The organism is Phenylobacterium sp., assembly GCF_036677185.1.
Classification (GTDB): Bacteria; Pseudomonadota; Alphaproteobacteria; order Caulobacterales; family Caulobacteraceae; genus Phenylobacterium.
In genome coordinates this window covers 224,052-278,711 of record NZ_JAKFEN010000022.1, presented here as the reverse complement: position 1 = coordinate 278,711, position 54,660 = coordinate 224,052, and the positions used below count along the sequence as shown (strand labels likewise).

General features: G+C 68.5%; 57 protein-coding genes and 1 tRNA gene (2 of these 58 running past the window's edge). 38 read left to right on the top strand and 20 right to left on the bottom strand.

Features of this window, described 5'->3' with window-relative positions; translation table 11 throughout:
- From rnd to V6M51_RS14730, 6 genes are all read left to right on the top strand, one after another.
- Positions 1–464, top strand: the 3' portion of a protein-coding gene (gene rnd / locus V6M51_RS14755; RefSeq protein ID WP_332768320.1) for a ribonuclease D. It extends 718 nt beyond the left edge of the window; 464 of the gene's 1,182 nt are visible here — the last part of the coding sequence; the start codon falls outside the window, past its left edge; the stop codon is at positions 462–464.
- 188 nt (positions 465–652) lie between these two features.
- Positions 653–2,296, top strand: a complete 1,644-nt coding sequence (locus tag V6M51_RS14750) for a bifunctional diguanylate cyclase/phosphodiesterase (RefSeq protein WP_332768319.1) — start codon at positions 653–655, stop codon at positions 2,294–2,296.
- Positions 2,293–3,000: a LysM peptidoglycan-binding domain-containing protein gene (locus tag V6M51_RS14745; RefSeq protein WP_332768317.1), complete on the top strand. Its 708-nt coding sequence runs from the start codon at positions 2,293–2,295 to the stop codon at positions 2,998–3,000. The genes V6M51_RS14750 and V6M51_RS14745 overlap by 4 nt, the downstream gene beginning before the upstream one ends.
- 94 nt (positions 3,001–3,094) lie before the next feature.
- Positions 3,095–4,876: a protein kinase domain-containing protein gene (locus V6M51_RS14740; RefSeq protein ID WP_332768316.1), complete on the top strand. Its 1,782-nt coding sequence runs from the start codon at positions 3,095–3,097 to the stop codon at positions 4,874–4,876.
- Between the two features lie 5 nt (positions 4,877–4,881).
- Positions 4,882–5,940 carry a type VI secretion system-associated FHA domain protein TagH gene (gene tagH, locus V6M51_RS14735; RefSeq protein WP_332768358.1) on the top strand — a complete coding sequence of 353 codons (1,059 nt, stop codon included), beginning with the start codon at positions 4,882–4,884 and terminating at the stop codon, positions 5,938–5,940.
- The gene (locus tag V6M51_RS14730; protein ID WP_332768314.1) at positions 5,937–6,683 is read left to right on the top strand and encodes a PP2C family protein-serine/threonine phosphatase; all 747 of its coding nucleotides are present in this window, start codon (positions 5,937–5,939) and stop codon (positions 6,681–6,683) included. Before tagH ends, V6M51_RS14730 begins: the two co-directional genes overlap by 4 nt.
- Before the next feature lie 428 nt (positions 6,684–7,111).
- On the opposite strand, the gene V6M51_RS14725 is transcribed toward V6M51_RS14730, so the two are convergent.
- The 8 genes from V6M51_RS14725 to V6M51_RS14690 all read right to left on the bottom strand — a co-directional run bounded on the left by V6M51_RS14725 (position 7,112) and on the right by V6M51_RS14690 (position 18,204).
- The gene (locus V6M51_RS14725) at positions 7,112–8,773 is read right to left on the bottom strand and encodes a glycosyltransferase family 4 protein (protein WP_332768313.1); all 1,662 of its coding nucleotides are present in this window, start codon (positions 8,771–8,773) and stop codon (positions 7,112–7,114) included.
- Positions 8,774–8,893: 120 nt separating this feature from the next.
- Positions 8,894–10,282, bottom strand: a complete 1,389-nt coding sequence (locus tag V6M51_RS14720; RefSeq protein ID WP_332768312.1) for an alkaline phosphatase — start codon at positions 10,280–10,282, stop codon at positions 8,894–8,896.
- 193 nt (positions 10,283–10,475) lie between these two features.
- Positions 10,476–11,978 (bottom strand): Ppx/GppA phosphatase family protein, encoded by a 1,503-nt coding sequence (locus tag V6M51_RS14715; RefSeq protein WP_332768310.1) that lies wholly within the window; start codon positions 11,976–11,978, stop codon positions 10,476–10,478.
- A 19-nt stretch (positions 11,979–11,997) separates the two neighbouring features.
- Positions 11,998–14,193: an RNA degradosome polyphosphate kinase gene (locus V6M51_RS14710; RefSeq protein ID WP_332768308.1), complete on the bottom strand. Its 2,196-nt coding sequence runs from the start codon at positions 14,191–14,193 to the stop codon at positions 11,998–12,000.
- 164 nt (positions 14,194–14,357) lie between these two features.
- Positions 14,358–15,032 (bottom strand): DnaA ATPase domain-containing protein, encoded by a 675-nt coding sequence (locus V6M51_RS14705; RefSeq protein ID WP_332768306.1) that lies wholly within the window; start codon positions 15,030–15,032, stop codon positions 14,358–14,360.
- A gap of 125 nt (positions 15,033–15,157) precedes the next feature.
- Positions 15,158–16,354, bottom strand: a complete 1,197-nt coding sequence (locus V6M51_RS14700; RefSeq protein WP_332768305.1) for an acyl-CoA dehydrogenase family protein — start codon at positions 16,352–16,354, stop codon at positions 15,158–15,160.
- A gap of 84 nt (positions 16,355–16,438) precedes the next feature.
- Positions 16,439–17,203, bottom strand: coding sequence for an arginyltransferase (locus V6M51_RS14695; protein ID WP_332768303.1), 765 nt, complete (start codon positions 17,201–17,203; stop codon positions 16,439–16,441).
- A gap of 95 nt (positions 17,204–17,298) precedes the next feature.
- Positions 17,299–18,204, bottom strand: coding sequence for a flagellar motor protein MotB (locus V6M51_RS14690; protein ID WP_332768301.1), 906 nt, complete (start codon positions 18,202–18,204; stop codon positions 17,299–17,301).
- Positions 18,205–18,289: 85 nt separating this feature from the next.
- On the opposite strand from V6M51_RS14690, the gene V6M51_RS14685 reads away from it, so the two are divergent.
- Positions 18,290–19,150 (top strand): NAD(P)-dependent oxidoreductase, encoded by an 861-nt coding sequence (locus V6M51_RS14685; RefSeq protein ID WP_332768300.1) that lies wholly within the window; start codon positions 18,290–18,292, stop codon positions 19,148–19,150.
- Here the strand turns inward: V6M51_RS14685 and hemB are convergent.
- Positions 19,147–20,163 carry a porphobilinogen synthase gene (hemB, locus tag V6M51_RS14680; protein WP_332768299.1) on the bottom strand — a complete coding sequence of 339 codons (1,017 nt, stop codon included), beginning with the start codon at positions 20,161–20,163 and terminating at the stop codon, positions 19,147–19,149. The genes V6M51_RS14685 and hemB overlap by 4 nt on opposite strands.
- Before the next feature lie 128 nt (positions 20,164–20,291).
- Between hemB and V6M51_RS14675 the strand changes: the two genes are divergently transcribed.
- From V6M51_RS14675 to hemA, 3 genes are all read left to right on the top strand, one after another.
- Positions 20,292–21,344: an enoyl-CoA hydratase/isomerase family protein gene (locus V6M51_RS14675; protein WP_332768298.1), complete on the top strand. Its 1,053-nt coding sequence runs from the start codon at positions 20,292–20,294 to the stop codon at positions 21,342–21,344.
- 79 nt (positions 21,345–21,423) lie between these two features.
- Positions 21,424–22,137 (top strand): class I SAM-dependent methyltransferase, encoded by a 714-nt coding sequence (locus tag V6M51_RS14670; RefSeq protein WP_332768296.1) that lies wholly within the window; start codon positions 21,424–21,426, stop codon positions 22,135–22,137.
- Positions 22,138–22,376: 239 nt separating this feature from the next.
- Positions 22,377–23,606 (top strand): 5-aminolevulinate synthase, encoded by a 1,230-nt coding sequence (hemA, locus tag V6M51_RS14665; RefSeq protein ID WP_332768294.1) that lies wholly within the window; start codon positions 22,377–22,379, stop codon positions 23,604–23,606.
- Between the two features lie 151 nt (positions 23,607–23,757).
- On the opposite strand, the gene V6M51_RS14660 is transcribed toward hemA, so the two are convergent.
- Positions 23,758–24,189, bottom strand: coding sequence for a MucR family transcriptional regulator (locus V6M51_RS14660; RefSeq protein ID WP_332768293.1), 432 nt, complete (start codon positions 24,187–24,189; stop codon positions 23,758–23,760).
- 176 nt (positions 24,190–24,365) lie between these two features.
- Between V6M51_RS14660 and glyA the strand changes: the two genes are divergently transcribed.
- From glyA to thiL, 7 genes are all read left to right on the top strand, one after another.
- Positions 24,366–25,655, top strand: coding sequence for a serine hydroxymethyltransferase (gene glyA, locus V6M51_RS14655; protein ID WP_332768291.1), 1,290 nt, complete (start codon positions 24,366–24,368; stop codon positions 25,653–25,655).
- A 42-nt stretch (positions 25,656–25,697) separates the two neighbouring features.
- Positions 25,698–26,171 (top strand): transcriptional regulator NrdR, encoded by a 474-nt coding sequence (gene nrdR, locus V6M51_RS14650; RefSeq protein ID WP_254833343.1) that lies wholly within the window; start codon positions 25,698–25,700, stop codon positions 26,169–26,171.
- 144 nt (positions 26,172–26,315) lie between these two features.
- Positions 26,316–26,960: a RibD family protein gene (locus V6M51_RS14645; protein ID WP_332768289.1), complete on the top strand. Its 645-nt coding sequence runs from the start codon at positions 26,316–26,318 to the stop codon at positions 26,958–26,960.
- Positions 26,961–27,551 (top strand): riboflavin synthase, encoded by a 591-nt coding sequence (locus V6M51_RS14640; protein WP_332768287.1) that lies wholly within the window; start codon positions 26,961–26,963, stop codon positions 27,549–27,551.
- A 25-nt stretch (positions 27,552–27,576) separates the two neighbouring features.
- The gene (gene ribH / locus V6M51_RS14635) at positions 27,577–28,044 is read left to right on the top strand and encodes a 6,7-dimethyl-8-ribityllumazine synthase (protein WP_332768285.1); all 468 of its coding nucleotides are present in this window, start codon (positions 27,577–27,579) and stop codon (positions 28,042–28,044) included.
- Positions 28,041–28,511 carry a transcription antitermination factor NusB gene (nusB, locus tag V6M51_RS14630; protein WP_332768283.1) on the top strand — a complete coding sequence of 157 codons (471 nt, stop codon included), beginning with the start codon at positions 28,041–28,043 and terminating at the stop codon, positions 28,509–28,511. Before ribH ends, nusB begins: the two co-directional genes overlap by 4 nt.
- Positions 28,495–29,436: a thiamine-phosphate kinase gene (gene thiL / locus V6M51_RS14625; RefSeq protein ID WP_332768281.1), complete on the top strand. Its 942-nt coding sequence runs from the start codon at positions 28,495–28,497 to the stop codon at positions 29,434–29,436. Before nusB ends, thiL begins: the two co-directional genes overlap by 17 nt.
- A gap of 109 nt (positions 29,437–29,545) precedes the next feature.
- On the opposite strand, the gene V6M51_RS14620 is transcribed toward thiL, so the two are convergent.
- Positions 29,546–30,118, bottom strand: coding sequence for a GNAT family N-acetyltransferase (locus tag V6M51_RS14620; protein ID WP_332768279.1), 573 nt, complete (start codon positions 30,116–30,118; stop codon positions 29,546–29,548).
- A 22-nt stretch (positions 30,119–30,140) separates the two neighbouring features.
- Between V6M51_RS14620 and V6M51_RS14615 the strand changes: the two genes are divergently transcribed.
- Positions 30,141–30,599: a hypothetical protein gene (locus tag V6M51_RS14615; RefSeq protein ID WP_332768277.1), complete on the top strand. Its 459-nt coding sequence runs from the start codon at positions 30,141–30,143 to the stop codon at positions 30,597–30,599.
- A 209-nt stretch (positions 30,600–30,808) separates the two neighbouring features.
- Positions 30,809–32,941, top strand: coding sequence for a sodium-translocating pyrophosphatase (locus V6M51_RS14610; protein ID WP_332768275.1), 2,133 nt, complete (start codon positions 30,809–30,811; stop codon positions 32,939–32,941).
- Between the two features lie 203 nt (positions 32,942–33,144).
- Here V6M51_RS14610 and V6M51_RS14605 read toward each other — a convergent pair whose 3' ends face one another.
- On the bottom strand, positions 33,145–33,630 hold the full coding sequence (locus V6M51_RS14605; RefSeq protein ID WP_371129856.1) for an outer membrane protein assembly factor BamE: 486 nt from the start codon (positions 33,628–33,630) through the stop codon (positions 33,145–33,147).
- A 105-nt stretch (positions 33,631–33,735) separates the two neighbouring features.
- On the opposite strand from V6M51_RS14605, the gene V6M51_RS14600 reads away from it, so the two are divergent.
- From V6M51_RS14600 to V6M51_RS14575, 6 genes are all read left to right on the top strand, one after another.
- On the top strand, positions 33,736–34,266 hold the full coding sequence (locus tag V6M51_RS14600; RefSeq protein ID WP_332768272.1) for a ubiquinol-cytochrome C chaperone family protein: 531 nt from the start codon (positions 33,736–33,738) through the stop codon (positions 34,264–34,266).
- On the top strand, positions 34,263–34,784 hold the full coding sequence (locus V6M51_RS14595) for a YceD family protein (RefSeq protein WP_332768270.1): 522 nt from the start codon (positions 34,263–34,265) through the stop codon (positions 34,782–34,784). Before V6M51_RS14600 ends, V6M51_RS14595 begins: the two co-directional genes overlap by 4 nt.
- Before the next feature lie 82 nt (positions 34,785–34,866).
- Positions 34,867–35,913 (top strand): phosphate acyltransferase PlsX, encoded by a 1,047-nt coding sequence (gene plsX / locus V6M51_RS14590; RefSeq protein WP_332768269.1) that lies wholly within the window; start codon positions 34,867–34,869, stop codon positions 35,911–35,913.
- Complete coding sequence (locus V6M51_RS14585; RefSeq protein WP_332768268.1) at positions 35,914–36,894, top strand: beta-ketoacyl-ACP synthase III; 981 nt, start codon at positions 35,914–35,916, stop codon at positions 36,892–36,894. It abuts the gene before it with no gap.
- A gap of 119 nt (positions 36,895–37,013) precedes the next feature.
- Positions 37,014–37,316 carry an integration host factor subunit alpha gene (locus V6M51_RS14580; RefSeq protein ID WP_056734135.1) on the top strand — a complete coding sequence of 101 codons (303 nt, stop codon included), beginning with the start codon at positions 37,014–37,016 and terminating at the stop codon, positions 37,314–37,316.
- Between the two features lie 13 nt (positions 37,317–37,329).
- Positions 37,330–37,740 (top strand): MerR family transcriptional regulator, encoded by a 411-nt coding sequence (locus tag V6M51_RS14575; RefSeq protein ID WP_332768266.1) that lies wholly within the window; start codon positions 37,330–37,332, stop codon positions 37,738–37,740.
- Here the strand turns inward: V6M51_RS14575 and V6M51_RS14570 are convergent.
- Positions 37,737–38,210, bottom strand: coding sequence for an SRPBCC family protein (locus V6M51_RS14570; protein WP_332768264.1), 474 nt, complete (start codon positions 38,208–38,210; stop codon positions 37,737–37,739). The genes V6M51_RS14575 and V6M51_RS14570 overlap by 4 nt on opposite strands.
- A gap of 77 nt (positions 38,211–38,287) precedes the next feature.
- Between V6M51_RS14570 and V6M51_RS14565 the strand changes: the two genes are divergently transcribed.
- A tRNA-Pro gene (locus V6M51_RS14565) sits at positions 38,288–38,364 on the top strand.
- Positions 38,365–38,383: 19 nt separating this feature from the next.
- Here V6M51_RS14565 and V6M51_RS14560 read toward each other — a convergent pair.
- Together V6M51_RS14560 and V6M51_RS14555 are read right to left on the bottom strand one after the other, a co-directional pair.
- Complete coding sequence (locus V6M51_RS14560; RefSeq protein ID WP_254833328.1) at positions 38,384–38,584, bottom strand: DUF2842 domain-containing protein; 201 nt, start codon at positions 38,582–38,584, stop codon at positions 38,384–38,386.
- Between the two features lie 33 nt (positions 38,585–38,617).
- Positions 38,618–38,866, bottom strand: a complete 249-nt coding sequence (locus tag V6M51_RS14555) for a GlsB/YeaQ/YmgE family stress response membrane protein (RefSeq protein ID WP_332768263.1) — start codon at positions 38,864–38,866, stop codon at positions 38,618–38,620.
- Between the two features lie 143 nt (positions 38,867–39,009).
- Here V6M51_RS14555 and V6M51_RS14550 point away from each other — a divergent pair, with 143 nt between their 5' ends.
- Positions 39,010–40,041: a COX15/CtaA family protein gene (locus tag V6M51_RS14550; RefSeq protein ID WP_332768262.1), complete on the top strand. Its 1,032-nt coding sequence runs from the start codon at positions 39,010–39,012 to the stop codon at positions 40,039–40,041.
- Here V6M51_RS14550 and V6M51_RS14545 read toward each other — a convergent pair.
- Complete coding sequence (locus tag V6M51_RS14545; RefSeq protein ID WP_332768260.1) at positions 40,038–41,471, bottom strand: alkaline phosphatase PhoX; 1,434 nt, start codon at positions 41,469–41,471, stop codon at positions 40,038–40,040. The genes V6M51_RS14550 and V6M51_RS14545 overlap by 4 nt on opposite strands.
- 214 nt (positions 41,472–41,685) lie before the next feature.
- Between V6M51_RS14545 and rplM the strand changes: the two genes are divergently transcribed.
- The 5 genes from rplM (at position 41,686) to msrB (ending at position 44,670) form a co-directional block, all read left to right on the top strand.
- Complete coding sequence (rplM, locus tag V6M51_RS14540) at positions 41,686–42,159, top strand: 50S ribosomal protein L13 (RefSeq protein WP_254833324.1); 474 nt, start codon at positions 41,686–41,688, stop codon at positions 42,157–42,159.
- Positions 42,160–42,164: 5 nt separating this feature from the next.
- Entirely contained in the window at positions 42,165–42,635 is a 471-nt protein-coding gene (rpsI, locus tag V6M51_RS14535) for a 30S ribosomal protein S9 (protein WP_309646096.1), read from the top strand.
- A 91-nt stretch (positions 42,636–42,726) separates the two neighbouring features.
- On the top strand, positions 42,727–43,704 hold the full coding sequence (gene argC / locus V6M51_RS14530) for an N-acetyl-gamma-glutamyl-phosphate reductase (protein ID WP_332768257.1): 978 nt from the start codon (positions 42,727–42,729) through the stop codon (positions 43,702–43,704).
- The gene (locus tag V6M51_RS14525) at positions 43,704–44,138 is read left to right on the top strand and encodes a GNAT family N-acetyltransferase (protein ID WP_332768255.1); all 435 of its coding nucleotides are present in this window, start codon (positions 43,704–43,706) and stop codon (positions 44,136–44,138) included. The genes argC and V6M51_RS14525 overlap by 1 nt, the downstream gene beginning before the upstream one ends.
- Positions 44,139–44,181: 43 nt before the next feature.
- Positions 44,182–44,670, top strand: coding sequence for a peptide-methionine (R)-S-oxide reductase MsrB (gene msrB / locus V6M51_RS14520; RefSeq protein ID WP_332768253.1), 489 nt, complete (start codon positions 44,182–44,184; stop codon positions 44,668–44,670).
- Here msrB and V6M51_RS14515 read toward each other — a convergent pair.
- Positions 44,667–45,011 (bottom strand): winged helix-turn-helix transcriptional regulator, encoded by a 345-nt coding sequence (locus V6M51_RS14515; RefSeq protein ID WP_332768251.1) that lies wholly within the window; start codon positions 45,009–45,011, stop codon positions 44,667–44,669. The two genes, msrB and V6M51_RS14515, sit on opposite strands and share 4 nt — an antisense overlap.
- A 106-nt stretch (positions 45,012–45,117) precedes the next feature.
- On the opposite strand from V6M51_RS14515, the gene V6M51_RS14510 reads away from it, so the two are divergent.
- On the top strand, positions 45,118–45,822 hold the full coding sequence (locus V6M51_RS14510; protein WP_332768249.1) for a glutathione S-transferase family protein: 705 nt from the start codon (positions 45,118–45,120) through the stop codon (positions 45,820–45,822).
- A 22-nt stretch (positions 45,823–45,844) separates the two neighbouring features.
- On the opposite strand, the gene V6M51_RS14505 is transcribed toward V6M51_RS14510, so the two are convergent.
- The 3 genes from V6M51_RS14505 to phaC are packed head-to-tail and all read right to left on the bottom strand — an operon-like array spanning position 45,845 to position 49,156.
- Positions 45,845–46,399: a hypothetical protein gene (locus tag V6M51_RS14505; RefSeq protein WP_332768248.1), complete on the bottom strand. Its 555-nt coding sequence runs from the start codon at positions 46,397–46,399 to the stop codon at positions 45,845–45,847.
- A complete protein-coding gene (locus V6M51_RS14500; protein WP_332768247.1) occupies positions 46,396–47,349 on the bottom strand; it encodes an alpha/beta hydrolase in 954 nt (317 codons plus the stop codon). Before V6M51_RS14500 ends, V6M51_RS14505 begins: the two co-directional genes overlap by 4 nt.
- A 4-nt stretch (positions 47,350–47,353) precedes the next feature.
- On the bottom strand, positions 47,354–49,156 hold the full coding sequence (phaC, locus tag V6M51_RS14495; RefSeq protein WP_442957861.1) for a class I poly(R)-hydroxyalkanoic acid synthase: 1,803 nt from the start codon (positions 49,154–49,156) through the stop codon (positions 47,354–47,356).
- Positions 49,157–49,406: 250 nt separating this feature from the next.
- On the opposite strand from phaC, the gene V6M51_RS14490 reads away from it, so the two are divergent.
- From V6M51_RS14490 to recJ, 5 genes are all read left to right on the top strand, one after another.
- On the top strand, positions 49,407–49,847 hold the full coding sequence (locus tag V6M51_RS14490) for a hypothetical protein (RefSeq protein WP_332768243.1): 441 nt from the start codon (positions 49,407–49,409) through the stop codon (positions 49,845–49,847).
- A gap of 115 nt (positions 49,848–49,962) precedes the next feature.
- Positions 49,963–51,183, top strand: coding sequence for an LL-diaminopimelate aminotransferase (locus V6M51_RS14485; RefSeq protein WP_332768241.1), 1,221 nt, complete (start codon positions 49,963–49,965; stop codon positions 51,181–51,183).
- Positions 51,180–52,469: a homoserine dehydrogenase gene (locus tag V6M51_RS14480; protein WP_332768239.1), complete on the top strand. Its 1,290-nt coding sequence runs from the start codon at positions 51,180–51,182 to the stop codon at positions 52,467–52,469. The genes V6M51_RS14485 and V6M51_RS14480 overlap by 4 nt, the downstream gene beginning before the upstream one ends.
- Before the next feature lie 49 nt (positions 52,470–52,518).
- Positions 52,519–53,472 carry a class II fructose-bisphosphatase gene (gene glpX / locus V6M51_RS14475; protein ID WP_332768237.1) on the top strand — a complete coding sequence of 318 codons (954 nt, stop codon included), beginning with the start codon at positions 52,519–52,521 and terminating at the stop codon, positions 53,470–53,472.
- A gap of 62 nt (positions 53,473–53,534) precedes the next feature.
- A protein-coding gene (gene recJ / locus V6M51_RS14470; protein WP_332768235.1) for a single-stranded-DNA-specific exonuclease RecJ crosses the window boundary here: on the top strand, positions 53,535–54,660 show its 5' portion. Its footprint extends 677 nt past the window's final position; the window shows 1,126 of its 1,803 coding nt (coding positions 1–1,126); its start codon is at positions 53,535–53,537; its stop codon lies off the right edge, out of view.

The following is a 54,660-nucleotide window of genomic DNA, read 5'->3' as shown; positions in this document are numbered from 1 at the left end:
CCATCGACGAGATCGCCACCCAGGCCCCGACCGACGCCGACGCCCTGGATCGTCTGCGCTCCGTGCCCAAGGGCTTCTCGGGCTCGCGGTTCGGCCCCGACCTGCTGGCCGCCGTCCGCGAGGCGCTGAAGGACCCCGAGGGCTACGCCCCGGTGATCGAACGCAGCAAGGTGCAGGTCTCGCCCGCCGCCGGTGCGGTGGTCGAGCTGCTGAAGGTGCTGTTGAAGGCGCGAGCCGAGGACGCCGGGGTGGCGTCCAAGCTGATCGCCACGGTCTCGGACCTGGAACAGATCGCCAATGACGACAACGCCAAGACCCAGGCGCTCACCGGTTGGCGCCGCGAGGCGTTCGGCGAGGACGCCCTGCGGCTGAAGCGCGGCGAACTGGCCCTGGTCCTGGACGGCACGCGGGTTCGGGTGGTGGAAGTCCGCCGTGCGCCCAAGGCGACCGCCGCGGCGGAGTAGGGGGCGACCCCAAGGGTTGCGCCGGGACCGCGGTCTCGGCCGGCCGCCCGGTCACCTTCTGTAAGGGATACATCTTCACCAGGCGGTAGAGGACGGTGCGGCATTATGTCCGCCGAGGTCTTCGTGGGGACGGCCGCCGTGGTGAAGATTTGAGACTCTGGACATACGGAGCGCTGGCGAGGTTGCCGTTGATCGGCTTCCGCGGAAAGATCGTGGCCCTGGCCGTGATCGCCGTGGCGTTTCCCTTTGTCGGATGGCTGGCGCCGGGCGAGGGCCTGACCCGCGCCGCGACGCTTGCGGGCGCCTTCTGCGGGGCGGCCGCCGTCCTGGTCCTGCTGTCGCTGCTGTTGCGACCCTTGGGCCTGTTGGGCCGGGCGCTGGAGGCCTGCGCCGAGGGCCGCGAGGTCTCGGCCCTGCCACAGGGCTTCTCGGACAGCGTCGGTCGCATGATGCGCGACGTCACCCAGATCGCCGCCCGCCTGGACGGCCAGCGTCACCGTCTGACCAATCGTCACCCGATCACCGGCCTGCCGACCCGTGAGCCGTTCCTGGCCGTCCTCGACGCCGACGTGAAGGATGTGGCCCACACCGTCGTGCTGGGCGTGGTGCGGTTCGCTGACTACGACCGGCTGGCGGCCTTTGACCAGGGCGCGGCCGAACGCGCGCTCGCCGCCTTCGCCCAACGCCTCTCCGGCGCCCTGCAGCCCAGCCGCGTCGTGGCCCAAGTCGACCGCGACTGCTTCGGCATCTGGTTCGCGGGCGTCGACGCGCCGCATGTGGCCGCCAACGAGCTCCAGGCGCTGGGCTATGTGCTCAGCCAGGAGCTTCCCGATATTCGCCTCTCGCCCGACGTCGATCTGGGCGCGGCGATCTTCCCGCATGACGGGGAGGATCCCGGCACCCTGCTGACCCGGGCCTTCGCGGCCCTGCCCAAGGCGGGGGAAAGCTCAGGCGGCAAGCTCTCGTTCTTCTCGGCCCAATCCTCGGTCGCGGCCAAGGAGCGATTTTCCCTGGAGCAGGACCTGCGCCAGGCCATCGCCCGCGAGCAGTTGGCGCTGCATTTCCAGCCCGTGGTCGATCTGGAGACCGGCCGCGTGGTCGGCGCCGAGGCCCTGCTGCGCTGGCGCCACGCCGATCTCGGCCTGGTCTCGCCCGCCGAATTCATTCCGATCCTGGAACAGTCCGGCCTGATCGACGAGGTTGGGCTCTGGGTGCTGAACGCCGCCTGCCGCGAGGCCCGCGCCTGGCAGGACCTGGGCCTCACCGGCCTGAAGATGGCTGTCAACCTGTCGGCCCGCCAGTTCGCCGATCCGTCGTTGAACACCACCATCGTGCGCACCCTGGAGCGCCATCGGCTGTCGCCCGGCGCGCTTGAGGTCGAGCTCACCGAGACCGCCGCCATGGAAGACGCCGCGCGCACCCGCAGGCTTGTCGAGGAGCTGCGGGCGCTGGGTGTCAGCGTCGCGATCGACGATTTCGGCGCTGGCTATTCCAGCCTGTCCTATCTGAAGAACCTGCCGTTCTCGAAACTGAAGATCGACCGCGAGTTCGTCACCAAGATCGACGAACGCCGCGACAGCCAGGCCATCTGCCGAGCGCTGGTCGAACTGTCCCGCGGCCTCGACATCCAGGTCCTGGCCGAGGGCGCCGAGACCCGCGAGGAGGTCGAGACCCTACGCGGCCTCGGCTGTTTCCTGATCCAGGGCTTCTTCTTCGCCAAGCCGATGAGCGGCGAGGATTTCGTACGCACCGTGCGCGACCCGGTCTGGCTGGCCCGGCTCGCCCCACCGGCGCCGCCGCGGGCCGGAACCAAGCGGAGGGCCGTGGCTTGAGATCTCCGATCCTCCTGGCCGCCCTGTTGACCCTCACCCTAGCGGCCTGCGCCCAGACGCCGAAGGGCGCGCCGGGAGCCACCGCCACGCCTATGACGCGCGCCGCGCCGGCGCCGGCCGCCCCGGCCGCCACGCCCGGCCTCAGCGCCCGCGAGCGGCAGAACCGGGCCGTGGAGCTCCTGGGGACCGGCCAGGGCGTCCTGGCCCGGATCGAACTGCTGGCGGTGCTGGCTGAGCAACCCGGCAACGCCGTGGCCCGCAAACTGCTGGACCAGATCGACCGCGATCCGCGCGAGCTGTTGGGCGAGAAGCACTACGTCTACAAGGTGCGGCCGGGGGACTCGATGTCCAGCCTGGCCGACCGGCTGCTGGGTGACAGCCTGATGTTCTATGGCCTGGCGCGCTACAACAACATCGCCGATCCCTCGCAGATGAGCGTCGGCCAGACCCTGCTGATCCCTGGGGTTCCGCGCAAGGTCGTCCCGGCCAAGCCCGCCCCCGCCGCGGCCGCCGCGCCGGCCGGCCAGCGCAATCCCGTCCGCGCCGGCCAACTGCGCGGCCAGGCCCTGGAGGAGATGAACCGCGGGGCGATCAACAAGGCCGTGGGGCTGCTGCGCCAGGCCCTGGCGCTCGATCCGGGCAACCCGGCGATCCAGCGCGACCTCGACCGCGCCGTGCGGATCCAGGCCAATGTGCGCCGCTGAGGTGAAATAATTCGCCGAAAGCGGCGCCGCGCGAATTCTCCTTTAACCGTAGCCGCTTAGCCTCCGGAAAGGATCGCGGTCCGGGGACTTGGGCATGTTGAAATTGGTCGGGCGCTACGAGGTGCAAGCGCGGATCGGCGAAGGCGCGATGGCCGACGTCTACCGGGCCTATGACCCGGGCATCAATCGCGTCCTGGCGATCAAGGTCCTTAAGGCCGAGTTCCGCCAGAACCGGCACTATGTCGCCCGTTTCCTGCGCGAGGCCAAGGCGGCTGGCGCCCTGTCGCATCCTAATATCGTCACGATCTATGACGTCGGCGAGGTCGACGGCTATCCCTATATCGCCATGGAACTGCTGGACGGCGAGCCCCTGGACAAGGCCGCCGCGCGCATCGGCCAGTTCCCGGTCGACGACGTCCTGGCCATCGGCGCCCAGCTGGGCGAGGCCCTGCGCTACGCCCACGAGGTCGGGGTGGTTCACCGCGACATCAAGCCCAGCAACATCCTGCTGGCCCCCGACGGGCGCGGCGTGAAGATTCTCGACTTCGGCATCGCCCGCGTGGCCGAGGCCGACACCGAGGCGGAAATGCTGAAGACCCAGGTCGGCCAGGTCCTGGGCACTCCGCGCTATATGAGCCCCGAGCAGGCCTTGGGCGGTCATATCGACGGGCGCTCCGATCTCTTCTCCGCCGGCGTGGTGCTCTATGAACTGGTCACCGGCCAGCGGGCCTTCGCCGGGACCAGCGCCGCCACGCTCGCCCTGCAGATCACCCAGAACGATCCGCGCCCCATCGCCGAGCTCGCCCCGGAGTGCCCGCGCGGCCTGCAGTTCATCATCGGCAAGCTGTTGGCCAAGAAGCCCGAGCGTCGGTTCGCCGACGGCGGCCAGCTGGCCGAGGCCATGCGCCGCGAGCAGCGGTCGCTCGAGGCCCAGGCCGAGGAGCAGGCGGGCGTGCGCCGCTACCTGCCGCTGCAGGCGCGCCTAACCCTGATCATGGCCGGGATCACCGCGGTGGTCCTACTGGTCTGCGTGGGCCTGGTGCTGAACCGCCAGGACCGCGCCATGGAGCGCATGGCGCTCTCGTCCGGCGGCGCCATAGCGTCGTTCGTGGCCTCCAACGCCGCCCTGACCGCGGCCGACAACGCGACCCTGCCGGCCGACGAGCGCGACTGGGCTCCGGTGGCCGCCTTCGTGCGCGCCGCCTCGGCCGACCCCAACATCCAGCAGATCACGGTCGTCGACGCCGACGGCCTGATCCGCGGCGCCACCGACGCCAGCCAGGTCGGCCAGATCTACGAGACCCCGCGCGGCGAAACCCCGATCCACAAGGGCGAAGACGGCGTGGTCACCAGGACCAAGTTGGAAAAGGGCGTCGACGGATTCCGCTTCGTGCGGCCGATCCTCTATGCCGGCCGCTCGTTCGGCACGGTCGACGTGGCCGTCAGCCGCGCCGAGTTGGAGGCCGCGGCCTCGCTCTCCCACTGGCTGCTGGCGGCGCTCAGCGCCGTGACCCTCGGGGTCGTGGTGGCGGTGAGCTATGCGGCGGCCAAGCAGGTGGCCGGGCCGATCCGTCGCCTGGGCGCGGCCCTGGCCGACGCCACCCGCGGCGACCTCGACTTCCGCATCTCCCACACGCGCAAGGACGAGTTCGGCGAGTTGTTCGACGGCTTCAACCGCTTCGCCGCCTCGGTGCAGGACCGCCTGGAGACCGAGGCCCTGACCCGGGCCGACCCCACGCCCCGCGAACCCTCGGCCATGGCCGAGCTGCGTATCGCCGCCGCCGCCGCCGAGCGCGCCGTCCAGGCGCTCGACCGCACCCGCCTGGTGCTGGAGGACGATGCGAGCGATCGGACCATCATCGGAGGCCGTCCTTGAGCGCCATGACCGCAACCCTGGCCCAGCCCAAGGTCTCAAAGGCCGTCCTGCGCCTGTTCCGCCAGAGCGACCCCTTCCAGCTCCTGGAGTCGCGCGAACTCGCCGAGGGTGAACTGGTGATCGGGCGTGACGCCGCCGCCGGCTGGACCATCGCCGACCCTGAACGCTCGATCTCGCGCAACCACTGCGTCATCGCCCTGCAGGCCGGCCGGCTGACCCTGCGCGACACCAGCTCCAACGGGGTGTTCGTCGGCGCGCGCCGCGACCGCCTGCCGCCCGGCGATCCCGCGGCCATCGAGGCCGGCGACACCTTGCGCCTGGGCGGCTACCTGATCGTGGTCGAGGCCGCTGAGGCCGAGGGGGGCGCCTTCGACGCCCCCTTCAGCGGCCCGATGCTGAAGCCCGTGACCATCACCGGGGCGACCCTGTCCGTTCCCAGCGCCTGGGCCGGTCCGGAAGCCGCCGAGGTCCCTAGCGACGGTTCCCTTCTGGACGCTTTCTGTAATGGCGCGCGCCTGGACGCCTCGGCCTTTTCCGGCGAGGACCCGGTCGAGGTCATGCGCCGGTTGGGCGCGGTCTACCAGCAGATGGTGCTGGGCCTGGGCGACCTGATGAGCGAGCGGACCTCGGTCAAGACCGAGTACCGCATGACCCGCACCACGGTCCGCGCCGAGGGCAACAATCCCTTCAAATGGGCCCCGGCCCAGCGGGTGGCCGCCGACCTTCTGCGGCCGCGCGGAGAGGGGTTCCTGTCCGGCCCCGCGGCGGTGAAGGCCTCGTTCCAGGACATGAAGAAGCACCTGCTGTGCATGATGGCCGGTCTGCGCGCCGCCGTGGATTCGACCCTGGAGGCCCTGGCCCCCGAGGAGGCCGAGGCGCGGCTGAAGGGCCAGTCCCTGATGCTCAAGAACCGCGACGCCATGGCCTTCGCCGAGTACGCCAAGCTGCACGCCGAGTTCCGCATGCGCGCCGACGGCGATCCCGACAGCCCCGTGAACCAGGCCTTCAAGGCCGCCTATGAGCGCCAGCTGACCGAACTGGACGCCATGAGCACCCAGGCATGAGCCGAGCCTCGGCCCCGCCTCGCGTACGCAGTTTCGTAACCGCCAGCCGCACCCATGTCGGGCTCTCCCGGAGCCTCAACGAGGACCGCTTCCTGGCGCGTCCCGAGATCGGGCTGTGGGCCGTGGCCGACGGCATGGGCGGGCACCAGGCCGGCGACCTGGCCAGCCTGCGGGTGGTCGAGGCCCTGGTGGGCCTGGGGCGACCGGGGTCGGGCTACGCCTATCTCAACGCCGTTCGCGAACGACTGGCCGCGGCCAATGCCGACCTTGTCGAGCATGCCGCCAAGCTGTCGCCCGGCGCGGTGATCGGCTCAACCGTCGCCGTCCTGCTGACGCACGAGGACTATTATGCCTGCGTCTGGGCCGGCGACAGCCGGGTCTATCTGCGGCGCGGCGGAGCCCTCATGAGGGTCACCCACGACCACAGCCTGATGCAGGAGCTGATCGATTCCGGCGCCCTGGACGAACAGGAGGCCCGAACGCGGCGGATCTCCAATGTCATCACGCGCGCGGTGGGGGCGACCGGGACCCTGGAGCTCTCCGAGACCCACGGCGACATCCGGCCGGGCGACGTCTTCCTGCTGTGCTCCGACGGCCTAACCGGGCTGGTGGAGGACCATGAGTTGGGCGCGGTCCTGGCCCTGGACGACCTCGAGGCCGCCGCCGATCGGCTGCTGGCCCTGACGCTGAAGCGCGGCGCCAAGGACAACGTCACCCTGATGCTGGTTCGCGCCCAGCGCTGAGGCGTTCCCCCGCCATTTCCGGTGGATAATTTCAACCCCTTGGTGCGCGCGGCTTTGCGCGCGTCGCGTCACAAGTTGTCCACCGCTCGTCAACCGGCGGGATGTCCTCTAGCGAATCACGCCGCTTGCCAGCGAGCCGGATCGGGGCGAGCCTCAACTTGTCGAGAGGGACTGCGGCGCGGACGAACCGGGCAATCGGATCGCCAAGCGAACAGGAGGCCCTGCGAAGACCGGCGAAGGGGCGACCTGGAGCTGGACAACGTGGGGCAACGGCGACGGACAAGGCGAGTTGGGGCAACCCTGCCAACCGGAAACGTCAACGACCTCAAGGCGCAGACCCTCCACGGGGTCTGGATGAGAGGGCGACGCAGCGGGCGACCGCGGCGTCGCCCTCTTGCTATGCGCGTTTCGCCAGGAGCCGGCCGCCGCTAGAGCCAGTCGATGACGCCCAGCTTGGCCATCCAGACGATGGCGAGCTCCAGCGCCGCGCCGCGCGCGGGCGGGAACAGGGCCAGGACGTCGCCGACCGTGGCGGCCTGACCGTTGGCCAGCAGGCCGCAGATCTGGGCGCACTCGGCCGGACTGGCCCGCCACACGCTTGCGTGGCTGTCGAGATCGGTCCGCACCAGGTTCGCGGGGTCGGCGCCGGGCCGCAGGGTCAGCGGCGTTTCCGGCGCGAGAATCTGGGTCGCGAAGCCGGCGAAATCGGCGAAGGGATTGCCCTTGACCGGATGGACGCGGTGGCTCGGCTCGACGTCGCCGGCCGCGGCGCGGATCGCGGCCAGCTCGTCCAGCAGGGCGCGGATCTCGCCCACCACCACCGGCCAGTCGAAGGTTGTGCGGATGCGCTCGCGGCCGGCCGCGCCCATCCTGGCGCGCAGGGCCGGGTCTGCGATCAGGGCGGCCAGGGCATGGGCGGCGCGGCCCACATGCACGGCGGTGTGTTGGGCCACCGCGCCGACATAGTGCTGATAGGCGTCCATGCCCACGGCGTGACGCGCGGCCAGGCCCAGGCCCTGGCCGTTGGTCGGCGGCGCGCCCAGGGTGGGGATCAGGAACCCCTCCTGGCCGTCGCGGACGGTGTAGCGATAGCCGTCCCAGTCGCTGACCACCACGGGAAGGCCCGCGGCCATGGCCTCGATCGGGGTGATGCCGAAGGTCTCTTGGATGTTGTCGACCAGGGACAGGAAGATGTCGCCGCCGGCCCAGGCGCCGCCCACCACTTCCGGATCGTTGCCGTCCAGGAAGTGGGTGGTGACCGAGGGCGCATAGGCGCGCGCGGCCTTTTCGTAGAGCGGCTTGTGCACCGGCTCATTGGGGAACCAGCCGGCCAGGGCGAAATGGATCTTCTTACCGGTCGCCCGGGCCGCCTCTTCCACGGCCGCGAACATCGGCTGCGGGAAAGCCTTCTCGAAGAACGACAGCCGCCCGACCCACAGCACCAGGACATCGTCTTCGCCGAGGCCCAGCTCCCTCCGCATCCTGGCGCGGACCTCTGGTCGGTCGCCCAGGGCATGGAACCGGGCGCCGTCCACCCCCAGCGGCACCAGCGGCAGTTTCGGGATCGCGCGGCGCCCGCCATCGCCAAACCGGTGGCCCAGATAGTCGCCCCAGGCCTCGAACATCTCGGTGAGCGCGTCCTGCACGGCCGGCGAGGTGCAGATCAGCGCGTCCCAGGGCTGGATCGGCGCCAGCTGGTTCAGCGCCAGGCTCATGCGGCTGGCCGGCGGGGCGATGGTGTGGATCAGGCCGACCAGGCTGTAGGCCCGGTCCGACGCGTTCTGGCGGCGCAGCCAGGCGAGGTCGGCCAGGTCCGGCTGGCCGCGCAGAAGGGCGCCGGCCGCCACCGCCCGCTGGGTGGCGAGGATGCTGTCGATGCCGAGCTTGGTCGTCGTGGGCCTGCCCTGGGTCAGGGCAGGGGCCACTTGATCGAGCCCAACCTGGACGAGGGTCAGGATGTCGATGGCCTCGAACCCGCCATGGGCGACCAGGGCCCGGTAGAGGTCGAGATTGGCGACGTCCTTGCCGAAGAAGTTCTGGCCCAGGCCGAGTTTCCCCGCCGGATGGAAGATCGCCAGACGGGAGCTCATCGTTCGGCCGATTCCTGGTTGCCGGGGCCGTGCACCTTAGGGCCGCTGCACGCGGCGCCAAGCCCCGCGCCGGCTGGAGGCCGACCGCGCCCGCGCCTTGAGCCAGGCGCCGATGGCGGCCTAGCGGTCTGGAAGCCCCAGGGCCTCGCGCATGGCCTGGAACACCGCCGGATGGTCGATCAGGCCGCGGATGCGCTGGGCGCCCGGGCCCTGAGCGTAGGCGGCGATGTCCTCGCCGGTATGGGCCGCGCTGGCCAGAGGGATCGTCGCCAGCCCGCGTTGGTCAGGATCGGCGGTGTCGATCCTGGAGAGGTCGGGGCGGAATTCACCTGGCGAGGGGGCGCCCGGCCCGGTGGAGTACATCAGGATCGGAACCGGCTTGCCGTCGACCGCCAAGGCGGGGTCGTCGTCCGTTCCCGGCGCCAGCCCGAGGATCGCCGTGCGCCGCGCCCCGCCGTTGATGGTCAGGCCGTGGCTGTGGTCGGCGGTGACGATGATCAAGGTTTCGGCCGGATCGGTCATGGCGACGGCGGCGGCCACCGCCTGCGACAGCTCGATGGTTTCGTTCAGCGCCTCATGGGCCAGGCCCTGGTGGTGGGCCTTGTCGATCAGCCCGCCCTCGACCATCAGGAAGAAGCCGTCCTTGTCCTGGGAGAGGATTTCGATGGCCTTGACCGTCATCTCGACCAGGCGCGGGGCGTCCGCCTCCGAGAGCTTGCGGGTGGTCTCGCGCATCATGTTGCCCGGCGCGAACAGCCCGAGCAGCCGCGTCGTGCCCTTGGGAACCGCCGAGAGCGCCGACGCGGTCTCCACATAGGCTCCGCCGCTCTTGCGCCATTCCGCGGTCAGGTCGCGACCGTCCAGCCGTCGCCCGGCGTCGTCGGCGGATGTGAAGGCCGAAAGCCCGCCGCCCAGCATGACGTCGAGCTGCAGCGGCTTGGGTCCGTCCAGCATCTGGCGGGCGATGTCGACGCAACCCGCGGCCGCGGCGGCGGGAGGCAAGTCCGCGTCGGCCTGCCACTGGCGTGACGCGGTGTGGGCGTAGAGCGAGGCGGGCGTGGCGTCGGTGATCGCGGCGGTGGAGACCACGCCCGTGGCCTTCCCGGCCTGCTTGGCCAGTTCGGCCAGGGTCGGGGCGGTGGCGAGCTTGGCCGAGGCGCAGTCGTCGCGCACCACCTTGTCGGTGACCCCCAGCGCCCCGTTCAGCGTGCGGCGGCCGGTGAGAATGGCCGAGGCGCCGGCCGCCGACTCGGTGACCAGGCTGTCGGCCGAATAGGTGCGGACCAGGGCCAGGTCGGGAAAGGCCTCGAAGGACAGCCGGTTGGACGCCCCGTCGACCCCGCGGCGCTGGCCATCGAAGATCCGCGCCGCGGTGAGCGTCGAGACACCCATGCCGTCACCGATGAACAGGATGACATTCCTGGCCCGCTCGGCCGCGTGACCTGGCGTCGCCGCCCCGATCGCGATGACCAGGGCGAGCGCGCGGGAAGCGCGCCGACAGCCTGACAAAATATTCCCGTCCAACCACGCCAAGTCCGCCTGCCTCCGTATAGGGCCGGCCGTCGCTCGAGCCGACGACCTCGTCGGCGTACTCATCGGTCGCGTTGATCACACCCGCATGAAGGTTGAGTGTTTTGTTGATCTCGCAGGGGGCTCGGCGCACAGCCTCGAGCGCCGCTCGCGCGTCGCGCAACGGGCCGGCTCAGCCCACCTGCAGCTTCAGGCGCAGGGCCTGGGCCAATGTCTGGGCGCGCTTGGCGGTCTGTTCGCCCAGCAGCATGTCAGACCAGCCGGATTGGGCGGTGAGCACCAGGCTGTCGCCCACGACCCGCAGGGTCGACCGCTCCAGCAGGGCCGGATTGCGAGCCGAGAGGTCGCAGCCCAGCCGGATGGCCGAGCCGAGCGCCCGCGCCCGCTGGCGGCGCTCGGTCGTGAGCACCCGGGTGATCGTCCCCGGTTCCGGCGTGCTGGGGCTCGAATTGTGCCGGGCGAAGGCCGCGCTGGCCAGGAAGGCGCGCTCGGGGTGGTTCATGCCGGCGATCGGCGCACGCAGCACCTGTTCGAACGCGAGCTCGCCGCGATGGTCGGGGTGCAGCCGCGCGCCCAGGTCGGCCAGCCGGCAGGCCGCGGCGGTCAGAGTCGCCTCGCGTGGCCCGAACACCGGCGGCAGGGCCCCGATGGCCGGCGCCAGCCAGCGCTCGAGGGCGTCCGGCAGGGCGTTGGCCAGGCCATGGACCATGGTCAGGGCCGCGCAGCCTTCGATCAGCGGGTCGCGGGCCTGTTCCTCGGTCGGCATGGCCTCCAACAGCAGGCCCTCCCGCAGGCCATAGGCGGAGATCACCACCCGCTCGACGCCCAGCCGCTCGATCAGGGCGTCCAGCACCAGGGCCGAATAGGGCAGGGTGTCGAAGCGCTTCTTGGAGAGGCCCTGCATCCGCTCGAGCGATCCCTTCGACTGGCGGGCGACGAAGCGGGCGACGTCCACCGCGTCCGATCGGCTCATCTCATACTGGTGAGCGACCCGCAGGGGATAGTCGGCCATCTCCATGTGCAGCAGGGCGAGGTTGCGCCATGCGCCGCCGACGGCGTGGAATTCGCGGGTTCGGAAGGCCAGCGCGGCCAGATCCAACTCGGCCACGATGTGTTTGCGCGTGCGTTCCACGTCCAGCACCCTGGGCGCGCCCAGCGCGAACGGGCCGAGCGGCAGGGTGACGCCGTGGCGCGGGGCGTGGGGATCCAGATGCACCAATTCCAGGCTGGCGCCGCCCAGGTCGCCGACCACGCCGGCGGCGTCCGGCTGCCCGGCCAGTACGCCCAGGGCGGCGTAGCGGGCCTCCTCCGCGCCGGAGAGCACCCGCATGGTCAGGCCAGCCTCGTCCTCGACCTTTCGGATGAACGCGGCGCCGTCGGCGGCGTCGCGCACAGCGGCGGTGGCGACCACGAAGAGTTCGGCGGTGTTCCAGCCGCTGAGGGCGGCGCGAAAGCGGCGCAGGGCGACCAGGGCGGTCTCCACGCCCTGGGGCGACAACCGTCCGGTGACCGTCAGGTCCCGGCCGAGGCCCGCCAAGGCCTTTTCGTTATAGACGGTCCAGATCGCGCGGCCTTCCAGCCGGTAGATCACCAGGCGCACGGAATTGGAGCCGATGTCGATGACCGCGGCCTGGCGAACGCCAGCCGCGCCGGAAAGCGGCGCTTGCGACTGCATCTGGCCTAGCTGGGCTCGGCTATCCGCGCGAGGCCACATGATCGATCGCGCGCGGCATGTCCTTCACCTTCTGTCCCCGGCCGGAGAGGCTCGGGTTGGTCATGAAGTACTCGTGCGCGGAGAAGGCGCCCGGGTGGTCCCATGATGGATCCCGGGTATAGCGGCCGTCCGCGTCGAGCGTCCAGCTTTGCGCTTCGTCCTTGAGATTGGCCACCATGATCTGTTGCAGGACCTGTTGGTGGACGGTGGGGTTCTCGACGGGGGTCAGGCACTCCACCCGCCGGTCGAGGTTGCGGGGCATCCAGTCGGCCGAGGAGATGAAGACCCGGGTCTCGGCCGAGGGCATGACGCCGCCGTTGGCGAAGGCCACGATCCGCGAGTGCTCCAGGAAGCGGCCGACGATCGACTTGACCCGGATGTTCTCGGACAGGCCAGGCACGCCGGGGCGCAGACAGCAGATGCCGCGGATCACCAGGTCGATGGAGACCCCCGACTGGCTGGCCTCGTAGAGGGCGTCGATGATCACCGGGTCGACCAGGGAGTTCAGCTTGGCCCAGATGGCGGCGGGCTTGCCGGCCCGGGCGTTCTGCACCTCGCGCATGATGAAGGTGAGCAGATCGGCCTTCATGGTCAGGGGCGAGGGCGACAGCTTCTCCAGCCCGTCGGGCCGGGCGTAGCCGGTGATGAAGTTGAACAGCCGGGCCGAGTCGCGGCCCATGGCCGGGTCGCAGGTGAACAGCGACAGGTCGGTATAGATCCGTGCGGTGACCGGGTGATAGTTGCCGGTCCCGAAGTGGCAGTAGGTGCGAAGGGTGTCGCCCTCCTTGCGGACGACCATCGAGAGCTTGGCGTGGGTCTTGTACTCCACGAAGCCGAACACGACGTGGACCCCGGCCCGTTCCAGGTCGCGGGCCCATTTCAGGTTGGCCTCCTCGTCGAACCGCGCCTTGATCTCGATGAGCGCGGTGACGTTCTTGCCGTTCTCGGCCGCTTCGATGAGGGCCGCGATGATCGGGCTGTCCGACGAGGTCCGGTAGAGGGTCTGCTTGATCGCCAGCACATTGGGATCGCGGGCGGCCTGGCGGATGAACTGCACCACCACGTCGAAGCTCTCGAACGGGTGGTGGACCAGGATGTCCTTGTCACGAATGGCGGCGAAGCAGTCGCCGCCGTGGTCGCGAATCCGCTCGGGGAAGCGGGCCTCGAACGGCTTGAACTTCAGGTCGGGACGGTCTTTCGGGATCAGCTGACTGAGCTCATCCAGGCCCAGCAGGCCGTCGATCAGGATGATGTCCTCGTTCTGGGCGTGCAGGTTGCCGACGATGAAGGACCGCAGTTCCTCAGGCATGGCCGCCTCGAGCTCGACCCGCACGACCGAACCCAGGCGCCGCTGCTTCAGGCGCACCTCGAACTCGCGGACCAGGTCCTCGGCCTCTTCCTCGATCTCCACGTCGCTGTCGCGGATCAGGCGGAACACGCCGACCGCCTCGACCTCGGAGTCAGGGAACAGATGGTCGAGGAACAGCGCGACCATGCTCTCCAGGCTGATGAACCGCCGATGCGGTCGTTTGCGGCGGGATGGCCCGGGCGGCAGTTCCCAGAACCGCGCCACCTGGGCCGGGATCGGGACCAGGGCGTAGAGCAGCCGCCCGTCTGAGACTCGCTTCAGCTTCATGACCAGCGAGAAGGCGAGGTTGGGGATGAACGGGAATGGGTGGGCCGGGTCGATGGCGAGCGGCGTCAGCACCGGGAACACGCGCGAAACGAAGGTGGGCTCCAGGGCCAGCTTGTCGGCGGCGCTGACCTCATGCGACTGGACGACGGTCAGGCCCTCACCGGCCAACTCTTCGCGAAGCTGCAGCCAGCGGGTCTGCTGGTCCAGCATCAGGTCGGCGGCCTCGGCGTTGACCCGTAGCAGTTGCTCGACCGGCGTCAGGCCGTCCTGCGACACCACGCGGACGCCCTCGCGAGCCTGGGCCTTCAGTCCGGCCACCCGGACCATATAGAATTCGTCGAGGTTGTTGGCCGAGATCGACAGGAACCGCAGGCGTTCCAGCAGGGGGTGGCGGGGGTTCTTGCTCTCGCCCAGCACCCGCTCGTTGAAGGCCAGCCACGACAGTTCGCGGTTGATGAACCGCTCCGGCGAGCCGGCAAGCTCCGCGTCGAACGCGAGCGGTTTCGCGTCAGCGGTCTTGGTCGGCGCGGCGTAGGTCATGGATGCAGTATCCCCTTGAGCGGGTTCAACGGAGATCGACATTGTAAGGCCTGAACCCGCTCGAACTCATTAAATGTGCGCGGTCGAACGCAAGACCGGCGGCCACTTTTGCTGACCGCGCACGCCATGTTCTGGTTCTGGACGAACCGTGTGACAGCAACAAGTCATCCGTCGAAAAGGTCAAGATTCTCCGTATCGTCCTCAAGAATTTGCCGGGCCAGCGCCCGCGAAATGGGCCGCCCCGCGTCGTCGGCGGCTTCATCCAGGCGCTTGACGATCTCGCGCGCCGCCGGGATCGACCGCTCCATACGTCGCAACAGGTATGGGAAGACCTCGCGGGGCGGACGAATGCTCCGTTCCCGGAAGAATTTCCTCAAGACACCTTCAAGGACCACATCGTCGGGCTCCTCGATCTCGGCGGTCAGCAGGGCGTTGAGCCGCGAGCGCAGATCGGGAAGCGCCGCGCTCCAGCCGGCCGGCGCCTGGCGCGCGGTGAGCAGCAAGCCGCCGCCCTTGTGGCCCGCCATGTTGATCAGATGGAACAGGGCCTCGCCGTCGACGCCCTGGTCGACGTCTTCCACCAGCACCGGCCGGCCGGCGGCCTCGCCGAGCTGTGGGTCCTCGCGGTCCAGGATCACCGCCCCGGCCCGCTCGGCCCAGTGCCGCGCCAGGTGGGTCTTGCCGACCCCGGTCGGCCCGAACAGGGCCAGCGCCCCGCCATGCCAGGCCGGCCAGGCGTCGAGGATCGCGATGGCCTGGGCGTTTGACGGCCCCGGCACGAAGTGCTCGCGGGCGTACGAAACCGGACGCCGGAGCTCCAGGCGCAATTGGCGCGTCATGCGACTGATCCGGACCGATACAAGAACACGCCGCAAGTTTACCAAGCCGCGGGCCGGCGGTCGACGCGCCTTCGGTCACCGCCTGGGGACGGGCCCAGCTCTGCTGTTGACGAAGCCCGTCGCGGTCAGCGGTTCTGGGTGGTGTCGGGAAGGCCCAGGATGCGCTTGGCGATGATGTTGTTCTGGATCTCCTGCGAGCCGCCGGCGATGGTCGAGGACTTGACCCGCAGATAGGCCCGGCCCGCGGCCCACTCCTCGGCCGTGAAGTCGTCGCCGTCCCAGCCCAGGCCGTTCAGCCCCATGGCCTCGACGATCATCTCGGCCTGGTCGGTGGCGGCCCGCGAATAGGCGTTCTTCATGATCGAGGTCGCCGCGCTGGGGCCGTTCTGGTTCTTCGTCTCGGCCGCCACGCGGGCGATGGTGAGCGCATAGGCCTTCTGGTCCATGTCCAGCATGGCCGCACGGGCGCGCATGTCGCTGTCTGCGAGCGCGCCGTCCGCGTCGACGCCCTTGTAGCGCTTGGCCGCCTCGCGCAGCGGCCTGGCGGTGGGCTGGGCCCGGCCGCCATCGGCGCCGCTGATCCCGCTGCGCTCATGCTGCAGCAGGCGCTTGCCCACGGTCCAGCCCCCGTTCAGCGGCCCGACCAGGTTCTCCTTGGGCACCTTCACGTCGGTGAAGAAGGTCTCGCAGAACGGCGAGGACCCAGAGATCAGGAGGATCGGCCGCGTCTCCACCCCCGGCGTGCGCATGTCGATGAGCAGGAAGCTGATCCCCTCATGCTTCCTGGTCGGATCGGTCCGCGTCAGGCAGAAGCACCAGTCGGCATACTGAGCGCCAGAAGTCCATATTTTTGAGCCGTTTACGAGGAAATATTCACCTATATCCTCAGCCTTGGTCTGCAGGGACGCCAGGTCCGATCCCGAGCCTGGTTCGGAATAACCCTGGCACCAGCGAAGCGTCCCATTGGCGATGGACGGGATGTGGCGCTGCTTCTGTTCCTCCGTGCCATATTCCAGCAGGGTCGGGCCGAACATCATCACGCCCATGCCGCCGATCGGGTTCCAGGCGCCGATCCTGGCCATCTCTTCGCGCAGGACGCGGGTCTCGGCGACCGTAAGCCCGCCGCCGCCATAGGCCGCGGGCCAGGTGGGGACCCCCCAGCCGCGGTCTCCCATCCGCTGCTTCCAATGCCTGAAGTCGGCGTCGTCCGGCGCCGGCCCCTCGGCCATCATCAGGGCGCCCTGGCCCTTCAGGGATGGCGGGAAGTTCTCGTCGAGCCAGGCGCGGGCCTCGCCGCGAAAGGCTTCGAGCGCAGGATCCATGGGTGACCTCCTGGGGAAGCTCTCAGGGCTTCGTTGGGAGGCATGTGAGAACCGTGCGGCGCGGCTGTCAACGATGCGGGATGCTCAGGCCTCCATGATCCGCATGCGGTCGCGCGCGGACATCAACGACCAGCCCTCCGGCCGCAGCAGTTCGATGGGCGAGAAGCGGACCTTGTAGTCCATCTTCTCCGAGCCCCGGACCCAATAGCCCAGATAGACATAGGGCAGGCTGGTCAGGCAGGCCTGGACCACGTGGTCGAGGATCACGAACGAGCCCAGGCTGCGCTTGGTCAGGGTCGGGTCGTAAAACGAATAGACCAGCGACAGGCCGTCGCTCATCAGGTCGACCAGGACACAGGCGATCAGGTCTCCGGGACCTCCGTCCTGCGAGCGTAGGCGATACTCGATGATGTGAGTGCGGACCGCCGTGTCCTCGACCATGGCGACATAGTCGGGCCAGGTCATCTCGGCCATGCCGCCATTGGCGTGGCGACTCACCAGGTAGCGGCGGAGCAGGTCGAACTGCTCCATGGTGGCCTCGGCCTCGACCAGGTGGCGTTCCAGATCTTCATTGCGAGCCAGGGTCCGGCGCTCCGAGCGCGAGAAGACGTAGTCCTTGGCTGGGATGCGCGCCGAGACGCAGGCGGCGCACGCCTCGCAGGCCGGGCGGTAGGCGATGTTCTGGGAACGGCGGAAGCCGACCTGGGTCAGGCTGTCATTGACGCTGGCCCCATCCGACAGCGGCAAGTGGGCGAAGACCTTCCGCTCGTGTCGCTCAGGCAAATAGGGACACGGCGAAGGTGCGGTCAGGAAGAACCTGAGCTGTCGCGTCGGAAAGTGTTGCGTCACGGACTTGCGATCGCTTTCGAACCACTACGCCTGGAGGGATTAGGCGTCATGGGAAGCTCAGGCGCAAGCTCCCAAACGTCACAGGCCGAGCTCGATCATTGGAGTCCGCTGTCCGGGGGCAGGACCGGGGCTTCGCGCAGCAGCACGATGGCGATGCGGCGGTTTCCGGCCAGGGTGGGGTCGTCCGGGTACAGCGGCTCGGAATTGGCCTTGCCCGACACCTGGTAGACGCGGTCGGGATCGACGCCGGCGGCCTGCAGCACCCGGCGCGAGGCGTCGGCGCGGCCGCTGGACAGCGACCAGTCGCCATCCGGCTTGGCCCCCGAGGCGCTGACGCTGGTGTGGCCGGAGACGGTGACGCGGTTCGGCAGGCGGTTGATGATCTTGGCGACGGCGCGCAGCAGCAGCTTGGCGCGGTCGTTGGGCTGGGCCTGGCCGGTGTTGAACATCGAGCGGCCTTCCTGGTCGATCAGTTGGATGCGCAGGCCTTCCGGCGTCTGGTCGATGAGGATGTTCTTCGAGAGTTCCGCCAGTTCGGGCATGTCCTGCAGCGCCTGGCGAAGGGACTGGGCGGCCGAGGCGAACGCCGCCTCCTCGCGCTTGGCCAGGGCCTCGCGCAGGGCTTCCTCGGTGGTCTGGGGCGAGATGTCCTTGCCGGCCTCCATCGAGCTGCCGTTGTCCTGGACCTTCGACTCGGGCGCCTTGTCCTCGATGATCGACATGGAGCCGGCGCCCTTGGCGCCGTCATCGCCGAGCGCCGTGCCGCCCAGGATGCCCCCCGAGCCGGACGTGGTCTCCGAGACGCTGGCCGGCGCGAAATAGTCGGCGATGCCGCGCTTCTGTTCCGGGCTGGTGGTGTTGATCAGCCACATCAGCAGGAAGAAGGCCATCATGGCGGTCACGAAGTCCGCATAGGCCACCTTCCAGGCGCCGCCATGGTGGGCGTGCCCGGAGACCTTCTTGACCTTCTTGATCAGGATTGGGGCTTCGCCCACAGCCATGACTCGACCCCGGTGACTCTGATTCCATCGCAAGGTGGACGGGGCTCGTTAAGATGGCGTTGAGCGTATTGAATCGGGGACGTGCATGAAGGTCGCATTCGTCGGACTCGGGGTGATGGGTTTCCCCATGGCGGGCCATCTGGCCAAGGCCGGCCATCAGGTGGCGGTGTTCAACCGCAGCCCCGAGAAGTCCGTCCGCTGGGTGGCGACTCATGGCGGACGGGCGGGTGTGAGCCCGGCCGAGGCCGCCGCCGGAGCTGAGATCGTCTTCCTCTGCGTTGGCAATGACGACGACGTGCGCGGCGTCACGGCCCAGGTCCTGCCGGCCATGGCCGATGGCGGGATCGTCGTGGACCACACCACCACCTCGGCCACCGTGGCCCGCGAGATGGCGGACCGGGCGGGGCAGGGCGGACGCTGGTTCGTGGACGCCCCGGTTTCCGGCGGCCAGGCGGGCGCGGAGAACGGCCAACTCACGGTCATGTGCGGCGGCGACGCCGCGGCCTATGCCCGCGCCGAACCGGTGATCTCAGCCTTCGCCAAGGCGGTGCGGCGGATGGGTGGGCCCGGCGCGGGCCAGCTCACCAAGATGGTCAACCAGATCTGCATCGCCGGGATCGTCCAGGGCCTGGCCGAGGGCCTGCACTTCGCCAGGCGCGCGGGCCTCGACCCCGCCGAGGTCTATGAAGCGATCTCCAAGGGCGCGGCTCAGTCCTGGCAACTCGACAATCGCTGGAAGACCATGAGCGAGGGGAAGTTCGACTTCGGCTTCGCCGTCGACTGGATGCGCAAGGACCTGGGCCTGGTGCTGGACGAGGCCGGGGCCAACGGCGCGACCCTCGACATGACCGCCATGGTCGACGGCTTCTACGCCGAGGTGCAGGCTTCGGGCGGCGCCCGCTGGGATACGTCCAGCCTGGTGACGCGGTTGGAAAAGCCCAGCTAGGCTCCGAGCAGCCGCGCCGCTCGCGGGGCGAAATAGGTGATCACGCCGGCCGCCCCGGCGCGCTTGAAGCCGCCCAGGCTTTCCAGGATGGCGCGTTCCTCGTCGATCCAGCCGTTTTGGGCCGCGGCCATGATCATCGCGTACTCGCCGGAGACCTGGAAGGCGAAGGTCGGCATGGCGAAGGCCTCGACCACCCGGCTGACGATGTCGAGATAGGGCATGCCAGGCTTGACCATGACCATGTCGGCGCCCTCGGCGATATCCAGGGCGACCTCGCGCAGCGCCTCGTCTGAATTGGCCGAGTCCATCTGGTAGGTCTTCTTGTCGCCGGGATTGCCGACAGAGCCGGTCCCCAGCTTGCCCGAGCCGATGGCGTCCCGGTACGGGCCGTAGAAGGCCGAGGCGTACTTGGCCGCGTAGGACATGATCATCACGTCCTGCAGGCCTGCGCCCTCCAGGGCCTGGCGCAACGCCCCGCAGCGCCCGTCCATCATGTCGGAGGGGGCGAGGATGTCGCATCCGGCTTGCGCCTGCATCAGGCCCTGCTGGACCAGTCGCTCGATGGTCGGATCGTTGAGGATCTTGCCGTTCTCGATCACGCCGTCGTGGCCGTGGTCGGTGAAGGGGTCGAGCGCCACGTCGCACATGATGCCGACCTCGGGGGCCGCGTCCTTCATGGCCTTGATGGCGTTGGCGATGACGCCGTTGGGATCGTGGGCCATCAGGCCCGAGGCGTCCTTCTTGGCGCCGTCGATGTGCGGGAAGATGGCGATGGCCGGAATGCCGAGCTTCCGGGCCTCCACCGCGGCCTTGGCGGCCTCCTTGACCGACAGGCGCGAGACGCCCGGCATGGACGCCACGGGAACCTCGCCGTCGCCCTCATGCACCACCATCGACCAGATCAGGTCGGCGGGAGTCAGGACGCTTTCACGCACCAGCCGGCGGATCCAGTCGGCCTGGCGCAGGCGGCGAAGTCGCAGGGCGGGATAGGCGGCGAGGGGGGCTCGGGTCATGATCCCGCGCTGTGACCGATCCTTTGGCCATGCGCAAGTCTTGAGGCGTTCCTGACCTGTTTCCGATGGTGGTCGCAATCGGGTGTGATAACGGCGGATCGATACTCCCGACACGAGGCTTGGCGACCATGACGGACGACGTTCTCACCCGCATCGAAGGCAAGGTCGGGCGCATCACGCTCAACCGGCCCCAGGCGCTGCATGCGCTGAACACCGCCATGTGCCGGGCGATCACCCAGGCCCTGCTGGACTGGCGCGACGATCCGGCCGTCGAGCTGGTCCTGCTGGACCATTCGGGCGAGCGCGGCTTCTGCGCCGGCGGCGACATCCGCATGCTGGCCGAGAGCGGGGCGGGGGACGGCAAGGCGGCGCGGGAGTTCTTCTTCGTCGAGTACCGGCTGAACCACCTGCTGTTCGGCTACGCCAAGCCTGTCGTCACGATCATGGACGGCATCACCATGGGCGGCGGAGTCGGCCTGGCCATGCCCTCGGGCTACCGGGTGGCCACGGAGAAGACCACCTTCGCCATGCCCGAGACCGGGATCGGCCTGTTCCCCGACGTGGGCGGCGGCTGGTTCCTGCCGCGCATGCCCGGCCATATCGGCCTGTGGCTGGCGCTCACCGGCGCGCGGATCAAGGCCGCCGACTGCGAGTTGGTGGGCGTGGCCACCGACTTCGTGGAAAGCGCCAGGATTCCCGAGCTGAAGGCCGCCATCGTCGCCGATCCGGCCGCCCTCGAGACGATCCTGACGGAGTTCGAGGCCGACGCCGGTCGTCCGCCGCTCGCCGCCCACCAGGACGAGATCGACCGGATCTTCGGCGCCGACAGCGTCGAGGCGATCCTGGCGGCGCTCGAGGCCGCCGACAGCGACTGGGCCCGCGAACAGCTCAAGGTGCTGGCCACCAAGTCGCCCCAGACCCTGAAGGTCGCCTTCCGCCAGCTCCGGCTGGGCGGGGCGGTTGCGAGCTTCGCCGACAACATGGCCATGGAATACCGGATCGGCGCGCGGGTGGTGCAGCGCCACGATTTCCTCGAAGGCGTGCGCGCGGTGATCGTGGAGAAGGATAACGCCCCGTGCTGGAACCCGGCCACGCCGGAAGAGGTCGATGAGGCGATGCTGGACGCCATATTTGCGCCTCTACCTTACGATGAGGAATGGTCGCCCCTACCTACGCAATGACGGCGACCGGAAGAGCGCGCCGATGGGAGAGAGACCGATGAAACGCAGTCTTCTTTTGGCCGCTTGCGCGGCGTTCGTCATGTCCGCCGCCTCCGTCGAGGCCGCCCCCTCCGCAGCGGTCGCCGCCGCCGTGGCCGACAAGGGGCGCCCGGAGGCCGACACCAAACGCGACGCCGATCGCAAGCCGGCCGAGATGCTGGAATTCGCCGGGGTGAAGCCTGGTCAGAAGGTGGCCGACTTCATCCCCGGCGGCGGCTATTTCACGCGCATCTTCGCCAAGACCGTCGGGCCCAAGGGCAAGGTCTATGCGGTGATCAACCAGCCGCCGCCCAATGCGCCCCCGCCGGCCGCACCGCCGCCGATCCGCGCGGTGGCCGCCGATCCGGCCTATGGCAATATCGAGGTAGTGCAGGCCGGGTTCACGGCCTTCGCGCTGCCGGAGCCGGTGGACGTGTTCTGGACCGCCCAGAACTATCACGACCTGCACCTGAAGCGCTTCAACCTGGACGTCGCGTCGGTCAACAAGCAGATCTTCACCGCCGTGAAGCCGGGCGGCTACTACATCATCGTCGATCACGCGGCCCCCGCGGGAACGCCGGTCGAGGCCGCCGACACGGTCCACCGCATCGACCCAGCCATCGTCAAGGCCGAGGTCGAGGCCGCGGGCTTCAAGTTCGTCGACGAGAGCAAGGTCCTGCGCAACGACAAGGACGACTATTCCAAGACCGTGTTCGACCCCAGCCTGCGGGGGCATACCGATCAGTTCATCTATAGGTTCAGGAAGCCCGGCTAGGCTGCTCGGGGACCGAAACGGCCGCGTTGAGAGGCTGCTCTTTCAGGATCCCGCGACCGCCAGTCGCGGGATTCAATGTTACCTACGATCACAAACCTTGTGCGCCCGGTCATGAAATCTGATCGTCTGTGACATTGCGCAATGTGGACAATCGGCTTTTGCGGCGCGATAAGCCGAACTGAATAAGGGGACCGCTCGCGGCGAGAGATCGTCGATCGCCAAGGGCGGAGTTCAAGTCGATGGATTACAAGGACGCCTTCCGCTCAGCCCTCGAACGAGTCCGTTCGGAAGGCCGTTATCGGGTGTTCGCTGACCTCAAGCGCCATCGCGGCCAGTTTCCGCGCGCCACCTGGACCCAGACCGACGGGACCCAGGCGGACGTGACGGTCTGGTGCTCGAACGACTATCTGGGCCAGGGCCAGAACCCCCTCGTGCTGGACGCCATGCACAAGGCCATCGACGAGGCCGGGGCGGGTTCGGGCGGCACACGCAACATCTCGGGCACCACCCACTACCATGTTGAGTTGGAGCACGAGCTCGCCGATCTGCACGGCAAGGAAGCCGCGCTGCTGTTCACCTCCGGCTATGTCTCCAACGAGGCCTCGCTCTCGACGCTCTACAAGATCCTGCCCGGCCTGATCATTTTCTCTGACGAGCTGAACCACAATTCGATGATCTCCGGCATCCGGGCCGGCGGTCGCGACAGCCGCCGGGTGTTCCGCCACAACGACCTGGAACACCTGGAGCAACTGCTGATCGAGGCGCCTGCCGACGCCCCCAAGGTCATCGCCTTCGAGAGCGTCTATTCCATGGACGGCGACATCGCCGACCTGCCGGGCACTGTGGCGCTGGCCAAGAAGTACGGCGCCATGACCTATCTGGACGAGGTCCACGCGGTCGGCATGTATGGCCCCCGCGGCGCGGGTGTGGCTGAGCGCGACGGGGTGATGGCGCAGATCGACATCATCGAGGGCACGCTGGGCAAGGCGTTCGGGGTCATGGGCGGCTACATCGCCGCCGACGCGATGATCGTCGACGCCATCCGCTCCTATGCCGACGGCTTCATCTTCACCACCTCGATCCCGCCGGCGCTCGCCGCCGGCGCGGTGGCCTCGATCCGCTATCTGAAGGACCACAACGAGGTCCGCATCGCCCATCAGGAGCGCGCCGCGACCCTGAAGGCCCGGCTGCTGAAGGCCGGTCTGCCGGTGATGCCGTCGGTCAGCCACATCGTCCCTGTCCTGGTGGGCGACGCGGTTCACTGCAAGATGATCTCCGACATCCTGCTGGCCGAGCACGGGATCTATGTGCAGCCGATCAACTACCCGACCGTGCCGCGCGGCACGGAGCGCCTGCGCTTCACCCCGTCGCCGGCTCACACGGACGACATGATGGAATACCTGGCCGGGGCGCTCGAGACGCTCTGGGTCCACTGCAACATCGCCCGCGTCGGGGGCGTGGCCGCCTAGACCTTGAGATTCGAGCCGCGCGGGCGCATACCCGCGCGGTGTTCAACACATTCGGAGACCCCCAGGGTTCGCTGATCAAAACCTAGCGGCCGGTCCGCTTATTCACCATCTGGATCCCCGCGTTCGCTGGGACCACCGAGCCCTAATGCGGTTACTTCCCGCGGCGGACGCCTCGCCCAAGGCCGATCTTCTTGGCGAAATCGCTGCGCCGCGCGGCATAGGCCGGGGCCACCATCGGATAGTCGGGCGGCAAGCCCCAGCGGCGGCGGTAGTCGTCAGGGCTCATGTCGTATCGCGAGCGCAGATAGCGCTTCAGCATCTTCAACTTCTTGCCGTCCTCCAGGCAGACGATGAAGTCGCTCTGGATCGAACGGTTGATCGGGACGGCGGGTTTGGCCCGCTCCTCCGGCTGCGCGACGGCCGCGCGACCCAGCGACTCCAGCGCGCCATGTACGGACCTGATAATGTCGGGAACGGCGTCCACCGAGACGGCGTTGCGGCTCACATAGGCCGAGACGATATCGGCGCCGAGGCGCAGCAACTCTTCGCCCGAACGACCCTCGGGTTCGACGTCCATACTCATACAAAGCCCCCTGACTGCGCGACATTCACGGCCGCAAGGCCGCGCACGCGCGCACCTCCGGTCCGCCAGCAACGCCCGGACGTCGAGTTTGTTCCCAGGATTTGGTTCACCCGGCCTAAGGCGCTAAAGAGCGCCCCTGGCCTCCGCCCCTCCCAAGATTCCCGAAAGCCACGCCCATGACCGTCCATACCCAGGCTCCTGCCGACGCCTTCTTCTCCGCCCGCGTCGCCGAGGCCGACCCCGACATCGCCGCCGTGCTGTCGCGCGAACTGAAGCGCCAGCAGGATCAGATCGAGTTGATCGCGTCCGAGAACATCGTCTCGCGCGCGGTCATGGAGGCCCAGGGCTCGGTCCTGACCAACAAGTACGCCGAGGGCTATCCCGGCAAGCGCTACTACGGCGGCTGCGAGGTGGTGGACATCGCCGAGGAGATCGCCATCGCGCGGGCCAAGCAGATCTTCGGCTGTGAGTACGCCAATGTGCAGCCGCACTCGGGCAGCCAGGCCAACCAGGCGGTGTTCATGGCCACCATGAGCCCCGGCGACACCTTCATGGGCATGGACCTGGCGGCGGGCGGCCACCTGACCCACGGCAAGAGCGTCAATCAGTCGGGCAAATGGTTCCGGCCCGTGGCCTATTCGGTCCGCCAGCAGGACCATCTGATCGACTACGACCAGGCCGCCGAGGTGGCCCTGGCCGAAAAGCCCAAGGTGATCATCGCCGGCGCCTCGGCCTATAGCCGCCACATCGATTTCGCCCGCTTCCGCGAGATCGCCGACAGCGTCGACGCCATCCTGATGGTCGACATCGCCCACTATGCGGGCCTGGTGGCCGGCGGAGTCTATCCAAACCCGTTCCCGCACGCCCATGTGGTGACCACCACGACCCACAAGACCCTGCGCGGTCCCCGCGGCGGCATGATCCTCACCAACTCCAAGAAACTGGCCAAGAAGATCGACTCCGCGGTGTTCCCCGGGCTGCAGGGCGGCCCGCTGATGCACGTGATCGCCGCCAAGGCCGTGGCCTTCGGCGAGGCGCTGAAGCCGGAGTTCAAGCTCTATGCCCGCCAGGTGATCGACAACGCCCGGGCGCTTTCCGACAGCCTGCAGACCGCCGGCTTCAAGATTGTCTCCAACGGCACCGACAGCCACCTGATGCTGGTCGACCTGACGCCGAAGGGCGTGTCGGGCGCCGACGCCGAGGTCGCCCTGGAGCGGGCTCACATCACCACCAACAAGAACGGCATTCCCTTCGATCCGCTTCCCCCGATGCAGACCTCGGGCCTGCGGGTCGGAACCCCGGCGGGCACCACCCGCGGCTTCGGACCCGGCGAATTCCGCCAGGTCGGGACCTGGATCGGCGAGGTCCTGGACGGCCTTTCCAAGGGCGGCGACAATTCCGCCGTCGAGGCCAAGGTGCGTGATGAGGTGTTGGCGCTCACGAAACGCTTCCCCATCTACGGCTAGACCCTGTATCTGGGGGCTAGGTAGGCCAGGAGGGGCTACATCATGCGCTGCCCATTCTGCGGTCACGCCGAGAGCCAGGTGAAGGACAGCCGTCCGTCGGAAGACGGCGCGGCCATCCGCCGCCGTCGCCTCTGCCCGGAGTGCGGCGGCCGCTTCACCACCTTCGAGCGGGTGCAGCTGCGCGAGCTGACCATCCTCAAGCGGTCGGGGCGGCGCACGCCGTTCGAGCGCGACAAGCTGGCCCGCTCGATCGCCATCGCCACCCGCAAGCGGCCCATCGAGCCGGAACGCATCGAGCGGATGATCTCGCTGATCGCCCGCCAGCTTGAGAGCATGGGCGAGACCGAGCTCGCATCGTCCGTGGTCGGCGAACTGGTCATGAAGCAGCTCAAGAGCCTCGATGACGTGGCCTATGTCCGCTACGCCTCGGTCTACCGCGACTTCCGCGAGGCCGGCGAGTTCGCGACCTTCCTCGGCGAGGAGGGCCTGAGCGAGGCCTCCGAGGATGAGCGGTAGCCCACTTTTCCCTCCTCTTTATGGGGAGGGACAGGCGGCGAAGCCGCCAGGGTGGGGAGGTCCGGCAATCTGCGCGGGAGCTTCAGAAAGCCCCACCCTCGATCCCTTCGGGATCTGCCCTCCCCATAAAGGGGAGGGAAAAGAATGACGATCACCCTCAAGCTTGCCACCTCGCTGGATGGCCGCATCGCCACGGCGACGGGCGAGAGCCGCTGGATCACCGGGCCGGAGGCGCGCGAGGCCGTGCATCGGCTGCGCTCGGAGCACGACGCGGTGGTGGTCGGGGTCGAGACTGCGCTCGCCGATGATCCCGAACTGACCGTCCGCTTGCCCGGCTGGACCGGCCCCCAGCCCGCCCGCGTTGTGTTGGATAGTCGACAGAGGCTGGCCGACGGCTGCAAGCTGGTCGCCACGGCCCGCGATATCCCGACCTATCTGGTGTCCACGACCCCGCCGGAGCCTCGCCTGACCGACGCCGGCGTCCGGGTCCTGCAGGTCCAGGCGGTCGGCGAGGAACGTCCGGCGTTGCGTGACGTGGTGGAAACCCTGGCAAGGGAAGGGTTGTCGCGGCTGTTCGTCGAGGGCGGCGGCCAGGTGGCGGCGAGCTTCCTCCGCTGCGGGCTGGTGGACCGGCTGGAATGGTTCCGGGCCCCCGTGGTGATCGGCGGGGAGGGGCGGCCGGGGATCGGCGCCCTGGCGGTGGCCGCCCTGGCCGACGCGCCGAGGCTGCGGCGTCTTGAAGTCCGGGAGGTCGGCGCCGACCTCTGGGAGCGTTATGAGAGGGTCTGAATGTTCACCGGGATCGTCACCGATGTGGGCCGCGTCCGCGCTGTCCGTGACACCAACCGCGACCGCAGGTTCGAGGTGGAGACCAGCTTCGACCTCTCCACCGTTGATATCGGCGCCTCGATCAGCCACGCCGGCTGCTGCCTGACCGTTGTGGAGAAGGGCGAGGGCTGGTTCGCCGTGGAGGTTTCCGGCGAGACCCTGTCGATGACCACCCTCGATGAGTGGAAGGCCGGCGACCCGGTCAATCTGGAGCGCGCCGCACGGGTCGGCGACGAGCTGGGCGGCCACATCGTTTCCGGCCATGTGGACGGGGTGGGGGAGGTGATCTCCATCGAAAGCGAGGGCGGCTCGCACCGGGTCCGGGTCCGCGCGCCGCGTCCGCTGCACCGCTTCATCGCGCCCAAGGGTTCGATCACCATGCAGGGCGTGTCCCTCACCGTGAACGAGGTCGAGGACGACGTTTTCGGGGTGAACCTGATCCCCCACACCTGGGATGTGACCACCTTGGGCAGGCTCAAGGTCGGCAGCCGCGTGAACCTGGAGATCGATATGCTGGCGCGCTATCTCGCCCGCTGGCGCGAAACGGCCTAAAGGGTCGCTTCGAAAAGGACTTCACATGCTCGAAGAGAAAATCCGCATCCTCGTGGTCGAGGCGCGCTTCTACGACGATCTGGCCGACGAGCTGCTGAAGGCGGCCGCCGACGTGATCACCGCCCATGACGCCGAATACGACGTGATCAGCGTCCCCGGCGCCCTGGAGATTCCCGGCGCCATCGCCATCGCCGAGGAGGGCGGTCATCGTCCGGCCGGCCGCCGCTATGACGGCTATGTGGCGCTGGGCACGGTGATTCGCGGCGAGACCTATCACTTCGAGATCGTCTCCAACGAGTCCGCGCGCGGGCTCATGGATTTGGCCATCGGCAAGCGCCTGGCCATCGGCAACGGCATCCTGACCGTCGAGGACGGCGACCAGGCCTGGGCGCGGGCGCGGGCGAGCGAGGGCGACAAGGGCGGCGGCGCGGCGCGCGCGGCGCTCGAGATGATCGCGCTCAAGCGCCAGCTGCTCGGCCAGGCCGTCCGATGAGCGGCACGGTCCACAGCATGCGTTCCGTGGCCCGGCTGGCCGCGATCCAGGCCCTCTACCAGATGGAAGTCTCCGGCGCGGGCGTCGAGGCGGTGATCCGCGAGTTCGCCGACCATCGGTTCGACCGCGGCGTGGAAGGCGACGAGGCCACCGAGGGCGACACCCTGGCCAGCGCCGACGAGGCGTTCTTCGCCGAATTGGTGCGCGGCGTGGTCGGCGCCCAGCGCGAGATCGACAGCGCCGTGGTGAAGCGCCTGGCCGCCGGCTGGCGGCTGGAGCGGCTGGACGCCACGGTCCGGGCCATCCTGCGCGCCGGCGCCTTCGAGCTGGCCCATCGCGCCGACGTGCCCACCGAGGTGGTGATCGACGAATATGTTGAGCTCGCCAAGTCGTTCTTCGAAGGCCCGGAGCCGGGCTTCGTGAACGGCGCCCTGGACGCGGTGGCTCAGGATGTCCGGCCCAGATGAATTCGAGCAGATCGCCCGCCTCTACCGCCCGCTGACCAAGGGGGCGGCGGAGGCCTTCGATCTGTTGGACGACGCCGCGGCGATCCCCTCGCGCCCGGGGTTCGACCTGGTGATCACCAAGGACGCCATGGTCCAGGGCGTGCATTTCCTGAGCGACGAGGCTCCGGGCCTGATCGCGCGCAAGCTGCTGCGGGTGAACCTCTCCGATCTGGCCGCCAAGGGGGCCGAGCCCTACGGCTATTTCCTGGCGGTCGCCTGGCCCCCCAGCTTCGGATGGTCGGAGCGCCAGGCTTTCGCCGCCGGACTGGCGCAGGACGGCGCCAACCTGGTCCTGCTGGGTGGCGACACCGTCTCGACGCACGGGCCGCTGATGGTCTCCCTGACCATGCTGGGCTGGGTCCCGGCGGGCAGGATGATCCGCCGGGCCGGCGCCAGGGCTGGCGATCTTGTCATGGTCAGCGGAACCATCGGCGACGGCTGGCTGGGCCTGGCCGCGGCGCGGCGCGAGTTGGACGACCCGGACGGCTACCTGGCCGATCGCTACCGCCTGCCGACGCCAAGGCTGGACCTGCGCGCGGCCTTACGGGACCAGGCCAAGGCCGCCGCCGACGTGTCGGACGGCCTGATCGCCGACGCCGGCCACATCGCCCGGGCCAGCGGGGCCGGACTGCGGCTGAACCTCGATCGCCTGCCGCTGTCTCCGGCCGCCCACCGGTGGCTGGGCCTCCAGGACGACCGCGCCGCGGCCCTGCGCGCCCTGGCCTCGGGCGGGGACGATTATGAGATCGTCTGCGCCGTGGCGCCGGACGCTGTCCGCATCCCAGGCCTGACCCTCATCGGCGAGATCGTAGCGGGCGCCGGCGTCGAGGTGCTGGTCGATGGCGTTCCGATCGAGCCGGGCGCCGGCGGCTGGTTGCACAGCTAGACCCTTTCCGGGTCAGATGGAATCATCTGACCGGATGAAAAGGGTCTATCTTCAAAAGTTTAGAGCGTGACGGGCGCCTGAACCGGTATCCACTTCAGGCTGTCACGCTCTAGTCGCCGCGGATCCGGGCGTAGAGGTAGCAATCCTCGGGATCCTCGGTGCTGAACCCGGCTTTTCGCAGCAGCGCCTCGCGGACATAGCCGCAGCGCTCGGCGATCCGCCAGGACGCCTCGTTCCAGGTCTCGATGATCAGCTGCAGCCGGAAACAGCCGGGCCGCTCGGCGAACAGCAGCTCGGTCAGCAGGCGCGTGGCCTCCGAGGCATAGCCTTTGCCGCGATCGGCCGGGTCGTGGACGATGTAGCCCAGCTCATAACCGTGGATGACGGGGCTGGAACGGTAGAATTGCATCGTGCCGACCATTCGGCCGCCGACGTTCTCGACAATGGCCACCGCGCCGGAGTCCTCCAGCCAGAGCCCCGTCGCGGCGTGCACGGCCTGGAGCCGGGGCAGTTCGGTGAGCGGCTCGGTGATCGAGACTGTGAAGAGGTGAGGGGCGATCTGCGGAAGGTCGTCCGCCTCGATGCGTCGGAGACTGACCGACCTGCCTTCTGAAATACGGATCCTGCGGGTCCTCGATATGGGCGCTTCGTCGAGGATGCCGGGCCGGCAAGGATGCGGCAACCATATTCGGCGAGGATGCCCCATGCTCCGCCGCCGCCTCATCGCCATCGCGTTCGCCACCCTCTGCGCCGGCCCCGCGCTGGCCGCCGAGGAGAAGGCCGCGCCCAAGGATGTCGGCCAGTATGTCGACCTCTCGCCGGTGGCCCTGCCCATCGTGGTGGATGGCAAGCTGATCAACTACGTCTTCGTTTCCGTCCGTGTGGTGCTGACCACCTCGGCCAACACCGCCAAGCTTCGGGAGCGCGAGCCCTATTTCCGCGACGCCCTGGTCCGGGCCGGTCATCGGACGCCTTTCACCAGCCCCAAGGACTATATGAGCGTCGATGCGGCAAGGCTGCAGGCGACCATGATGCGCGAGGCCGTGGCCATTGCTGGGCCGAAGGACATCAAGGCCATCACCATCACCTCTCAGGCGCCCAAGCGCCGGATCGCCCCGCCCAAGGCCGCCGGACCGCGCGGCGCCGCTGAAATCCGCCCCTAGCCCGCGCCCGGCTTCCGTCGCGTCGCCCGAACCTTGGTCAACAGGGCGTTGCACGCGCCCGTTACAACTGGCAACGTCCCGCCCACGATAAGGGGCGGCGGATCCACGACGTCCCAATACTGGGGAAACCATCAGGGCCTGGAACGCCGTCGGCCGCCTCTCGGGGCGGGGTCGGCCAACTCCGTGCAATCCATAGGGGCGCTTAAACTATGAGTTCTGAGACTACGCTTTGGCTGGTGATCGCCGCCGGCTTTCTGGCCGTGCTCTACGGAGTGCTTCAGACGCTGTCCCTGTTGCGGGCCTCGCCCGGCAATGCGCGGATGCAGGAGATCGCCGCGGCGATCCAGGAAGGCGCGCAGGCCTATCTGAACAAGCAATACACCGCCATCGCCATGGTGGGCGCGGTCATCCTCGTCGCGGTCGGGTTCCTGATCGGCTGGTACGCGGCCGTCGGCTTCCTGGTTGGGGCGACCCTGTCGGGCCTCGCCGGCTTCGTGGGAATGCTGATCTCGGTGCGGGCCAATGTCCGCACCGCCCAGGCGTCCTCCGAGAGCCTCGCCAAGGGCCTGTCCCTGGCGTTCCGCTCGGGCGCCATCACCGGCATGCTGGTGGCGGGTTTCGCCCTGATCGGGGTGGCGGGCTACTTCGCCGTGCTGACCCAGGTCCTGGGGCTTGAGAACACCAGCCGCGATGTGGTCGACTCCATGGTCGCGCTCGGTTTCGGCGCCTCGCTGATCTCCATCTTCGCCCGTCTGGGCGGCGGCATCTTCACCAAGGGCGCCGATGTCGGCGGCGACATGGTGGGCAAGGTCGAGGCCGGCATTCCGGAAGATGACCCGCGTAACGCCGCGACCATCGCCGACAACGTCGGCGACAATGTCGGCGACTGCGCCGGCATGGCCGCCGACCTGTTCGAGACCTATGCGGTGACCACCGTCGCCACCATGGTGCTCGCGGCGATCTTCTTCCGCGACAACGCCACCGTCGTCACCAACATGATGCTGCTGCCGCTGGCCATCTGCGGCGTCTGCATCGTCACCTCGATCCTGGGAACCTTCGCGGTGCGCCTGGGCAAGAACAACAACATCATGGGGGCCCTCTATCAGGGCCTGATCGTCACCGGCGTCCTGTCGGTGGGCGCGATCTACTGGGTCGTGACCTCGCTGGTCCCTGAGCCGCTCACCGTGGGCGACAAGACCTTCGACGCCATGAGCCTGTTCTGGTGCGGCATCGCCGGCCTCGCGGTGACCGCCCTGATCGTGGTGATCACCGAGTACTACACCGGCACGGGCTTCCGTCCGGTGAAGTCGGTGGCCAAGGCCAGCGTCTCCGGCCACGGCACCAACGTGATCCAGGGCCTGGCCATGTCGCTGGAATCCACCGCGGCCCCGGCCCTGGTGATCATCGCCGGCATCATCGTCACCTATGGCTTCGCCGGCCTGTTCGGCATCGCCATCGCCACCACCTCGATGCTGTCCCTGGCGGGCTTCATCGTCGCTCTCGACGCCTTCGGCCCGGTCACCGACAATGCCGGCGGCATCGCCGAGATGGCCGGCCTGCCGCCGGAAGTGCGCGTCACCACCGACGCGCTCGACGCCGTGGGCAACACGACCAAGGCGGTCACCAAGGGTTACGCCATCGGTTCGGCGGGCCTCGGCGCCCTGGTGCTGTTCGCCGCCTATACCGAGGACCTGAAGTACTTCGCGGCCAACGCCACCCCCGGCTCGTTCTTCGACGGCCTGGGCGCGGTCGCCTTCGACCTCTCCAACCCATACGTCGTGGTCGGGCTGCTGTTCGGGGGGCTGCTGCCCTTCCTGTTCGGCGGTATGGCGATGACCGCCGTGGGCCGTGCGGCCGAGGCCGTGGTCGAGGAAGTCCGCCGTCAGTTCCGGGAAAACCCCGGCATCATGACTGGCGAGGTCAAGCCGGAATACGGCCGGGCCGTGAGCATCCTGACCAGCGCCGCGATCCGGGAAATGATCGTTCCCAGCCTGCTTCCGGTGCTGTCGCCGATCGTCCTGTTCTTCGTGATCCAGACCATCGCGGGCAAGGTCAACGCCTTCGCCTCGCTGGGCGCCATGCTGATGGGGGTGATCGTCACTGGCCTGTTCGTCGCCATCTCGATGACCTCGGGCGGCGGCGCCTGGGACAACGCCAAGAAGCTGATCGAGGAAGGTCACTATGGCGGTAAGGGATCCGAGGCCCACAAGGCCGCGGTGACCGGCGACACCGTCGGCGACCCCTACAAGGACACCGCGGGTCCCGCGGTGAACCCGATGATCAAGATCACCAACATCGTGGCCCTGCTGCTGCTGGCGGTCCTGGCCCACTCGGCCGGCTAGTCCGACCGACGACGACCAAAGAAGACGCCCCGGAGAGCGATCTCCGGGGCGTTTTTCGTTTCTTCTCCCTCCCCCTTGTGGGGAGGGCAGACCGCGCAGCGGTCGAGGGTGGGGCTTTCCGAAGCTTGCGCGCAGGTGACCGAACTCCCCACCCTGGCGGCTTCGCCGCCGGTCCCTCCCCATAAAGAGGAGGGATAAGGAAACTACCGGCGATCGCCCGGGCGATTGCCTGGCGCGTTCTCGTCCTCGTTCGGCAGCATGGTGCCGCGTCCGACATTGCCCAGCAGCTGTTCGAGAATGGTCAGCTCGCGCCCGCGCGTCGGGGTCTCGCGGCCGTTGAAGGCGATGACCTTGCCGTCCTTGAGCGTCATGGTGTCGACGGTCTTCACCAGCTCGGTGTCCTTGTCGAAGGTCACGGCGACCACATTGCGCGAGGTGACCACCGGCCGGCGGAAGGCGACGCGCTCCTTCACCTGGTCGATATAGAACCAGACATTGGGATCGAAGGTCGAGGTGGCCGAGGGCGAGCCGAGGCTGGCCCGGACGGTGGACTTGGTGTCGGTCCCCACCTTCACGTCCTTCGGATTGGCCTCGATGGCCTGGAATCCGGAATAGGTGGTGATCGGCGCGCAGGCGGTCGTCGCCATGAGGCAACCAGCAAGTGCGACAAAGGCGACGCGACGAAACATGTGCGAACCGGACCTGTTCATTTGTTCGAGACTTTGACCTATCGGTCGCGGCCCCTTAGTTCAATGCCGCCTGTAGCTGCGCCTGAGGGCGAAATCGAGGCCTGAATGTTCCTGGACCGCTTCTTCCGTCCCCGGACCGCGCAAAACGCGGGTCGGAAGCTCTATGCCGGCGTGGTCGCCCAGGCCCGTACGCCCAGCCTCTACGCCGACCTGGCCGCCCCGGATACGGTCGAGGGCCGCTTCGAGCTCTACACCGCCCACGTCTTCCTGCTGCTCGACCGTCTGAAAGGGCAGGGCCCCCGCGCCGCCGAGACCTCCCAGGCGCTGTTCGACACCTATCTCAGCGCCCTGGACGACGCCCTGCGCGAGATGGGGGTCGGCGACGTCTCGGTCGGCAAGAAGATGCGCAAGCTGGGCGAGGCCTTCTATGGCCGCGTGAAGTCGTATGAGACCGCCTTCCAGGCCTTGCCGGACAATGGTCCGCTGGAGGCCCTGCTGGTCCGCACGGTCTATGCCCAGGGCTCGGCCGAACACGCCCCGCAATTGGCCGTCTATGTCCTGGCGCGCCGCGCCTCTCTGGCCGGACAGCCGCTGGACGCCCTCTTGGAGGGCGACGTCGATTGGGGGCGCGCATGAGCGACTGGACCCACCTGATTCGGCTGGGCGAGCTGGCCCGCGGTCCCATCGAGGTCCGACTGGCGCCCGACGAGGCCGTTCGCGCCGCCCTGGCCAAGGAACTGCTGCTGGACAGCCTGCCCGCCCTGGTCGCCGACCTTCGGGTCCGGCCCTGGCTGGATGGCGCCGAGATCACCGGCCGCTTCACCGCCACCGTCGGCCAGATCTGCGGGATCAGCCTCGACCCCTTCGAACAGCAGCTGACCGGCGAAATCGCCCTGCAGATGGTTCCGGCGGGAAGCCCGAACGCCTACGGCGAATCGGAAGGCGGCGAACTGGCGCTGGATCTCGAGTCCCCCGACCCGCCGGACGTGCTGGAGAGCGACGAGATCGACCTCGCTCATATCCTGGTGGAGCACCTGGCCCTGGAGATCGATCCCTTTCCCCGCAAGCCGGGGGCGGAGTTCAACTACACGCCGGACACGCCGGAGGAGTCGCCCTTCGCCGTGCTCAAGGCGCTGAAAAAGGACGGGGAGTGACCCCGTCGTTTGCATCGCCTGGGGGCGGCGCTATCCTGCTGAAGCTTTCCGGCGCGACCGCCGCGAGGGGTGAAGCGACGCCGTGATCAGGTCCCTGGCCATCTCCATTGACGCCATGGGCGGCGACCACGGTCCTTCCGTGGTGGTCCCCGGCGTGCTGCTCGCGGCCAAGGAAGCGCCGAACCTCAGATTCATCCTGCACGGGGACGAAGCCGCGATCCGCACCCAGTTCGGGGCGGCCCTGCCGGGCCAGGTCGAGATCCGCCACGCCGAGCGGGTCATCGCCATGGACGAGAAGCCAGCCCAGGCCCTGCGTCGCGGCAAGGGCACCTCCATGTGGGCCGCGGTCGAGGCGGTGAAGGCCGGGGAGGCGGCGGCGGCGGTCTCGGCCGGCAATACCGGCGCCCTCATGGCCATCTCCCTGCTGCTGCTGCGGATGAGCGTCGACGTGGACCGGCCCTGCCTGGTGGTGGGCTGGCCCGGAACCAAGGGAATCACAACGGTCCTCGATGTCGGCGCCAATGTGGATTGCGACGCCGAACGCCTGGTGGAGTTCGCCATCATGGGCGAGGCCTTCCACCGCGCCGCCCACGGGGTGGCCAAGCCCACGGTGGGCCTTCTGAACGTGGGCTCCGAGGACATGAAGGGCCACGAGGAGGTTCGGCAGGCCCATGCGATTCTTCGCGGCGGCCAGTTCGACCTCGACTATCGCGGCTTCGTTGAGGGCGACGGCCTGTCGCGCAATGTTGTCGACGTGGTGGTCACCGACGGCTTCACCGGAAATATCGCGCTGAAGACCGCCGAAGGTACGGCCCGTTACCTGGGCGGCGAGTTGCGCGCGGCGCTCACCGGAACCATCCTGTCGAAGCTGGGGGCCCTGCTGGCGCGCCCTGGTCTGTTGAAATTCCGCGAGAAACTGTCCCCCGACGCCGCGGCGCCATTGCTCGGCCTCAATGGGGTGGTGGTGAAGAGCCATGGCGGCGCGGCGGATCGCGATATCGCCGCGGCGATCCGCATGGCGTCCAAATTGGCGCAAAGCGACTTCGCAGCGGAGATCGAACGGAATATGACCCGGCTCACCGCCGCGGTGGCCGAACACCAGCCGCCGGCCGTCGATGGAGCCGCCTGAGTGACGAAAGTTCTGCGTAGCGTTGTGACCGGCGTCGGCGGCTATCTGCCCGACGAGGTGGTCACCAATGCCGACCTGGCCAAGTTTGTCGACACCAGCGACGAGTGGATCATCGAACGGACCGGCATCCGCCAGCGCCACCGCGCCGCTCCGGACCAGGCGGTGTCGGACCTGGCCGTGGAGGCCGCCCGCCGCGCCCTGGCCGCCGCCGGCAAGACCGCCGCCGACGTCGACCTGATCGTGGTGGGCACCACCACCCCGGACCTGACCTTCCCGGCGGTGGCCACCATCGTTCAGCGCAAGCTGGGATGTCCGGTCGGCGTGGCCTTCGACGTCCAGGCGGTTTGCTCAGGCTTTGTCTACGCCCTGTCGGCGGCCGACGGCTTCGTGGCCCGCGGTCGCTCGAAGTGCGCCCTGGTCATCGGGGCCGAGACCATGACCCGGCTTATGGATTGGACCGACCGCGGCACCTGCGTGCTGTTCGGCGACGGGGCAGGCGCCGTGGTGGTCGAACCCATGGAAGGCGAGGGGACCACCGCCGATCGCGGCCTTCTGGGCTTCGCGCTTCGCGCCGACGGCACCAAACAGGACCTGCTCTACGTGGACGGCGGGGTTTCCACCAACGGCCAGATCGGTCACCTGCGGATGCAAGGCAATCAGGTGTTCCGCCACGCCGTGGTGAACATCTCCGAGGCGGTGTTCGCCGCGGCCGCCGACGCCCGCATCGAGATCGCCGACGTCGACTGGTTCATCCCCCACCAGGCTAACCAGCGCATCCTGGAGGGCGTGGCCAAGCGCGTGGGCATCACCCATGACAAGGTGATCTCCACGGTCGCCGAGCACGCCAACACCTCGGCCGCCTCCATTCCCCTGGCGCTCGCCAAGGGCGTCGAAGACGGCCGGATCAAGCCTGGCCAGATGCTCCTGCTGGAAGCCATGGGCGGCGGCCTGACCTGGGGCGCCTGCGTTATCCGCCTCTAGGCGCAAGCCCATTGCTTGGGCGTACGGACAATTGAACGCTTGAAGCCTTTGACTTGATGCGACAATCAGGTCATGACGGAAGTCTAGACCAGTATGGATTGTTCGAGGGCGGGGGCTCCATGAAGGGCGCTACGGTGACACGGGCCGACCTGTGCGAGGCGGTGCACGAAGAGGTGGGGCTGACCCGCCAGGACTGTTCCGAGCTGGTCGAGCGGACTCTGGAGTTGATGGCCCAGGCCCTGGAGCGCGGGGAGCAGGTCAAGCTCTCCGGATTCGGCGTCTTCCAGGTCCGCGCCAAGCGCGCCCGGATGGGGCGCAATCCGAAGACCGGCGAGCCGGCGGCCATCGAGCCGCGCCGCGTGATCGGCTTCCGGGCGTCCCAGGTCATGAAGGCGCGGGTGGACCGCGCCCTGGCGAAGTGACGTAAGGCCCCCCGTGGCCAAGGGCCCCGACGCCTTTCGGACCATCTCTGAAGCAGCTGACGAGCTGAACGTGCCGCAGCATGTTCTGCGGTTCTGGGAGACCAAGTTCTCCTTCATCCGCCCCATGAAGCGCGCGGGTGGCCGCCGGTTCTACCGGCCCCAGGACATTCAGGTGCTGCGCGGCGTGCGCGGCCTGCTGCACGACCAGGGCTACACCATCAAGGGCGTGCAGAAGCTGCACAAGGATCAGGGGCTGAAGCGCCTGCTGGACGCCGCCTCGGGCGGGATATCCGCCCCCGCCGCCAACCACGGCCTCGATGTCGGCGCCAATCGCCTGAGCGAGGAAGGCCGCGAGCGGCTGCAGGGCGCCCTCGACGACCTGGAAGCCGCCAAGGCGCGGCTGGACAGGCTGTTGAACCGCTAGGCGCGCCGCGCGAAGTCGGCGAAGGCGTCCAGGATCAGCGGCCAGCCGTCTTCCGAGGCCATTTCCCGGCGATAGTCGGCCGCGCCTTCGCCGTGGCGTTCGAAGCCGGCATGGGTGAGGCGCACGATCGTTCCGTCCTCGCCGTCAGGGGCGAAGGCGACCTCGACCTGGCTGGCCTGATGGGGGTCCGGCTGCGGGGCGCTGTCCGGACCGATCTGCCAGAGGAAGACGATGCGGCGGCCGGGCTCGATAGCCACCATCCGCCCCCAGTCCACATGAAAGCCTTCCGGCCCCAGCTCGTAGCAGAAATCCCCCGGCGCGGCGCCCAGCGCGATGGTCTGCAGGCCGTCAGGGCCGGAATAGGTGTATTCCTCCGGCCACCATTCGCCGAACCCCTCGGTGAACAGCGCGAAGGCGCGATCCGGCGGAACCCCGACCGTCACCGTTTCCTCGATGGGCAGGCCGCTCATGATCACCTCCAGGCCCAGCGTCGATTTTCGCCCTTGCCCTGCCGTCGCAAGCGTCTAGAAGGGCCGCTCGCCGATGTCGGAGCGTAGCGCAGCCTGGTAGCGCACTTGACTGGGGGTCAAGGGGTCGCAAGTTCGAATCTTGTCGCTCCGACCATCGGCGATTTCCGAAGACCCTATTGCCGGCCCCGGTTCATCCACGAGATGAGCGGTAGGATCGGCACGCCCCAGGCCAGGCCCGCCACGGCGTAGAAGCCCAGCTGCGCGGCCCAATGGGCCGGCAGGCGCTCGCCGATCATCACCACGGCCCAGGCGTAGAGCGCCAGGAAGCCGACAATGCCGATACCACCGATGAATTTCCTGACCCGTGCGCTCATGAGCGGGGTATAGGCGCCCGACCCTGCCGCGGTCTAGCGGCGCTTGAGCAGGCCCAGCAGGAACAACAGGATGATCGCACCCAGCGTGGCGATCACGAAGCTGCCGATCCAGCCGCCGAAGCTGATCCCGAGCATGCCGGCGACGAAGCCGCCCAGCAGGGCGCCCACCACGCCGACCGCGAGGTTGGTGAGCAGACCGTGGTTCCGCTTCATGACCTTCTCGGCGACCCAACCGGCCAAGATGCCGATCACGATCCAACCGATGATTCCGACGCCGCTCATGCTTTAGCCCTCTCTGAAGTCCAGGTTGGCGTAATGCGGCGCAGCTTGCCGGGTTCCAATTGCGTGCGCCCCGTGGACTGTGGGGCTGAAGTCCGGTAGCCGGTCGCCGTAAGAACGCCTCGAACCTACACGACTTTTCCCCCATGACCTCCTTTCTCCGTTCCGACCGGTCCACGCCCGTCGCCATATGGTTGTTGATCGTCGCCGCCATGGTGGTGGCCATGATTGTGGTCGGTGGGGCGACGCGACTTACCGACTCCGGCCTTTCGATCACCGAGTGGAAGCCGGTCACTGGCGCGATCCCGCCCTTGTCGGACCGGGACTGGTCGGAAGAGTTCGCCCGCTACCGGGAGATCCCCCAATACCAACAGCTCAATCGGGGCATGACGCTGGCGGCGTTCAAGTCGATCTACTGGTGGGAGTGGAGCCATCGGTTCCTAGGCCGGCTGATCAGCGTGGTCTTCGCCGTGCCCTTTGTCTGGTTCCTGGTCCGTCAGGAGTTGCCCAGGCGGCTGATCTGGCGCTGCGGGGGTCTGTTCGTCTTGGGCGGCCTGCAGGGCGCGGTCGGCTGGTGGATGGTGGCCAGCGGCCTGTCTGAGCGGGTCTCGGTCGCGCCTGAGCGGCTCGCCGTCCATCTGGGCCTGGCCTTCGCCCTGCTGGGCGGCCTGATCTGGACGGCGTTGGACGCCTGGACCGGTTCGCCGCGCCAGACGATCACCGGGCCCTGGACGCGGCGGGCCTTCGCGCTGATCGGGCTGATCTATCTTCAGATCCTGCTGGGCGCCCTGGTGGCCGGCAATGACGCGGGGTTCGTCTACAACGACTGGCCGATGATGAACGGCGCCCTGGTCCCCAAGGACTATGCAGGCGACAGCCTCTGGGCGACCCTGGCCCACAGCCAGGGCGCGGTGCAGCTGCATCACCGGCTGGCGGGCTATCTGCTGGTCGCGGCCGGGGTGGCGGTCGCGGTCGGCGCCTGGCGCTCGCGCTACCTCAACGACGACTCGCGAATCATCGCCTTGGCGGTCGCCGTGACGATCGGCCTGCAGGCGATCCTCGGGATCGCCACCCTCATGCTGGGCGTGCCCATCTGGCTAGGCGTGCTGCATCAGGTCTTCGCGGCCCTGGTGCTGTCCCTGGCCGTGGCCTTCGCCTGGCGGGTGCGCCGGCCCTAACCCTTGAAACTGTCCCACGGCCCGGTGATCGCGAGCGTGCAGCCGGGCGTGTAGATGTTCACGAACAGGGTCGAGCCGTCGGGCGAGAAACAGACCCCCGCCAATTCCGAAGAGCCGCGCACCTTGCCGGTCCCCATCTGGGCGTTGCGACCCATGGCGTAGACCTGGCCGGCCGGCGTGATCCCGCGCAGATAGTTGGTGCCGCCCTGCTTGTCCTCGCAGGCCATGATGTGGCCCCAGGGGGCGATGACGATGTTGTCGGCCATCTCCATGAAGCGGATGTCGCTCGGCTCGACGAAAAGCTGCAGCCGGCCTGGCTTGTCGGCCTCGCCGGGCTGGCCTTCGTCGGGGCTAGGCACGTAGCGCAGCACCTGGCCGTGGAACTTGGGGCCGCCACTGGTGCAGGTGAAATAGAGCTCGCCCTTGCCGAAATAGATCCCCTCGCCGCGGGCGATCCATGAGGCGCCCGCCGCCTGGCCGCGATGACGCAGATCGTTGTTTGCGTTGTCGACGCCGTCGAGGTCGATCCAGCGGACGGTCTTCCAGTCGCCGGGCTTCCAGGAGACCGAGTCCCAGTTGCGCACGTCGCTCCCGTCCGTGGCGGCGAGCGCCTGCAGCTTGCCGCCTGCGTGGGGCCGGCGCTTGTCGTTGGGCAGGTAGCGATAGAACAGGCCGCGTCCGTCGAACTCGTCCTCGGTCATGTAGATCACCCCTGTGCGGGGATCGACGGCGCAGGCCTCGTGCTGGAAACGCCCCATGCCCCTGATCGGCACGGGATCGGCCAGGCCGCGCAGGCCCGAGGGCACCTCGAACACCCAGCCGTGGTCCTTCCGGGTCGTCTGGCCGGGGCGGATCTTGACCTCCTCGCAGCTCAGCCAGGACCCCCAGGGCGTGACGCCGCCGGCGCAGTTGGTGGCGGTCCCGGCCAGGCTGAGGTGGTGGGTCTTCAGCTCGCGCTTGCGGGTGTCATAGATGAGGGTGGTGGTCCCACCGCCGAGCGGGAGGCCCGCCAGGTCGGTGTCGTAGAATCGGTCGGCGGCGATCTTGGGCGCCAACACGCGGTCGGCGCCAAAGGCGGTGATCTGCAGATCGCGGGGCGGGGGGCTGATCTCGTGGTTGCGGACCAGGGCCACCTGGTTCCGGCCGGCCCGGAAGCAGCCCATGCCGTCCATCTTGCCCGGAGTCAGGAAGCCGTCGTCCATGGGATCGCCGGTCTTGGAGATCACCTTGTAGGAAAAGCCCTCAGGCAGGTCGAAGATCTCCGCCGGGTCGCGTTTGAGCGGGCCGTAGCCGGTCACCTGGCTGGCGTAGCCGGGCGCCGAGAAGCCGTCGGGGTCCGGCGCGGCCTCGGCGTAGGCCAGGCGAGAGAGGCCCGCGAAGGCGGCGGTGGCCGCCGCGGCTTGGAGGAACTGGCGTCTGGACGCGAACATGAAGAATCCCGGCTTGGCTTCGTTAGGCGATCAGACCATAGAAGCGCGACAGAGGGATGGCGCGGTATTATGATACCTATTTCTGCAATCCGTTGCTGGGCAACGTTTTGCGCGCATCGTCACGCCAGAAGTTGTTGACAGGCGCTCAGGAGCCAAGTACTAGCGCGCCTCTCGTCGGGATCGATCGGTCCCGCCAACTTACGGACCGTTCCCCATGATGAAGACGACGGCTTCGCTGAAGCCCGCCGACGTCACGAAGAAGTGGATCGTGATCGATGCCGAGAACGCCGTCGTTGGCCGTCTCGCCTCGTTCATCGCCATGCGTCTTCGCGGCAAGCACCGCCCCGACTACACCCCGCACGTCGATTGCGGTGACTATGTCGTCGTGCTCAACGCCCACAAGGTGAAGTTCACGGGCAAGAAGCTCACGGACAAGACCTACTACTGGCACACCGGCCACCCGGGCGGCATCAAGGAACGCACCGCGGACAAGATCCTCGGCGGCAAGTTCCCCGAGCGCATCCTGGAGAAGGCCGTCGAGCGCATGCTGCCGAAGGAAAGCCCGCTGGCCCGCAAGCAGATGACGCACCTGCGCATCTACAATGCCGGCGAGCACCCGCACGAAGCTCAGAACCCCGAGACCATCGCGTTCGCCGACCTGAACGCCAAGAACGTGCGGAGCAAGTAAGCCAGATGTCCGACACTCAAGGCTTCGAGGCCCTGCAAAGCCTCTCGTCCAATCCCGACGTCGCCCCGGCCGAGCCGAAGATCGACGCCCTGGGCCGCGCCTACGCCACCGGCAAGCGCAAGAACGCGATCGCTAAGGTCTGGATCAAGCCCGGCAAGGGCAAGATCACGATCAACGGCCGCGACCAGGAAGTCTATTTCGCCCGCCCCGTGCTGCGCATGATGATCGCCCAGCCTTTCCAGGTCACCGACCGTGAAGGCCAGTTCGACGTCATCGTCTCGGTGGAAGGCTCCGGCCTGTCCGGCCAGGCCGGCGCGATCCGCCACGGCCTGTCCAAGGCGCTGACCTATTACGAGCCGGGCCTTCGCCCGGTGCTGAAGCCGCACGGCTTCCTGACCCGCGACAGCCGCGTGGTCGAGCGGAAGAAGTACGGCAAGGCCAAGGCCCGACGCAGCTTCCAGTTCTCGAAGCGCTAAACCCGCGCGCGAGCACTCGCGTTTGGAGGGGCGCTTCGGGAAACCGAAGCGCCCCTTCTGCTATCTGGCATCCGAGTTCAGGATATTTCTCATGACCCAGACCGTGTTCATCGATGGCGAAGCCGGCACCACGGGCCTTCAAATCCGCGATCGGCTGGCAGGCCGCAGCGACCTCGAGGTCGTCTCGATCGATCCGGCCAAGCGCAAGGACCCGGACGCCCGCGCCGAGCTGCTGAACGGTGTCGACGCGGTGATCCTGTGCCTGCCCGACGCGGCGTCGAAGGAGGCGGTCGGCATGATCACCTCCAATTCCGTGCGGGTGATCGACGCCTCGACGGCCTATCGGACCGCTTCGGGCTGGACCTACGGCTTTCCCGAGATGGCGCCGGACCAGCGCGCCGCCATTGCCGGGTCCAAGCGGGTCAGCAATCCGGGCTGCTATCCCACCGGCTTCATCGCGCTCACCCGGCCCCTCGTCGAGGAGGGCGTGGTCCCCGCCGACTGGCCGATCACCGTCAACGCGATCTCCGGTTATTCGGGCGGCGGCAAGGGGCTGATCGAGGAGTTCGAAAGCCCGACCCCCGGCGGGACCAGCGACGCGTTCCGCACCTACGGCCTGACCCTGCAGCACAAGCACGTGCCCGAGATGCAGCTGCATGGCGGCTTTGACCATCCGCCGTTGTTCGCGCCTTCGGTGGGCCGCTACGCCCAGGGGATGATCGTCGAGGTTCCGCTGCAGCTCTGGGCCCTGCCGTCCAAGCCCAAGCCCGAGGACCTGCGCGACGCCCTGGCTAGCGCCTATCGGCAAGAAGCCTTCGTCGAGGTGGCCTCCGACGAGGAGACCAAGGCGCTGCAGAAGGCCCGCGCCGGGGCCGGCGGCTTCAACGCCCAGCTCGATCCCGAGGCCCTGAACGGCACCAACAGGATGAAGCTCTACGTGTTCGGCAATCCGGAGACCGGCCAGGCCCGCCTGGTCGCCCTGCTGGACAACCTGGGCAAGGGCGCCTCGGGCGCCGCCGTGCAGAACCTCAACCTGATGCTGGGCCTGCCGGAAGCCACGGGCCTGTGATGCTGCGCCGGGCGAGCCTTGCGGACGCAGGCGCCATCGCCCGGCTGCACCGGCTGACCATGCAGGTGTCGCTGTCCTACCTGCCGGAGCTGCATACGCCGGAGGAGGACCTGTGGTTCTTTTCCGAGCGCCTGCTACCCGAGTGCGAGACCTGGGTGGCGGAGGCCGGGGAGGGGATCGTCGGCTATGTCGCCTTCAAGCCCGGCTGGATCATGCACCTCTATGTCCATCCCGAGCATCAGGGCGCCGGGATCGGCGCCGCCTTGCTGGCCAAGGCGCTGGAGGACGGGACGCCGCGCCAGCTCTGGACCTTCCAGCAGAACGCCAGGGCCCGACGGTTCTACGAGACCCGCGGCTTCAAGCTCGTGCGGCTGACCGAAGGAGCGGACAATGAGGAAAAGACCCCGGACGCCCTCTATGTCCGGGAAGCCTGACGGCGCCTTGCATCCGCCACCGCCGTCGCGCCGTATATCGACCATGACCCTTGATAGACGCACCCTCCTACTGGGCTCCTCGGTCGCGTTTGCGGCCGCGCCGGCCCTCGCTCTCGCCGCCGCGGCGGACCCCTATGCCGCCTCGCCCTGGCGCAAGATCACTGACGCCGAGTGGAAGAAGCGCCTCGACGTCGGCGCCTACAACGTCCTGCGCCATGAGGCGACGGAGATGGCCGGGACCAGCCCGTTCAACAAGGAAAAGCGCCGCGGGACCTATGTCTGCGCCGGCTGCGCCCTGCCGCTGTTCAAGTCGGAATGGAAGTACGACAGCGGCACTGGCTGGCCCAGCTTCTACACCGCCATCAGGGGCGCGCTGGGCAAGAAGACCGACTATGGGCTGGGCATCCCGCGCACCGAGTACCACTGCGCCCGCTGCCTGGGCCACCAGGGCCACGTCTTCCCCGACGGTCCGCGGCCGACCGGGCTGAGGTACTGCAACAACGGCGACGCCCTGGGCTTCATCGCCGCTTAGGCCGCGTCGCGGATGCGTACGCCGGAGCGATCGGCCGCCGTCTGATCCCACCAGCCGCCCAGCCCGTCGATCAGCGGCACGAGCGTCAGACCCGAGGCGGTGAGGTCGTATTCGACCCGCAACGGATAGCCGCCATGGGCCGTGCGCCGGACGATGCCAGCGTCCTCCAGCTTGCGCAGCTCCAGCGACAGCATCCGCGCCGAGACCGTGGGATTGTCGCGCTTCAGGTCGCTGAACCGCTTGGTCCCGTCCTTCAGATAGTACAGCAGCAGGGTCGGCCAGCGACCGCTGAGCACTCGCATGACTTCCTCGATGGGGCAGCGGGAGACGACGTCTTTCATGGGCGAGCCTCGGTTACAAATTTGTGCGTAATTTACATTGGGCCTCGGGCGCCTAGGTTCCAGTCTCGCTGCGCAGCGTGATCCTCAAAACATCACGGAGCGAACAATGGAACCGATCCTGGTCTACGGATTCCCGCTGGGAAGCGCGACCGGTCTGGTGGCCGCTTTCGAGTGGCTGGGCCAGCCCTACCGGCTGTGCCGCGTCGACATGTTGAAAGACATGAAGAACGACGACTACAGACGCCTGAACGGCCGGGCCGAGACGCCGGTCCTGATCACCGACGACAGCCGGGTGCTGACCGAGACCATGGCCATCGCCCAGTGGCTGGAGGTCCGCGACACCGAGCGGCGGATCAGCTTCGCGCCGGGCACGCCGGAGGCCGATCGGATGCACCAGTTCATCGCCTTCGTGAACACCGGCTTCACAGGCGCCTTCAGCCCCCTCTGGGCGGCGCTCGAGATGGACCCGCCCAACCCGTCGGTCCAGGAGCCGCTACGGGCCGTGGGCCGCAAGATGGCGGCCGACCGGCACGGGCAGTTGGAGGCGATGATCGGCGACACGCCGTTCCTGGTCGGCGGCCGTCCGACCTTGGCCGACGGGGTCTTTGCGGGCGTCGCGCGGTGGGCGGAGTTCCATGGCGCACCCGATCTCTCAGCCTATCCGAAGCTGTCGGCCGTGCGCCGCCGCATCGAAAGCGACCCGGCCTTTGCCTTCGCCGTGGCGATCGAGGATGGCGAGACCCCGACGGGTTCCGGGGCGATGACGGGCCAGGTTCCGCTGGCCGACGTCATCGCACGCTTCGCGGGGTAGGCCGGCCTTGCGCTCTCCCCAGCTAGGGCGCTGGGGAGATTGGCGCGGCGAGATCGAATTCCACGCGGAAATGCCGCTCCGGCCGGCGCAGTTCGTAGGCGAAGATCTTGCCGGGCTCGACTTCCATCGCCCAGACATTGGTCACCGACACCGCCCGGTTCTCGCGGACGAACAGGTCCTTGGAGAACCGGTCCACTGGGAATTCCTGGCGCGAGGCTGTGCCTGGCGAGGTCGTATCGCCGCCGTATTGGCTGACCGAGTCCTCGGTTCCGTCCGAATGGCGATGGTCGTGCTTCAGGCGTAGGCCGGTGTTGACGCGGGTCACCAGCCAGGTGCGCGACCTGTCCTCGCCCACATGGAAGGGGATGCGGACCTCGTTGGCGCTGCAGGCCATCACCGTCATCACCAGCGGCTTGCCCGCGAAGGCGGAGTCGGCCGGATCGGTTGTCACCACGCGGCCGGTGAAGCTCTTGCCGCACAGGGCGCTGAGGCGCGCGAAGAACGCGTCCTGCGGCGTCGCCGCCTGGGCCGGGGCGGCGAGCAGCATCAGTAGGGTGGGGAGGGCGAAGGCCTTCATAGCGTCTCCGGGGCTGGGCGGGGCAGGGCGCCCAGCACGTGGTCGATGGCGCGGACCACCGCGTCGGCATGGGGGAGGCCCAGCAGAGTGGCGTGCTCGGCGTCTGGCACATTCTCATACCAACCGGCGCGGGAGGCCCGCTCGGGCGCGCGACGGGCGATGTTCCACTCGGCCATGCGCGCGGCGTCGCCGGCGGTGACGACGGCGACCGGCCAGGCGGGATCGAGCGACACCGCGCCGGCCTGGACCGATCCTTGCGTCCAGGCCAGGACCTCGTCGGCGGCGGTGCGGGCGTGGCGGCCCGAGACGAAGGCGTGCTTCTTCTCGATCGAACCCTGGGGCGGCAGGCCGATGCGGTCGCCGAAGCCGTAGGCGATACGGATCATGCCCAAGGTCCCGGCCACGGCGGTGATCCGGCCCACCGTGCGCACCCGCGACAGGAACCGCTCGGCGCGCGGGTCGCTGGTCATTTCCGGGGTGGTGGCCTCCAGCAGCACCAGGCCCGCGACCTTGTCGGGGTTCTTGCCGGCGAACAGCCGCACGTGTTGGCCACCCATGGAGTGGCCCATCAGGATGAAGGGGCCGCGCTCGCCTGAGGCGGCGACCAGCTTTTCCAGGTCGGCGACGATGGCGGCGCTGTCGCGCGGCTTGGGGCCGGGATCGGAGAAGCCCAGGCCCGCCCGGTCATAGGCGCAGGACCGCAGGCCGCGCGCGGTGAGCTTCTGCTGCACGGCGGCGAAGTCGGCGGCCAGGCCCCAGGCGCCGGCCTCCATCCAGACGACGGGGAGGGCGGATTTCGGGCCCGCGCAGACCAACCTCAGCTTGCGCCCGCCGATATCGACGAAGGTCCCGCTGGGCTTGAACGGCCCGGCCGCGGCGACCACCGCGAAGCCAACGCCGATCCATAGGGCCAGGAGTACGCCCAGGCCCACCAACAGCAGTTTGATCATGAACCTACGACTTCACCTTCACATAGGACCCGGGCGCGTCCTCGATGGGCTTGAGCTTGCCCTGGGCCGGGTCGCGGGCCGCGACCATGCCGCCGGACTTGGCCTTCAGCCACTCGGCCCAGTGCGGCCACCAGGAGCCGGGGGCCTCCTTGGCGCCGTCCATCCAGGCCTCAGGCGTGTCGGGCAGGTTGGCGTTGGTCCAATGCTGGTACTTGTTGGCCGCCGGGGCGTTGATCACCCCGGCGATGTGGCCCGACCCCGCCAGGGTGAAGGTGACCGGGCCTCCGAACAGCTTGGCGCCGCGATAGACCGACCGCATGGGCGCGATGTGGTCCTCCTTGGACGACTGCACATAGACCGGGGTGTTCACCTTGCTGAGGTCGAGCTTGACGTTGTCCATAACCAGCTCGCCCTTCGCCAGGGCGTTCTCGCCATAGAACTTGCGCAGGTAGAACAGGTGCAGAGCCTTGGGCATCCGGGTCTGGTCGGAGTTCCAGAACAGCAGGTCGAAGGGCTTCGGCTCCTTGCCCATCAGGTAGTTGCTGACGAAGAACGACCAGACCAGGTCGTTGGACCGCAGCATGTTGAAGGTGTCGGCCATGGTCTTGCCCGACAGCACCCCGCCGCCGGCGTCCATCTGCTTCTCGAGGTCGCCCAGCCAGTCCTCGTTGGTGAACAGCAGGAGATCGCCGGCCTCGGCGAAGTCCTGCTGGGCGGCGAAGAAGGTGGCCGAGGCGATCCGCTTGTCGTTCTTGGCCGCCATGTGGGCCAGGGTCGAGGAGAGCAGGGTGCCGCCGATGCAGTAGCCGACGGTGTTGACCTGATCGACGCCTGCCTGGGCCATGGCCGCGTCGGTGGCCTCGTAGATGCCCTGCAACATGTAGTCTTCGAAGGTCTTGTCGGCGAGCTTCTGATCGGGATTGACCCAGGAGGCCACGAAGACGGTGATCCCCTGGTCCGCAAGCCAGCGGATCATCGAGTTCTCGGGCCGCAGGTCCAGGATGTAGAACTTGTTGATCCAGGGCGGGAAGATCACCAGCGGGATCTGGTGCACCTGTTCCGTGGTCGGTTGGAACTGGATGAGCTGCAGCACCTCGTTCTGGAAGATCACCTTGCCCGGGGCGGTGGCGACGTTGCGGCCGATCTCGAACATCTCGTAGTCGGTCTGGCTGATCGAGAGCTGGCCGCCGCCGCGCTGCAGGTCGGCGGCGAAGTTCTCCATGCCCCGCACCAGGGACTCCCCCTGGCTGGACATGGCCTCGCGCAGCGCCGCGGGGTTGGAGGCCAGGAAGTTCGAGGGTGAGAAGGCGTCGGTGAGCATCTTCATGAAGAACTCGACCCGGCGCTTGGACATCGGGTCGACATCATCGACGTCGGAAACCAGGGCGTTCAGCCAGTTCGAGGTCAGCAGATAGGACTGCTTGATCACGTCGAAGACCGGGTTCTCGGCCCAGTCGGGATCATTGAAGCGCTTGTCGCCCTTGGCCGGGCTAACCACCGGCTCGACCGTCTCGCCCGACGCCTTGCGAGCCGCCGACTGCCAGAGTTCGAGATAGCGCTGGAAGAGGTCGGCCTGGGCCCGGACCAGTCGGTCGGGTTGGGATGAGAGCCGGCCCATGACGTCGGTGAGCGCCGGAGCCACGTGGAACGGGTCGGGCGACAGGGCCGCGGGCCGCTCGGCCTGGCGCAGGGCCGCCTCGGCGATGGCGCCCTGAGCAGTCAGGGCGGCGCGCGCCAGGTTGGCCGACATCTTCTCGATGATCTCGCGTTGTTCGCCGTTGAGCCCCGGCGCCTCGAAGCTACGCATTGGTTCGCCATTGGCCTTGGCGTGCGACGACGGCATGGGCTCAGACGCCGGCGGGGCGGCGGCCTTGGCGGCCTTCTTGCCGGCCTTGTCAGCGGACTTGGCCTTCTTCCTGGCCTTGGATTTGGTCGGCCCAGACGGTTGTTCGCTCATGGACTTTATCCTCCCGACCCCGACTGGTTTGAGCTCCGGCGCGCTCGCGCTCTTTCGCCCGAAGCGATCATGGCATAAGACCGGCAGGGAAATGAACGCGTTGCTTCGACTTTTCGTGAACCGGCCCGCGCCGCGCAGCTTCGCCTGCGTCTGCGGCGCCGCACTGCTGAGCGGCTGTGCGGCCAGTCCCTTCGCGACGGCGCAGGTCGATCCGGCCTCGCCGGTGGCCGCCGACGTGGCCAGGATGGCGCGCGCGTCGAGAGACTATCCGAGCTTTTCCGAGATTCCGCCGCTGCCGGCCGACCAGCGTCCCCTGCGAGAGTTCGGCCGCGCGGTCGACCAGCTCGAAGTGGCCTCGGCCAGGCTGGACCGCGAAACGGCTCCGGACACCTGGACCTTGACCGGCACGGAGCGCTTCGTCAGCCGCGCCCAGGCCATGGTCGCGCCCGGCGGCGACAGCGACGCCTCCACCACGGCGGCCTCGGAAGCCTTCGCGCGGCAAATTCGGGAGCGAGCTACCCCGCCTCCGCTGCCCAGATAAGAGGCTGGCGGGGGCATAAATCACCTTGAACCTGCTTGGCGGCTCCCCGGACGGGGGCTATCCATGCGCGACTTCAGCTCCCATACCGCCGCCCGTCCCGCGGCACGAGCTTTCCATGACCCCTGAATTCCACCGAATCCGCCGCCTTCCGCCCTACGTCTTCGAGGAAGTGAACCGCATCAAGGCGCGCCTGCGCGCCCAGGGTACGGACATCATCGACTTCGGCATGGGTAATCCAGACATGCCGACGCCCAAGCATATCGTCGACAAGCTGATCGAAACCGCCCGCGACCCGAAGGCGGGCCGCTACTCCGCCTCCAAAGGCATTGTCGGCCTGCGCCGCGCCATGGCCGGCTACTACAAGAGACGCTTCGGCGTGACGCTCAATCCCGACACCGAGGTGATCGCCACCCTGGGATCGAAGGAGGGCTTCGCCAACCTCGCCCAGGCGCTCACCGCCCCCGGCGACGTGATTCTCTGCCCCAATCCGGCCTATCCGATCCACGCCTACGGTTTCATCATGGCCGGCGGGGTGATCCGCCACGTGCCCGCGCCGTCGCCGGAGGAGTACCTGTCGGGGGTCAGCGCGGCGATGCGCCATTCCAGTCCGGCGCCTAGTGTCCTGATCCTGTCCTATCCGTCGAACCCGACCGCCCAGTGGGTGGACCTCGACTTCTACAAGGACGCTGTGGCGCTGGCGAAGAAGCACGACCTGCTGGTCCTGTCCGACGTCGCCTATTCCGAGATCTATTTCGACAGCAACCCGCCGCCCTCGATCCTGCAGGTCGACGGCGCCAAGGACCTGGCCGTCGAGGTCAATTCCCTGTCCAAGACCTACGCCATGGCTGGCTGGCGCGTCGGCATGGTGGTGGGCAATGAACGCATGTGCGCCGCCCTGGCGCGGGTGAAGTCCTATCTGGACTACGGCGCCTACACGCCGATCCAGGTGGCCGCCGCCGCGGCGCTGAACGGCCCGCAGGACTGCGTCGACGAGATCCGCGCCATCTACAAGTCGCGCCGCGACACCCTGGTCACCTCCATGGCCCGCGCCGGCTGGGACATCCCGTCGCCGCCGGCCTCGATGTTCGCCTGGGCGCCCCTGCCGGAGAAGTTCAAGGGCGTGGGCTCCCTGCTGTTCGCCAAGCTGCTGATCGAGGAGGCCGGCGTCGCCGTCTCCCCGGGCGCGGCCTTCGGCGAGTACGGCGAGGGCTATGTGCGCATCGGCCTGGTGGAGAACGAGCACCGGATCCGCCAGGCGGCGCGCAATGTGAAGAAGTTCCTGGCCAACGCCGACGAGATCCTCGGCCGCGCCCACAACACCCTGGCGGCCCAATGAGCAGATCGAACTGGCGCGTCGGCGTCGCGGGCCTCGGCACCGTGGGCGGCGGCCTGCTGAACTTCCTGTCGGACCGGCCCGGCTTCGCGCCGGCCGGGGCCACCGCGTCGGTCACCGGCGTCTCGGCGCGCTCGCGCTCGCGGCCCCGGCCCTACGACATCTCGAACCTGCCCTGGTTCGACGACCCCGTGGCGCTGGCCGCCTCGCCGGATAACGACATCTTCGTCGAGCTGATCGGCGGTTCCGACGGTCCGGCCAAGGCCGCCGTCGAGGCCGCGCTGAACGCCGGCAAGCCGGTGGTCACCGCCAACAAGGCCTTGATCGCCGAGCATGGGGCGGAACTGGCGGCCCTGGCCGAGGCCAAGGGCGTGCCGCTGCTGTTCGAGGCCGCCGTCATGGGCGGCACCCCGGCGGTGAAGATGCTGCGCGAGGCCATGGTCGGCGACGACGTCATGTCTGTCGCGGGCATACTCAACGGCACTTGCAACTATATCCTCACCGAGATGGAGACCGGCGGCCGTCCGTTCGCCGAGGTGCTGGCCGAGGCCCAGCGCCTGGGCTACGCCGAGGCCGACCCGACCATGGATGTCGGTGGGTTCGACGCCGCCCACAAGATCTCGATCCTGGCGGCGCTCGCCTTCGGCTGCGCGCCGAACTACGCGGCCGCCGAGATCGAAGGCATCGACCAGGTGGCCCTGCTGGACATCCAGCTCGCCAAGGATCTGGGCTACCGGATCAAGCTGATCGCCTCGGCCAGCCGCTCGGACGGGGGCGTGCTGGTGCGGGTCCATCCCACCCTGGTGGCGCTCAATCATCCCCTGGCCCAGGCCGGCGGGGCGCTCAACGCGCTGTTCATCGAGGGCACGCGAATCGGCCGCATCTTCATCCAGGGCCCGGGCGCGGGAGCCGGCCCCACGGCCGCCGCCGTGGCCGCCGACATCGCTGATGTCATGACCGGAGCCAGCCGGCCGGTGTTCCAGGCCAAGGCCTCGACGCTGAAGCCCTTCACGCCGGTCGACCCGTCCAAGAGCATGAGCCGCGCCTATCTGCGCTTCCTGGTGAAGGACGAGCCCGGCGTCATCGCCGCGGTCTCCGAGACCCTCGCCGAGGCCGGAGTCTCCATCGAGAGCTTCCTCCAGAAGCCCGTGGAGAATGCAGACGGCGTGCCGATCGTGCTAACCACCCACGCGGTTGCGGAATCCGTGCTCACGGCGGCGATCGACCGCATCGCGAATCTGTCGTCCGTGCTGGATAGACCCCGGCTCTTGCGCATCGCGCGCATCTAAGACTGTAAAGATAATCGAACGCTCCAGCAGGGGGCGCGGGAGAGACGCAATGAGTTCCGAAGTTCTGGATCGCGGCCTGGTTCTGGACGCGGTCCGGGTCACCGAGATCGCCGCCATCGCCGCCTGGAAACTGGTGGGTCGCGGTGACGAGAAGGCAGCCGACCAGGCCGCCGTCGACGCCATGCGCACCGCGCTCAACGACCTCGATATCGATGGCGAGATCGTCATCGGCGAGGGCGAGCGCGACGAGGCGCCGATGCTCTACATCGGCGAGAAGGTGGGGCGCGGCAAAGGCCCGAAGGTCGACATCGCGCTCGACCCGCTGGAAGGCACCACGCTCACGGCCAAGGCCATGGCCAATGCGCTGGCGGTGATGGCCTGGGCGCCCAAGGGCACACTGCTCAACGCTCCTGACACCTATATGGACAAGATCGCCTGCGGGCCGGGCTTCCCGGCCGGGATCATCGATCTGGACAAGACTCCGGCCCAGAACGTCCAGGCGCTGGCCGAGGCCAAGGGCGTCGAGGCGTCCGAGATCACCGTCTGCGTCCTGGACCGTCCGCGCCACGCCGACATCATCGCCAGCGTCCGCTCGGTGGGCGCGCGGGTCTATCTGATCACCGACGGCGACGTGGCCGGGGTGATGAACACCGCCGACCCCTCGACCGGCGTCGACCTCTATGTGGGGCAGGGCGGGGCGCCCGAGGGCGTGCTGGCCTGCGCGGCGCTGAAATGCGTGGGCGGCCAGTTCCAGGGCCGGCTGGTCTTCCGCAACGCCGACGAGAAGGCCCGCGCCAAGCGGGTCGGCATCACCGACTTCGACCGCAAATACGACCTGCACGAAATGGTGCGGGCTGACGCGATCTTCGCGGCCACCGGCGTCACCAACGGCGCCCTGCTGGACGGCGTGCAGTACGAGGACGGCTTCGTGCACACCCACACCATCGTCATGAACTCCGCGACCCAGACGGTGCGCGAAGTGCGGATGAAGCGCCCCGTCTGATCCGGACGTAGGGGCCGCGCGCGAGCCTTCGACGCGGCCCCGACTCCGGCTAGACTCGTCCGATGGCCGACGGAACCACGCCCATGGGCTATCTCGGCGTCACTCGCTCCCTGACCGGACGGCTGTGGCGCGAGCGTCCGGCGGACGGCGAGACCGTGCGGCGCCACCAACTCGGCCTCGGCCTCTCGGAGCCCCTGGCCCGCGCCCTGGCCTCGCGCGGGATCGCCGCCGACGACGGGGCGAACTACCTGAACCCGACCCTCAAGGCGCTGTTTCCCGACCCGTCCAGCTTCCTGGACATGGACCGGGCCGCCGAGATCCTGGTCGACGCCCTGGTCTCCGACCGTCCGATGACCATCTTCGCCGATTATGATGTGGACGGAGCCTCAAGCGCCGCCCAGCTGGTCCGCTGGTTCCGCACCCTGGGCAAGGAACTGCCCATCTATGTCCCCGACCGGATGACCGAAGGGTACGGACCCTCGCCGGCGGCGTTCAAGCGCATCCGTGACAGCGGCGCGGAGCTGGTGGTCACGGTCGACTGCGGGGCCGCGGCCTATGAGGCCTTGGCCCATGCCGAAGAGATCGGCCTCGACGTGGTGGTGATCGATCACCATCTGATGCGCGACGAGATCCCCAAGGTCGCGGCCCTGGTCAATCCCAACCGTCCCGGCTGCACGTCAGGGCAGGGGGTGCTGGCCGCGGCCGGCGTCGCCTTTGTGCTTCTGGCGGCGCTCAACCGCGAGGCCCGCAAGCGCGGCCTGTTCGAAACGACCCCCGAGCCCGATCTGCGCCAGTGGCTGGACTTGGCGGCCCTGGGCGCCATCTGCGACGTGACACAGCTGGTGGGCTTCAATCGGGCGCTGACGACCCAGGGACTGAAGGTGATGTCGGGCTGGAAGAACCCGGGCCTCAAGGCGCTGCTGGAGGTTGCCAAGGGCTCCGGGCCGGCCGGGGTCTTCCACGCGGGCTTCATATTGGGGCCCCGGATCAACGCTGGCGGCCGGATCGGACGCTCGGATTTGGGCGCGCGCCTGCTTTCCACCGACGATCCGGCGGAGGCCGCCGAACTGGCCGCCGAGCTCGACGCGCTCAACGCCTCACGCAAGGAGGTGGAGCGCGAAATCTTCGAGCAAGCTATCCAAATTGTCGACCGCGAGAGCAACCAGGACGACGCCGCCCTGACCTTCG

Coding starts and splice junctions, on each gene's coding strand:
- V6M51_RS14675 (WP_332768298.1), top strand. CDS start 20,292: ATGACGGACGACGTTCTCACCCGCATCGAAGGCAAGGTCGGGCGCATC.
- V6M51_RS14500 (WP_332768247.1), bottom strand. CDS start 47,349: ATGATCAAACTGCTGTTGGTGGGCCTGGGCGTACTCCTGGCCCTATGG.
- V6M51_RS14485 (WP_332768241.1), top strand. CDS start 49,963: ATGACCCCTGAATTCCACCGAATCCGCCGCCTTCCGCCCTACGTCTTC.
- V6M51_RS14560 (WP_254833328.1), bottom strand. CDS start 38,584: ATGAGCGCACGGGTCAGGAAATTCATCGGTGGTATCGGCATTGTCGGC.
- ribH (WP_332768285.1), top strand. CDS start 27,577: ATGCTCGAAGAGAAAATCCGCATCCTCGTGGTCGAGGCGCGCTTCTAC.
- V6M51_RS14645 (WP_332768289.1), top strand. CDS start 26,316: ATGACGATCACCCTCAAGCTTGCCACCTCGCTGGATGGCCGCATCGCC.
- argC (WP_332768257.1), top strand. CDS start 42,727: ATGACCCAGACCGTGTTCATCGATGGCGAAGCCGGCACCACGGGCCTT.
- nrdR (WP_254833343.1), top strand. CDS start 25,698: ATGCGCTGCCCATTCTGCGGTCACGCCGAGAGCCAGGTGAAGGACAGC.
- V6M51_RS14705 (WP_332768306.1), bottom strand. CDS start 15,032: ATGACGCGCCAATTGCGCCTGGAGCTCCGGCGTCCGGTTTCGTACGCC.
- V6M51_RS14480 (WP_332768239.1), top strand. CDS start 51,180: ATGAGCAGATCGAACTGGCGCGTCGGCGTCGCGGGCCTCGGCACCGTG.
- V6M51_RS14730 (WP_332768314.1), top strand. CDS start 5,937: ATGAGCCGAGCCTCGGCCCCGCCTCGCGTACGCAGTTTCGTAACCGCC.
- V6M51_RS14545 (WP_332768260.1), bottom strand. CDS start 41,471: ATGTTCGCGTCCAGACGCCAGTTCCTCCAAGCCGCGGCGGCCACCGCC.
- msrB (WP_332768253.1), top strand. CDS start 44,182: ATGACCCTTGATAGACGCACCCTCCTACTGGGCTCCTCGGTCGCGTTT.
- hemB (WP_332768299.1), bottom strand. CDS start 20,163: ATGACCCGAGCCCCCCTCGCCGCCTATCCCGCCCTGCGACTTCGCCGC.
- V6M51_RS14685 (WP_332768300.1), top strand. CDS start 18,290: ATGAAGGTCGCATTCGTCGGACTCGGGGTGATGGGTTTCCCCATGGCG.
- glyA (WP_332768291.1), top strand. CDS start 24,366: ATGACCGTCCATACCCAGGCTCCTGCCGACGCCTTCTTCTCCGCCCGC.
- V6M51_RS14525 (WP_332768255.1), top strand. CDS start 43,704: ATGCTGCGCCGGGCGAGCCTTGCGGACGCAGGCGCCATCGCCCGGCTG.
- V6M51_RS14725 (WP_332768313.1), bottom strand. CDS start 8,773: ATGAGCTCCCGTCTGGCGATCTTCCATCCGGCGGGGAAACTCGGCCTG.
- V6M51_RS14555 (WP_332768263.1), bottom strand. CDS start 38,866: ATGAGCGGCGTCGGAATCATCGGTTGGATCGTGATCGGCATCTTGGCC.
- V6M51_RS14515 (WP_332768251.1), bottom strand. CDS start 45,011: ATGAAAGACGTCGTCTCCCGCTGCCCCATCGAGGAAGTCATGCGAGTG.
- V6M51_RS14710 (WP_332768308.1), bottom strand. CDS start 14,193: ATGACCTACGCCGCGCCGACCAAGACCGCTGACGCGAAACCGCTCGCG.
- V6M51_RS14660 (WP_332768293.1), bottom strand. CDS start 24,189: ATGAGTATGGACGTCGAACCCGAGGGTCGTTCGGGCGAAGAGTTGCTG.
- V6M51_RS14505 (WP_332768248.1), bottom strand. CDS start 46,399: ATGAAGGCCTTCGCCCTCCCCACCCTACTGATGCTGCTCGCCGCCCCG.
- V6M51_RS14640 (WP_332768287.1), top strand. CDS start 26,961: ATGTTCACCGGGATCGTCACCGATGTGGGCCGCGTCCGCGCTGTCCGT.
- V6M51_RS14715 (WP_332768310.1), bottom strand. CDS start 11,978: ATGCAGTCGCAAGCGCCGCTTTCCGGCGCGGCTGGCGTTCGCCAGGCC.
- hemA (WP_332768294.1), top strand. CDS start 22,377: ATGGATTACAAGGACGCCTTCCGCTCAGCCCTCGAACGAGTCCGTTCG.
- V6M51_RS14600 (WP_332768272.1), top strand. CDS start 33,736: ATGTTCCTGGACCGCTTCTTCCGTCCCCGGACCGCGCAAAACGCGGGT.
- V6M51_RS14580 (WP_056734135.1), top strand. CDS start 37,014: ATGAAGGGCGCTACGGTGACACGGGCCGACCTGTGCGAGGCGGTGCAC.
- V6M51_RS14700 (WP_332768305.1), bottom strand. CDS start 16,354: ATGGATCCTGCGCTCGAAGCCTTTCGCGGCGAGGCCCGCGCCTGGCTC.
- rpsI (WP_309646096.1), top strand. CDS start 42,165: ATGTCCGACACTCAAGGCTTCGAGGCCCTGCAAAGCCTCTCGTCCAAT.
- V6M51_RS14670 (WP_332768296.1), top strand. CDS start 21,424: ATGTCCGCCGCCTCCGTCGAGGCCGCCCCCTCCGCAGCGGTCGCCGCC.
- phaC (WP_442957861.1), bottom strand. CDS start 49,156: ATGCGTAGCTTCGAGGCGCCGGGGCTCAACGGCGAACAACGCGAGATC.
- V6M51_RS14550 (WP_332768262.1), top strand. CDS start 39,010: ATGACCTCCTTTCTCCGTTCCGACCGGTCCACGCCCGTCGCCATATGG.
- rplM (WP_254833324.1), top strand. CDS start 41,686: ATGATGAAGACGACGGCTTCGCTGAAGCCCGCCGACGTCACGAAGAAG.
- tagH (WP_332768358.1), top strand. CDS start 4,882: ATGACCGCAACCCTGGCCCAGCCCAAGGTCTCAAAGGCCGTCCTGCGC.
- V6M51_RS14740 (WP_332768316.1), top strand. CDS start 3,095: ATGTTGAAATTGGTCGGGCGCTACGAGGTGCAAGCGCGGATCGGCGAA.
- V6M51_RS14690 (WP_332768301.1), bottom strand. CDS start 18,204: ATGGCTGTGGGCGAAGCCCCAATCCTGATCAAGAAGGTCAAGAAGGTC.
- V6M51_RS14595 (WP_332768270.1), top strand. CDS start 34,263: ATGAGCGACTGGACCCACCTGATTCGGCTGGGCGAGCTGGCCCGCGGT.
- V6M51_RS14615 (WP_332768277.1), top strand. CDS start 30,141: ATGCTCCGCCGCCGCCTCATCGCCATCGCGTTCGCCACCCTCTGCGCC.
- nusB (WP_332768283.1), top strand. CDS start 28,041: ATGAGCGGCACGGTCCACAGCATGCGTTCCGTGGCCCGGCTGGCCGCG.
- glpX (WP_332768237.1), top strand. CDS start 52,519: ATGAGTTCCGAAGTTCTGGATCGCGGCCTGGTTCTGGACGCGGTCCGG.
- V6M51_RS14510 (WP_332768249.1), top strand. CDS start 45,118: ATGGAACCGATCCTGGTCTACGGATTCCCGCTGGGAAGCGCGACCGGT.
- thiL (WP_332768281.1), top strand. CDS start 28,495: ATGTCCGGCCCAGATGAATTCGAGCAGATCGCCCGCCTCTACCGCCCG.
- V6M51_RS14610 (WP_332768275.1), top strand. CDS start 30,809: ATGAGTTCTGAGACTACGCTTTGGCTGGTGATCGCCGCCGGCTTTCTG.
- V6M51_RS14570 (WP_332768264.1), bottom strand. CDS start 38,210: ATGAGCGGCCTGCCCATCGAGGAAACGGTGACGGTCGGGGTTCCGCCG.
- V6M51_RS14605 (WP_371129856.1), bottom strand. CDS start 33,630: ATGTTTCGTCGCGTCGCCTTTGTCGCACTTGCTGGTTGCCTCATGGCG.